This window comes from Bacillus sp. NPDC094064 (genome assembly GCF_050279585.1).
Taxonomy (GTDB): domain Bacteria; phylum Bacillota; class Bacilli; order Bacillales; family Bacillaceae_G; genus Bacillus_A.
In genome coordinates this window covers 115,344-173,014 of the sequence record NZ_JBNNUI010000004.1, presented here as the reverse complement: position 1 = coordinate 173,014, position 57,671 = coordinate 115,344, and the positions used below count along the sequence as shown (strand labels likewise).

Sequence of the window (57,671 nt, the reverse complement as noted above, 5' to 3'; positions counted from 1 at the left end):
GTATCGACAAAGTCTGCTTGTTCTTCAAAAGCAAATGAAGTGAGCAGAGTGTTAGTGTCAATGGGCGTACCGCATGCCGCAGCTGCAAGCGCTATTCGTATTAGTTTGGCACCAGAAAACACGATGGAAGAAGTAAAACAATTTGAAGGTATTGTAAAAGAGACAATGCCAAAATTATATGAAGTGATGAGGTAAAGAAATATGATGACATATGAATATATTTTAGTGCGTTACGGAGAAATGACGACAAAAGGTAAGAACCGTTCTAAGTTTGTAAGCACATTAAAAGATAACGTGAAGTTCAAACTGAAAAAGTTCCCAAATATTAAAATCGATGCAACACATGACCGCATGTACATCCAATTAAATGGTGAAGACCATGAAGCAATCTCTGAAAGATTGCAAGATGTATTTGGTATTCATAAGTTTAACCTAGCAATGAAAGTACCATCAGAATTAGAAGATATTAAAAAAGGTGCATTAGCAGCTTTCTTACAAGTAAAAGGCGATGTGAAAACATTTAAAATTACTGTACACCGTTCTTATAAGCATTTCCCAATGAGAACGATGGAATTACTACCTGAGATTGGTGGGTACATTCTAGAAAATACAGAAGATATTACAGTAGATGTTCATAATCCAGATGTAAATGTACGCGTAGAAATTCGCAGTGGCTATAGCTACATTATGTGCGACGAGCGCATGGGAGCTGGCGGTTTACCAGTTGGCGTTGGCGGTAAAGTAATGGTACTTCTTTCTGGTGGTATTGATAGCCCGGTAGCAGCGTACTTAACGATGAAGCGCGGCGTATCTGTGGAAGCAGTTCACTTCCATAGTCCACCTTTCACAAGCGAGCGTGCAAAACAAAAAGTAATCGATTTAGCACAAGAGTTAACGAAGTACTGTAAACGTGTAACGCTTCACCTTGTTCCATTTACAGAAGTACAAAAAACGATTAATAAAGAAATTCCATCTAGCTATTCAATGACGGTTATGCGCCGTATGATGATGCGTATTACAGAGCGTATCGCAGAAGAGCGCAACGCACTTGCAATTACGACTGGTGAAAGTCTTGGACAAGTAGCAAGCCAAACGTTAGATAGTATGCATACGATTAACGAAGTAACAAACTACCCAGTTATTCGTCCGCTTATTACGATGGATAAATTAGAAATTATTAAAATCGCTGAAGAAATTGGCACATATGATATTTCAATTCGTCCGTACGAAGATTGCTGTACAGTATTCACACCAGCAAGCCCAGCTACAAAACCGAAGCGTGAAAAAGCAAACCGTTTTGAAGCGAAATATGATTTCACACCGTTAATCGATGAAGCTGTAGCAAACAAAGAAACAATGATCTTACAAACAGTAGAAGTAGTTGCGGAAGAAGAAAAATTCGAAGAACTTTTCTAAAACCATAAATTACCATATCTAAACTATGTATGAAGTCATGTTGTTTATCACACTCTATACTCACAAGGAGGTGATACAACATGGCAAACAACAATAAATTAGCAGTATCTGGTGCTCAAGCAGCATTAGATCAAATGAAATACGAAATCGCTCAAGAGTTTGGTGTTCAACTTGGAGCTGATGCAACATCTCGCGCTAACGGTTCTGTTGGTGGCGAAATTACTAAACGTCTAGTTTCACTAGCTGAGCAACAATTAGGCGGTTTCCAAAAATAATCCCATATATGATGGCTTAGAAAGAGCGGGTTCTCCCGCTCTTTCTTTTTGTCGTTTGCATCGTTATACATTTAATTCGACATAGACGTAAAAAATTTGTCAAAAGAAGAGGGTTCAAAATTAACTGAAAATTCTTTATTATATAAGGGAGGCATAGAAATAAAGGAGGAAATTTTATGAAGAGAGAGGAATTATTGGCGCCACCGTCTTATAACTTAGTTTCTGAAATAGAGAAATATACAGGTGATAAAGAGAAGCTTGCTTTAATTTGGCAAGATGATAAAGGGAATAGACAAGAAGTTACATATTGTGAATTAATGCAAGGTGCGAATAAAATTGGAAACGCTTTTATAAAAAGTGGCTTGCAAAAAGGGGACAAGCTTCTCATTATGATGCCGCGCTTAGTTGAAGCGTACATGACGTATATTGCTGCGATTAAAGCGGGATTTGTCGTAATTCCGAGTTCAGAAATGTTACGCAAAAAAGATATCGAATATCGCATTGGACATGGGGAAGTAAAAGCGATTGTAAGTTATGAACCGTACATTGGACAATTTGATGACATAGAGGCGATGGAATCTCTTCAAAAATTCGTCCTGAGCGAGCGGTCAGTAGATGGCTGGATGAATTTAAAAACAGCATTAGAAACAGAAAGCGACAAGCTAGAAATGGCGAAGACAGATAAAGAAGACATGGTCTTTTTATCTTACACGTCAGGAACGACAGGAAACCCAAAAGGTGTCGTTCATACACATGCGTGGGCATACGCTCATTTACGTACGAGCGCCCCAAATTGGCTCGGAATTGAAGAGAATGATGTTGTATGGGCAACAGCTAGTCCAGGCTGGCAAAAGTGGATTTGGAGCCCGTTTCTAGCAACTCTTGGATCAGGGGCAACGGGATTTGTATATCATGGTAAATTTGAACCGAAAACGTATTTAAATTTATTAGATGATAATAAAGTGAATGTGCTTTGTTGTACGCCAACTGAGTATAGATTAATGGCCAAGGTAGAAAACTTAAATACGTACAACTTAGAAGCGTTACATAGCGCTGTATCAGCAGGTGAGCCGTTAAATAGAGAAGTCATTGAAACGTTCCAAAAGCATTTCGATATTACAGTCAGAGATGGCTATGGACAAACGGAAAACACATTACTAGTAGGGACAATGAAAGGGATGGACATTAGACCAGGATCAATGGGAAAACCTACGCCAGGCAATCATGTTGATATCGTAAATGAAGAAGGAGTTCCTGTACAACTTGGAGAAGTTGGTGACATCGCTGTTCACATTGAAACACCAGCCCTCTTTAAACAGTACTATAAAGACGATGAGCGCACAGCGATGCAATTCCGTGGTGATTATTATATTACCGGTGACAAAGCGAAGAAAGATGAAGATGGCTATTTCTGGTTTGAAGGACGCGGAGATGATATTATTATTAGCTCCGGTTATACAATTGGACCGTTCGAAGTCGAAGATGCACTTGTAAAACATCCATACGTAAGAGAATGTGCGGTTGTTGCAAGTCCAGATGAAATTCGCGGAAGTGTCGTGAAGGCATTTATCGTATTAAGAGAGAATATAGAAAAGAACGAAGAAACGTTGATTCCAGTACTGCAACAACACGTCAAAGAACTTACTGCACCATATAAATACCCTCGCAAAATTGAATTTGTAGATGAACTACCAAAAACAATTTCTGGAAAAATCCGCCGCATTGAGCTGAGAAACCAAGAGATGGAGATTCCTTCAAAATAATTTCGAAAATAGTGAAGGAAATAGTTGAATGAAATGTAAAACGTATGATATTATAAAAACGAACATTAGTTCGATTTTATAAATTTTAAAAAAGAGGTGTCCGTATGATTTTAGGTATTAATCCTTACTTAGTTTTAGATGGTAGTGGGCAAGAAGCTGTTCAGTTTTACAAAGAGGCGTTAGATGCAAAAGTAGAAGTCATGCAAACGTTTGGTGACATGCCTGAAAATCCAGAATACCCGATTCCAGCTGAAGCGAAAGAGCGCGTTTTACACGCTACTTTAAAAGTTGGCAATACGGAACTGATGATTTCTGATACATTCCCAGGTAAAGGGCATGCGATCGGATCTCAAGTGACAATCGCAATTCAAATTAGTAACGCGGAAAAAGCGAAAGAAGTATTTGATAAGTTACAAGAAGGTGGCGAGGTTATTATGCCACTTCAAGAAACATTCTGGAGCCCAGCATACGGACAAGTGAAAGATAAATTTAATATTGAATGGCAAGTTACAACGTCTACTACTGAGCAAAAGTAATTTTTAGAAAAGCACCATGTTTTGAAATGGTGCTTTTTTCTATACAATAAAAAATAAAGGAGATGGGATATATGGGAGAAATTTGGTACGGCGGCACCATTTACACAATGAGAGAAAAAAACGAAAAAGTAGATGCGATTTACGTTGAAAACGGTATGATTGTTGATGTCGGGAGTAAAGAAGAGTTAGAAAACCGATATTCAGAAGTGAAGTTATACGACTTAAGAGGAAAAACGATGATTCCAGGTCTCGTCGATAGTCATATGCATCTTATTGGTCATGGGGAGAGGCTACTTCGTCTAGACCTATCAAGTTGTACATCTTATAGCGAAGTGCTTACTCTTGTTCAAAAGCGAGTAGAAGAAGCGCCAAAAGGGTCTTGGGTTATTGGAGAAGGATGGAATGAAAATAATTTTACAGATACAAAGAACGTTCATGCACGTGATTTAGATGCAATTTCAAAAGAGCATCCCATTTTATTAAAGCGCGTTTGTCGCCATGTGACATGGGTGAATTCATACATATTGCAAGAAGCGAACATAACAGCAGAGACGCAAGAACCAAAAGGCGGAAAAATTGGCCGAGATTCATCAAATAAGTTAACAGGACTTTTATATGAACAAGGGCAAGAATTAATTAAACATGTGCAACCTGAAATTGATGAAGCTTATTTACGAAGAGCTCTGCAAACAGCGATTAAAGACTGTTGGCAATATGGACTTACCGGCGGGCATACGGAAGATTTAAATTATTATGGTGGTTTTAGAAAAACATATAATGCGTTTTCTCATGTCATAAAAGAAATGCCATTTAAAGCGCACTTACTCGTTCACCATGAAGTAGCGAATGAACGAAAAGAATATGAAAATGAGCACTATATTGAATTTGGTGCGATGAAAATTTTTTCGGATGGATCTTTTGGCGGAAGAACAGCTTTATTAAGTGAACCGTATGAAGATGAGAAGGGAACGAATGGCGTTGCAATTTTTTCACGTGAAGAGCTTGCGGAGCTAGTGAAAAAAGCACGAGATTTACATATGCCAGTTGCTATTCATACAATTGGTGATTTATCACTTGAATACGTCATTGATGCACTCGAATTACATCCGCCAGCAAAAGGATTACGTGACCGCATTATTCATTGTCAGCTTGCTCGTGAAGAGTTGATTGAACGAATGAAACATTTGCCGGCTATTATCGATATTCAGCCTGTCTTTGTGTCATCAGATTTCCCGTCAGTGATTGAAAAGTTAGGAAAGCATCGTCTTCGTTATGCGTACGCTTGGAAGACGCTACTAGAAGCGGGATTGCACTGTAACGGTGGCTCTGATGCACCAATTGAACAAGTAAACCCCTTCTTAGGTATATACAGCGCTGTTACACGTAGAAGTTTTATTGATGGTGTATGTTATATGCCAGAAGAAAGACTAACAGTGTATGAGGCTATTTCTTTATTTACAGCAGGAAGTGCCTATGCAATCGGAAAAGAAGCAAAGCGGGGGCAAATTATAACAGGATATGAAGCGGACTTTACAATATTAGACCGTGACATATTTGAAATCGAGGCAGAAGAAATAAAAGAGGTACAAGCAGAAATGACCGTCATTGATGGGGAGATTGTGTATAGAAAAGATGCGTGAAAATATATCGACTTATCGATGGAAAATGAAAAGAATAGCTATCGAATAATAGAGGCTGCGACCCGCGTCAATCCAGGTAAATAAAAAAACCGACAAATTATAATTTGTCGGTTTTTAATATTATAAAAACGTTCTCTGTACTTTTTCCCAGAAAGAATTATTTTTTAATTTAACTGTTTTAATTTGTTTATCACTTAAGCGTACAACAGCTTTTTCCACTTGTTTAATGCTAAGCGCTTCGTTATCCATGCCGATAACAGGATAATCATTACCGTCTGGTCTTAGTTTTAAAGTTAATGTACGTTCGTGATTTAAAATGAACGGTGAACCAAGTGTACGGTATGTGTTGTTATTTAAAGATGCTAGTTCACTTACTTGGAAACACGGGATAAGTGGGTCGACAACTGCGCCGCGTAATGATTTATTGTAAGCGGTACTGCCTGTTGGTGTGGAGATAACTAATCCATCACCTCTAAATGTTTCGAAATATAAATCGTCGACGTGCACATCTACAACAAATGTTTTAATGATGCTAGAGCGTAATGAGAACTCATTTAAACAATGGAAAGATGTACCGTGATCTACATCTACTTGAATTGTTGGATACTTTCGCACTTCAATTTCGTTCTTTGTAATTTCTTGAAGGGCTGTATCAACGTGATCAATGTGGAAATCGCAGTAGAACGAAATTTCATCATTCGTAGAAATCCCTGCGTATAAGCAATCTTCTCTAAAACCGGTTTTACGAACGGCTTGTAAGAAAGTTCCATCATCTCCAACGCTGACGATAGCGTTTGCATTTTTTGGATGATCTAATATGGTAAATCCATTCTCCTCTAAAATACTATAGATTGGTTTCATTTTTTCAACGAGCGTTATTTTGTCATCACCATAAAAGAAAAATAAATTGCGACGATCTGCCATTATGTATCCCTCCACTGCAGTTAAATTTTCTAGTTTTAGTGCTCCATATCATTAGAATGTATTCTCGATGATATGTTCAAATAATATATTTCGATACAAATTGTCAAAATCCCTTTTTATTTTTAGAAAAATTTTTATATTCAATTTTATCAAAGGTTGTTTAATGATGAATAAACTTGTCGATAATGGGTACGGAGTGAAAGGATGATACGTATGGAGTGGCTCGCAAGTGGAATGTTAATTCTTCTCCTATTTATTTTGCTTATACTATTGTCGAAAATATCACTTAAAGTGACATTTTTATATTCTGAAATGGAAAAGCAATGTTTGTTTCAAGTGAAAATATGGATGATTCGATATACATTTGATGTATTGGAAAGAATTGAAAAGCAACAGAAGAAGACCGGACAAAAAATAAAAAAAGCTGAAAAGGACGGTGGGCTAGAAAATAAAATTATGGCCCAACTTGATAGCATGGGGGAACTGATAAAAAGGCTTCAAGAAGTTCATACTATTGTTAAAGATTTTCTTAAACGAGTGAAAATCAATGGGTGGAAATGGCACACGCAAATTGGAACAGGCGACGCAGCTAGTACTGGAATTGTCACAGGATATGCATGGGGGACAAAAGGAATGGCTGCTGGAGTTGTAGGGCAATATATGCATATTGTCGACGTGCCAGAATTTGAAATTACTCCTGTTTTTCAAGGGAAGGGATTTGCATCAAGATGCGAGTTAACAGCATCTTTCCGTATATTCCGTACTGTAAAAATAGCAGTGAAATTACTCATATTTATGAGAAAACAAAAATCTGGTATGACAGAAGAATCTGTTCAAGCATAGGAGGGATATAGAGTGGACCATCCAATTCAAGGTTTAATGACAACTGCAATGCAGCATTTAAAACAAATGACTGATGTAAATACAATTGTAGGCGACCCAATTAAAGCGGCAGATGGAAGTGTAATTCTTACCGTTTCGAAAGTTAGTTTCGGATTTGCTGCTGGTGGAAGTGAATTTGGTAAAGACCATTCAGGGCGTCATCCGTTTGGCGGGGGAAGTGGTGGAGGAGTTTCTATTAATCCTGTCGCTTTTCTTGTAATAAATGGAGAAGGTGTGAAAGTATTACATTTAGATAAACAAACACACGTCATCGATAAAATAATTGAATTAGCGCCACAAGCTGTTGATAAAGTGAAAGAAATGATGGATAAACGCAAAGAAGATGATCCGGAATTTCAAATTTAACGAATAAAGAAGCTAATCAATAGGTTAGCTTCTTTTATTTTTTTGTAAATAAAGCGATTTTATTTGCATTATCGATAGGGACAAACTATCATTTACAGTGTACATATTTTGTTTAAATAAGGGAGGATTTTCAAGTGGCAAACGTAACTTTTAAAGGTAACCCAATGACTTTAGTTGGAACAGAAGTTAAAGTTGGCGATCAAGCGCCAAACTTCCAAGTGTTAGCAAACGACTTATCTCCAGTAAGTTTAGAAACATACAAAGGCGAAGTAAAATTAATTAGTGTTGTACCTTCAATCGACACAGGTGTTTGTGATGCACAAACACGTCGTTTTAACCAAGATGCAGCAGGTATTGAAAACGCGAAAGTATTAACAATTAGCGCTGATTTACCATTCGCTCAAAAACGCTGGTGTGCAGCAAACGGTTTAGAAAATGTTGTAACACTTTCTGACCACCGTGACCTTTCATTCGGTGAAGCTTACGGCTTAGTAATGAAGGAACTTCGTTTACTTGCTCGTGCAGTATTCGTAGTAGATAGCAATGACAAAGTAGTTTACGTAGAATACGTAAGCGAAGGTACAAGCCATCCAAACTATGAAGCAGCATTAGAAGCAGCAAAATCTGCAAAATAATGCAAAGGAAATGACCTCTTATAAAGAGGTCGTTTTTTCTCATATATTGCTCTGTAACGGTATCAATATATGAGAAAAAACGTTATATCATATATAACTTAAAGGGGAGCTCTTTACAGGAGGTCGCTTTTTCTTTTTGGAAAAAATCACTTTGTGGTATGATATAAGTTATGTGTAAAAAGAGAAGGAGGAATGTACGTGAGTCAGACAGTAGAAACATTATTTTCTATTTTTGATTCTTCTGCGGTAGTTTTACGTAAAGAATTAGATGTAACATATTTAGAGGCGCTTGTAGAAACAGGTGATAACTTGTTTGAAGGAGCAATTTTACAAGAGGAATTATCTGAATCAGCAATTGAAAGGCTGAATCGTGAATATAGTACGTTTAATGAAGAAACATATAAAGGAGAAGAAATTCGTAAAGCATTTCAGTTAGCCATCTTAAAAGGAATGAAAGAAGGCGTACAAGCGAATCACGAAATGACGCCTGATGCAGTTGGCATGTTCATGAGTTACTTATTCCATAAATTTATGCAAGGTCAAAACGAAATTACTGTGTTAGATCCTGCAATTGGAACAGGTAACTTAATGACTACAGTGTTTAATAGCGCTAAAGACGGATTAACAATGAGTGGATTCGGTGTAGAAGTGGATGAAGTACTAATTAAACTTGCTTTAGTAAATGCGAATTTACAAAAGCATGCAATCGAGTTCTTCCACCAAGATGGACTAGCACCACTTTATATCGATCCAGTTGATGCAGTTGTTTCGGATTTACCAATCGGTTACTATCCAAATGAAATCGGTGCAAGTGAATATAAATTAAAAGCAGATGAAGGAATGTCGTATGCACATCACTTATTTATTGAACAAAGTGTGAAACATACGAAAGAAGGAGGGTACTTATTCTTCTTAGTACCAAACTTTATTTTCGAAAGTGATCAAGCACCAAAATTACATGCATTTATTAAAGAAACATGTTTTATTCAAGGGTTATTACAGTTACCTGTTTCCATGTTTAAAAACGAGAAAAATGCAAAAAGTATATTTGTTCTCCAAAAGAAAGGGCCTAATGTAATAATGCCGAAACAGGCGCTATTAGTGGAGTTACCTAAATTCTCCAACATGAAGGCGATGGAGGATATTATGGATCAATTAAATACTTGGTTTGCAACTCACAAATAAGGCAAGGTATATGTAACAGGGGTAGCAATTCATGTAGTACAGTTTTATATAATATGTCATATTTTTAAACATATACTAGATTAAACTGAATTTTTTTGAAATCTGTAATATATATTTTTTCTTGGTGTTACAATTTTTTCACTTGAAATATATGTCGGACGATGTTTAAATTAAAATCGTGAGTATAAAACTTACTGATGATGAAACGTTTTCATAATGAGTAAGTTTAATCAGATAAAATCGAGCGGTTTGTGGAAACATCCACACAACTACCAAGAGAAAAAGGGGCGAAAGACTAGATGTCAAAAATCATCGCGATTAACGCAGGAAGCTCTTCCTTAAAATTTCAATTATTTGAAATGCCAAGTGAAACAGTATTAACAAAAGGTTTAGTAGAACGTATCGGTTTAGAAGATAGTATCTTCACTATTACTGTAGATGGCGAAAAACAAAAAGAAATTACAAGCATCCCAGATCACGCAGTAGCAGTTAACATGCTTCTAAAAAAATTAACTGAAAATGGAATCGTTAAGTCTCTAGATGAGATTGGCGGTATCGGTCACCGTGTTGTTCACGGCGGCGAAAAATTTGCTGACTCTGTTTTAATTACTGATGAAGTATTAGCTGATATCGAAGAATTAAGCGATTTAGCACCACTTCATAACCCAGCAAACATTGTTGGTATTAAAGCATTCCAAGAAGTATTACCAAACGTACCAGCAGTAGCAGTATTTGATACAGCATTCCACCAAACAATGCCGGAATCTGCATTCCTATACAGCTTACCATATGAGTACTATGAGAAATTTGGCATCCGTAAATACGGTTTCCACGGAACTTCTCACAAATATGTAACTGAGCGTGCGGCTGAATTATTAGGTCGTCCACTTGAAAGCTTAAGCTTACTTTCTTGTCACTTAGGTAACGGTGCAAGTATCGCAGCAGTAGAAGGCGGTAAATCTATCGATACTTCTATGGGCTTCACTCCACTTGCTGGTGTAACAATGGGTACACGTTCTGGTAACATTGACCCTGCGTTAATTCCATACATCATGGAAAAAACAGGCCAAACTGTAGAAGAAGTTCTTAGCGTATTAAACAAGAAAAGTGGTATGTTAGGTCTTTCTGGATTCTCTAGTGACTTACGTGATATCGAACAAGCAGAAGAAGAAGGAAACCACCGTGCAGAAGTAGCGTTAGAGGTATTCGTAGGACGTATTCATAAATATATCGGTTCTTATGCAGCTCGTATGAAAGGTGTAGACGCAATCATCTTTACAGCTGGTATTGGAGAGAATAGTGCTCTAATTCGTGAGCGTGTATTAGAAGGCCTTGAGTTTATGGGCGTATACTTCGATCCAAAACGTAACGACATTCGTGGCGAAGAAGCATTCATCAGCTTCCCACACTCTCCAGTAAAAATTATCGTAATTCCAACTGACGAAGAAGTTATGATTGCTCGTGACGTACTACGTCTTGGAGATATTGGTTAATATATGAATGAAAAAGACGAGATCCTAAAGGATTTCGTCTTTTTTTTGTATATACTTTAAAATTCGATCTGGATATAGTATTTTTTCCTTTTGAATGAATGCTGTGATGGGAATCCATTTTGCACATGACGCTGTTTGTTCATCTTTTATATGTAGTAGTTCCATTCCATATAGAGATGTGTCTAATAAACGCAAAGAATATAGTTGAATGATTTCATGACCAATTTCCTCACCCGAATAAAAAATATTCTCTAAGCACCCTAAATAATCGGTAACTTCTATTTCTGTATGAAGTTCTTCGGTAAATTCTCGAATAACGGTATCTGCTGATTTCTCACCAATTTCAATTGAACCGCCGAGAGGTCGATAAAAGATTTCGTTGTCCATATTATATTCTTGTACGAGAAGTCGATCATGATGTATAGCAATGCCAAAAGCTTTTGCGCGTGGGTACATATGTAATCGCTCCTTATTTGTTTTGTATAAGGATGATTATAGTGTAGCTAAGGAGAAATTAGTAACATGTATTCGGATATATTCTTGTGACCTATGCCTGAAATAAAGAACATGCAATGTACAAGCGTATTTGCAAATATGTTACAATAGAAAAAAATCGAACGAGGTGGTTGTTACGATGCGATCGAAGCGAGAACAAGCCATTTTAGACAATATAAAAGAATGGGAAGCGCAATTAGTTGAGCAAGAAGCGACCGATTTTCAAAAAATGTTTGATAAATGGGTACATACTACAATTGCGAAATTACCTGAGAAAAAACGAAAAGATTTCTTTACGAAAGCAGATGGATGGCTCTTTCATTTACATGCACTGATTCAAAGTTCACAATCACAGTTAGATGCGCGTAATCGTATTTTAGGAACATCGAGATTATTTGACGAGTCAATCGAACAACTCGAGGATTTGAAAGCATTATCGATTGATCAATTAACATACATAGCAGAGCAGCAAACAGCACGTCATCGTCTATATTCATTCGTACAAGGCGGAGCAACGGGTGCTGGAGGGTTATTATTATTAACGGCTGATTTTCCAGTTATGATTGCGTTAAATGTGAAGGCCGTACAGCTTATTGCGACATCATTTGGGCATGATGTGAACAAGCCTTATGAAATGATGCTTGCGTTAAAGGTGTTTCATGCGTCATTACTACCAGGAAGACTTCAGCAGTACGCATGGTACAATTTATTGCAAGAACTGGGGCAAGAAGATTCGTTCTTTTATGAAGGAGACGAGGCGGTGTTACAACCAGCTTCTACTGAAGTTGTGTTAAAACAAATTTTGAAAACATTTTCGATTTATGCGCTTCGTCGTAAATTATTCCAAGGTATTCCGGTAATTGGAATGGCAATCGGATCTACAGTGAATTATCGCTTAACGAGAAATGTTACTGAATTTGCGAATCGATTTTATCAAGTGCGCCACATAGTTGAAAAAGAAAAGAGTATATAAAAAAAGCGAGAGGCCGAAGCCTTTCGCTTTTTAGTTTGTTGCATGTTTTTTGGACATTGGAATTGATACTGGTTGTGGTTGCTTTTCTGCTGTTTTTTCTGTTTTTGGATAATAAATTAAATCCAATGTTTTTGCCTGTACGGCAATCGAAAGAATAGTAAAAGCAATTTCTGTCCAATTTAAATAATATAATGAAAGCGCAAGAACAATCGCGTCAAAGACGAAGAAAATTTGCCCAATTGTAAAACGAGTTCGTTTACTTAATACAATTGTTAAAATATCGTCTCCACCGGTTGCACCGCCAAATCGCAATATAAAACCGAGTCCAATACCAGCTAACGCACCGCCAACTACCGCAGCTACAAATAAATTATTTGATAAATCTACCGTAAATGGAGAATAATTTTCCATAAGAGAATAAAATACTCCGAATGAAATCGAACCTAGGAATGAATAACCAACCATTTTTCTGCCTAAAAATGAAGCGCACAGTAAAATAATAGGAATATCCATGATTACAGTTGAAATAGATGGTGAAATATCATAAAAATTTTGGATGAATAGTGCAATACCTACAAAGCCACCTTCTGTTAAGTGGTTTTGGAAGTGAATGTGATATAGCGCTGCTGCTAAAATAAATGAACCGATTAAAACCATAAAAATTTCTTTAATAATTTGTCGACTTTGGATGTTCCTCATCGTTATTCCTTCTTTCCGTAGTTAGTAGTCCTTTTTGTGTTGTAAACTAACTACGAGCTCACATGTAGCTATCAGTTAGTTTACGAAAAAACTAACTACGCTATATGTCGCTGAAGAAATAACGAATAATCCTCTCGTCCATCAAGTTTCCCTACCTTCGTTTTAGTTTAAGTCTTAAATCGACTAAACAAAACGTGGAGTAGGATTCTTCATTTAGCAATCCTGCTCTTCTTTGTTTTGTTTAGTTAGTAACAATTAAGTCCTAAACAAAACGCTACGTGTAAGAAGAGTCTTTTTTTTGCCAAATTATCCTTCGGGCAATCATAATTTCCCCACTCTCGTATTTTTTTCGCTAGACTAAAGTATCTGAGCTGAAAAATACGCTACGTGTATGATTCGTCAATACGATGCCACATGCTCCTTCGAGCGATCATGATATCAAAATCCCTTCCTTCAAGATTTATATTATTATATCATACTTTCAAAAAATGTATGCGGATGGAAACCGACAATAAACGGAGGAAATCTACAAAAATTGTTATGTTTAAATATTTTTGTAGAAAAGCCTAAGTTATTTTGTAAGATAGGAAAGGTTTTAAAGTTTGTCCAATAAGTAAGGAAAGAATCTGCTAGTAGGTCCATTTGATGTATGTTTGGCAAAAACGGCGCAAGAAATATATTGCAAAGTTTGTTACGAAAAAAAAGCATGACCCAAAGTAATTGAGGGCATGCTTTTTTCATTGGTGTGCTTTCCCCTCAGATACGTTTTGGGTAAGACGATACCAAAGCCAAAGGTCGTTAATAATTGAAGCGAGATCAGCAATTTCAGAATTAAGCCTACAGGAAATTTCAAAATTCTCTTCGTTATTTAAACGATGTTGTTTTTGATTAATGTAATGTTCAAGTTCTTTTATACGATCGGGTATTTTTCCGCGAATTTGCTCCCATTTTAATAAAATAGCGTGCTGTGTTTTTTCGGAGATGTCATCCCATTCTTCTTGTATATTCGGCACTGCAATTCCTAGATGCTCGTTGTATATAAAATATTTTTCCATAGATACACCTCCATTTTCCTGCCTCTATTTTACATAAAAAAAGAAAGAAGTTCGACGAAATTGTTTGAAAAAAATTGAAAATGACTCTTGATACATTTTGTAAAAGGTGTTAAAGTGTGAATTATTATAAAAGAAAATGAATATTTATTCTTTAGGGGGATGCAAAAATGGAGAAGAAAAAAGTTGTGTTAGCATATTCTGGAGGTCTTGATACTTCCGTTGCAATTAAATGGTTACAAGAGAAAAATTATGATATTATCGCGCTTTGCTTAGACTTAGGGGAAGGTAAAGACTTAGCATTTGTAAAAGAAAAAGCACTTTCAGTAGGTGCAATTAAATCGTATATGGTGGATGTTCAAGAAGAATTCGCGAATGAATATGCATTGATGGCGATGCAAGCACACACATTATACGAAGGGAAATATCCTCTTGTCTCTGCATTATCTCGTCCGCTTATCGCGAAGAAATTAGTAGAAATCGCAGAGCAAGAAGGCGCAACTGCAGTTGCACACGGATGTACAGGGAAAGGGAATGACCAAGTTCGTTTTGAAGTTTCTATTCAAGCATTAAATCCATATTTAGAAGTGATTGCACCTGTGCGTGAATGGAAATGGTCACGTGAAGAAGAAATTGCATATGCAAAAGAAAATAATGTACCAATTCCAATTAATTTAGATAGCCCATTTTCAATCGATCAAAACTTATGGGGACGCAGCAACGAATGTGGCATTTTAGAAGATCCATGGGCGGCGCCACCAGAAGATGCATATGAGATGACATTGGCATTAGAAGATACACCGAATAAACCAGAGTTTGTAGAAATCGGATTTGAAGCAGGAGTACCGACTACTTTAAACGGCACTGCATATCCACTTTCAGAATTAATTAAAACGTTAAATGCACTTGCTGGAAAACATGGTGTTGGACGTATCGATCACGTAGAAAATCGTCTTGTCGGTATTAAATCTCGTGAAGTGTATGAATGCCCAGCGGCAATGACGTTAATTACAGCGCATAAAGAACTTGAAGATTTAACACTTGTGAAAGAGGTTGCTCATTTTAAACCGATGATTGAGCAGAAAATAACAGAACTTATTTATAACGGTTTATGGTTCTCTCCTTTAAAACAAGCACTCAATGCGTTCTTACAAGAAACACAAAAGAATGTAACAGGCACAGTACGTGTGAAATTATTTAAAGGTCATGCAATTGTAGAAGGACGTAAATCTGAGTACTCTTTATACGATGAAAAATTAGCAACGTATACTGCTCAGGATGAATTTAATCATGATGCAGCAGTTGGATTCATTTCATTATTCGGTTTACCTACGAAAGTATACAGCCAAGTAAATCAAAAGAAGGTGGAAGCGTGAGCAAACTTTGGGGCGGACGTTTTACAGAAGAAGCGGAAGCATGGGTTGAGGAGTTTGGAGCGTCCATCTCCTTCGATCAACAATTAGTAAATCAAGATATAAATGGGAGTATTGCGCACGTAACGATGCTAGCGAAGAAAGGCATCGTTACGAAAGAAGAAGCAGAGAAAATAAAGATGGGGCTTCAATATTTATTAGAGGAAGCGAAACAAAATAAGCTTTCTTTCTCGGTTGAAGCTGAAGACATTCATTTAAATATTGAAAAGATGTTAATTGAAAAAATCGGTGAAGTAGGAGGAAAACTTCATACAGGCCGAAGCCGTAACGATCAAGTGGCAACAGATATGCATTTGTATTTAAAAGAAAAGGTAGAAGACATTGTAAAAGCGACAAAACAATTGCAAACTGTTCTTGTTCATCAAGCAGAAAATAATATTGAAACCATTATGCCTGGTTATACGCATTTGCAGCGTGCGCAGCCGATTTCATTTGCACATCATATTCTTGCTTACTTTTGGATGTTAGAGCGTGACGTAAATCGTTATGAAGACTCGTTAAAGCGCATTAACATCTCACCATTAGGAGCAGGGGCGTTAGCTGGGACAACATTCCCAATTGACCGCGAATATAGTGCAGAGCTTCTTGGATTTAATGGAATCTATGAAAATAGTTTAGATGCAGTAAGTGATCGTGATTTCATACTGGAGTTTTTAAGTAACTCATCCATACTTATGATGCACTTATCACGCTTTTGCGAAGAACTTATTTTATGGAGTAGTCAAGAGTTTCAATTTATTGAAATGAGTGATCAATACGCAACAGGAAGCAGTATTATGCCGCAAAAGAAAAATCCGGATATGGCGGAACTGATCCGTGGTAAAACGGGCAGAGTATACGGTAACTTATTCAGTTTACTTACAGTAATGAAAGGATTACCACTCGCTTACAATAAAGACTTGCAAGAAGATAAAGAAGGAATGTTTGATACAGTAAAAACAGTAGAAGGGTGCCTTCATATTATGGCCGGCATGCTAGAAACGCTGACTGTAAACAAAGAAAAAATGGGGCAAGCTGTAACGCAAGATTTCTCTAACGCAACAGAAATTGCTGACTATTTAGCAAACAAGGGACTACCATTCCGTCAAGCTCATGAAATTGTTGGAAAGTTAGTTCTACATTGCACACAAAAAGGAATTTATTTATTAGATGTACCACTTGAAACGTATAAAGAAATGAGTTCGTTATTTGAAGAAGATTTATATGAAGTTCTTTCACCATATGCGGCTGTAAAGCGCCGTAATAGTGCTGGCGGAACAGGGTTTGAACAAATCCAAAACGCTTTGGAAAAAGCGAAGGGGTTAGTTGGAGAGTTTGTTGGAAGTTAAATGATGTATGATATAGAAGGTAAGGTGCTTTTTTTAAGTACCTTACCTTTTTGTATTTAGACTTTTAGGTGCGCATCTATCATTTCATAATTTTTTTGCATAATCATAAAGTGATGCTTCTCATGAATTGCTAATAGTTGAATAGATTGAATAAGGTTAGGGTAGTGAGCAATGGGATCTAAAAATACGATATGCCCTGCGATATTTTCCTCTATATTTTGAACTAGTTTTTTTATTTCATCAGTTTCACGTGCAAGTAATTCTTCTAATTCAGTTACATTCATAGAATGATAGACATTTTTTGAAGGGATTAAAATCCAAGGTGCTTTCATTCCTCTACCATGTTTCTCTTTGTATTCGGCATAAATGTCGTATATGTCAGTTTCGAATGGGGTGTTTCTTCGTAGTTTGGCATAAGGGATAAGGGTAAAAGAAAATTTAATCGCTACTTTGAGCATCCTTGCAATTAAATATAAATGATAATAATGCTCTCCAATAGACCATTTTCCATTCTTTGAGCGATACCATAGTTGTTCTTGGGATAGTGAATGGAGATGAGGAAGGAACTCGTTCCTTTGTACATGTAATGTTTGAAAATGCTTTGCGATATTTTCAGATTTCATATTTTGACATCCTCCACATTTTTTCCTAATTATAACATTTTCGTGTGGATGTAAGTAAGCCTAGCGCAATTTGCTCTAGGCTTACAATGTATTGATTATTCATACTTATGTCGATCTTCCGTAATTCGAATATACTCAATATCCATCAAATCTCGTAGTAATGCACCGTTACTCAGTTCAATTCCATGCTTGTCTTTAAAATGTGAGCGGATCGTATCTAACATTTCGATTTCTTTTCCGTGCACATCTAAAATAATACGTTCAGAATCATCCATGTAGCATCCTCCTTTTTTTAACATATATATTTTGTCCGTCTATTATTAAAAAATGTATGTTAACGTAATGTTAGAACATAAGAAAAGGGTAGATATGAGTAGAAAAATATTGGGGATGTAGATTTTTAAAAAAATAGTAAAAAGACTTTGCAACTAATAAAGTAATAAGGTTTACTTCAGCAAAATAAGGTATATTATATTTGTTGAATAGATTTTTTGAAAGACAAGAAAAGTAGGTGAACAAAGTGGGGAAATATCAATTGGATTACAAAGGTCAGGTAGCTGTGGCAAAGTTTCATGAAAAACAGAAGCCTGCCAAATTTGATAAAAAGCAGCAACTTGAAAAATTGCGTGCGGAGTATTTGAAAAAGAAGCAAAAACAAACAGGTCAATAATATGTTGTGTTTTTCCTAATTTGCTGTATATGATGCAAACAAACACATGTGTTAGTTCATTAAGAATAACTAAAAAAGCCGATTCCTTGAGATGGAAATCGGCTTTTTTAATAAGTGACATTTCCTTAGCGTTGTAAATCAGCATGTTCCTGACGCTACCCCGTAATGTAAGTTTTAAGGTGTACCAGCACTTTGCTTGATACGCCTATTTCTCATGGTTTTAATCACTAATTGTTGTAATGAAAAAGGAGTGAATTCCCCACTCCTTTTTCATTATTATTGTCCTTCGGTAAAGCATAGGGACTATTTATAAATTAAAGATCACCTTGCTCCTCATCACCACGAACAACAAGGACATCGCATTTCGCATAGCGAATAATATGTTCAGAGACGCTACCAATTAGGAAACGCTCAACGGCATTTAAACCAGTTGCACCACACATAATTAAATCTACTTTATGGTTTGGAGCGATTTCTTTTGAAATTTTAGATTTAGGATTACCAAATTCTAATACAGTTTCAATTTTTTCAAGGCCAGCTTCAAGCGCAGTTTTTTTGTAGTCTTCTAATAAGTCTTCTGCAAATAGATTTGCACGTTCAGCAATTGCGCGGCTATAAGCTTCTACTGCTGAGTACGCTTTTACATCAACGATATGAGCAATTGTTAATGTTGCATTGTTTCGTTTTGCGACTTGGATTGCTTTTTTAAACGCCTTTTCTGCTTCTTTAGAACCATCCACTGCAATCAAAATATTTGTATATGTATTATTCATAGTAAATTCCTCCCAATCATTTTTATTACCGTTTACAACTTTATTATAAAACAAATTTTGGTAATGTGCTTGCCGAAAACGTTACAGAATTTTGAAAACTTTATTTCAATTCATTTTAGTTGTAATTGGAGCTAGAACTTGTTACATATGAAATATAGCAATTTAAAAGGAGGGCATGTTTGTGAGACACGCGCTCATTACAGCCGGTACGAAAGGTTTAGGAAAGCAAGTAACAGAAAAGTTATTGGCTAAAGGCTATTCAGTAACAGTAACGTATCATAGCGATATAGCGGCTATGGAAACAATGAAAGAAACATATAAAAATGTGGAAGAACGTCTACAGTTCGTGCAAGCTGATGTCACGAAAAAGGAAGATTTACATAAAATGGTAGAAGAAGCGATAAGCCGTTTTGGCAAAGTTGACTTTTTAATTAATAATGCTGGTCCATATGTATTTGAACGAAAAAAGTTAGTCGATTATGAAGAAGATGAATGGAATGAAATGATTCAGGGCAATTTAACAGCGGTATTTCATTTATTAAAACTTGTCATTCCGGTTATGAGAAAACAGAACTTTGGCCGTATTATTAATTACGGATTCCAAGGGGCAGATAGTGCGCCGGGATGGATTTATCGCTCAGCTTTTGCGGCAGCGAAAGTAGGACTTGTTTCATTAACGAAAACAGTTGCTTACGAAGAAGCGGAATATGGTATTACTGCGAACATGGTATGTCCTGGTGATATTATTGGTGAAATGAAAGAGGCGACAATTCAAGAAGCGCGTCAGCAGAAAGAACATAAAACACCAATTGGTAGATCTGGAACAGGTGAAGATATCGCAAGAACTATTTCGTTTTTATGTGAGGACGATTCCGATATGATCACCGGTACAATTATTGAAGTAACCGGTGCAGTGGATGTTATTCATAGACATCGATAGAATTAAATAAAGTGAAGTTTCGAATAATTGGACAGTTTATCCTTTATACTGAAAGGTGCGGATAATACTGTCCTTTAATGTAAGATTAAATCTATCGGAAAACTTGTCTTATTTTTTGTCAAATATTGAGATATTATGTTAAAATATAAGAGCGTAGAAAGCGCTTTAAAAAATGATTCAGGGGTCATTTCATAACTCAAGGGGGAACTAATAATGCGTATCGGTATTCCAACAGAAATTAAAAACAATGAAAACCGCGTGGCAATGACGCCAGCGGGAGCTGTACATTTAGTGCAAAATGGTCATGAAGTTTTTGTTCAAAAAGGAGCAGGTATAGGATCAGGCTTTACGGATGAAGAATACGTACAAGCTGGTGCGAAACTTGTTGAAACTGCTGAAGAAGCATGGAATCAAGATATGGTTATGAAGGTAAAAGAGCCAGTTGCAAGTGAATATGGTTACTTCCGCGAAGGTTTAATTTTATTCACATACTTACACTTAGCTCCAGAGCCAGAATTAACGAAAGCATTAATCGATAACAAAGTCGCATCAATTGCATACGAAACAGTACAATTAGATAATCGTTCATTACCATTACTTGCGCCTATGAGTGAAGTTGCAGGTCGTATGGCTGCGCAAATCGGTGCACAATTCCTTGAGAAAAACAAAGGTGGTAAAGGTATTTTACTTGCAGGCGTTCCAGGGGTAAAACGCGGCAAAGTAACAATTATCGGCGGTGGTCAAGCTGGTACAAACGCAGCGAAGATTGCAGTAGGTTTAGGTGCAGATGTAACAATCATCGACTTAAGTGCAGAACGTCTTCGTCAATTAGATGACATTTTCGGTAACCAAGTAAAAACGTTAATGTCTAATCCATACAACATTGCAGAAGCTGTAAAAGAATCTGACCTTGTAATTGGAGCAGTATTAATTCCAGGTGCAAAAGCACCAAAACTTGTAACTGAAGAAATGATTCAATCAATGGAACCAGGTTCTGTCGTTGTAGATATCGCGATTGACCAAGGTGGTATTTTCGAAACAACTGACCGTATTACAACTCATGACAACCCAACTTACGAAAAACATGGCGTTGTTCATTATGCAGTTGCTAATATGCCAGGTGCGGTTCCACGTACATCAACTCTTGCATTAACAAACGTAACAGTACCATATGCAGTACAAATTGCGAACAAAGGCTATAAAGATGCTTGCTTAGGCAACGCTGCATTATTAAAAGGTATTAACACATTAGATGGATATGTAACATTCGAAGCGGTTGCAGAAGCTCACGGCTTACAATACGCTGATGCGAAAGAGCTTCTTGAAAAAGCTCCTGCTTTATCATAATAGAGATATATGCGAGACCTTCCTTTTTATGGGGAGGGTCTTTTTTTATGGGCAATAACATGTAAAAATTGGTATTTATTGATGTTAATCGACCCTTATTATGATAATTTAGAATTATATAATAAAAAAGAGGGGATTCGATGGGGAGAAAAAGCAGAAAAAAAAAGCAAGCTAGAAAAAAGAAATACATAAAGAAAAAACAGGAACAGAACATACCTGTTTCAAAAAAAGTAGTCATTATGATAGAAAAAACTTTTCGGTATATTTGTATGGCTCTGTATGTAATTTTATGTATGTGTTCATTTGGCGTGTTTTACAGTTTTGGGATAACTCCCAATATTATTGAGAGTATTTTAGTATTTATACTTGCTGTAATAGAATTAGTTTTATTTGTTATATTCTTTAGTAAAGTATGGCCTAGTCATGAAAGTAAGAGAGATAGGAAAAGAAAAAAGAGAAAAAAATCTTCATACGATTCAAGCTCATCAAGTGGATTTGGCGACTACAGTAGCAATGATTGTAGCAGCTCAAGTGATGGTGGAGGCGATTGCGGAGGTGGTGGAGACTAAATTAGTTTTTGACTCATGAAAGGATGGGACGAAAGATGGAAACTGTGAACTTAATAGAATTAACGAAGGACATTCAAGATCAACATAAAAACTTTGTCGTTTCAAATGTGAACAGTCATTGCTTACGAATCGCTGTATTTATTGGTGAATATGATTGGCACTATCATTCTAATTCGGATGAATTATTTATTGTGTTAGAGGGAGAATTACTTATTGATTTTGAAGATGGAGAAACAGCGGTATTAAAGCCAAATGATTCTATTTTAATTCCAGCATGTACGATTCATAGAACGAGAGCATTAAAGAGAACGGTAAATCTTTGTTTCGAAAATATAGAGGCTGATACAATTAAAGTGGAGCGATTATGAAAAAATTATCTGTAGCCGAGTATAGAAAAATCCTTCCGGTTTTAGAAAGTCTTACAAGAACGACGACGTTTGCTTATGCGGTATGTGACCAAATGATAGATGGTGAGGTTTTTACAAATGAGAAGTTAACAGCGGGACTAATTTGTACAGCTAATGGCATTTATTATGTATTTGGTAATACGCAAGATGAAAGTTATAACGAAGAGCTATTTTCGTATATAAAAACAGCTATTGAAAAAAAGAGAAGTGATTTACAGTGTTCACTTCGAGTGAAGAGTGGGAAATGATGATAGAAGAGCGTTTTAGTAATGCACTTCGGAACATCCCGCGAATGAAATTTCAAAGCGTAACCTTTGAAGAGAGAAAACGAGATTGTAACAAAAATACATATGAAGTGAAGCGTATTGATAGAAAAGATATAGCACAAAGCAATGAATTTACAGAGGAATATTATAAAGAATATTTGGGATCAACCGAAGCGTTTTTGGATAATGGTTTTGGATTTTGTATAGAACAAAATGGGATGATCGTAGCGGAATGTGTTTCGATATTTAGCGGGAATGGATTTGCTGAAATTGATATTGTGACGCATGAAGCGTATCAAGGGAAAGGGTTAGCTCAAGCTGTTGCAAAACGGTTCATTGAACATTGCATGCAAAATGATATTACACCGTGCTGGGATTGTAATGTAGCTAATATTCCTTCGCAAAAATTAGCTAGTAAATTAAGTTTTTATAATCCAATAGAATATAGATTGTTTGTGCGTAAGAAAACGGGGGAATAAAAATGAATGTAGAATTAACAAGATTTAAAGTGAAGCCTGGAAAAAGTCATCGTGTAGATGAATGGATGCAGCTTCTTAATGACAATATGAAAGAAGTACTTTTGACATTAAACGACGAAAAGATGTATGTAGAGACAATTTTCCGGGAAATAAGAGATGGAGAAGAGTACTTATATTGGTATTCTGCGCAAGGAGAAGGCGGGGCTCTTGTCGAAAATTCTCATCATGAAATTGATAAAAAGCACTTGGAATTTTGGTGTGAATGTATTGATGAAGAAGCACCATCTGTTGATATGAAAACAGAAGTTGTTATGATTCAAGATGTTGTGAAAGAAGCGATGAAATAATAAAAGCACATTAAAATAGATGTGCTTTTTATTATGAACATTTTTTAGAAAAACAATATACATTTTATGCTCTCAAACAGTATATAGAGAGGAGAGCATAAGGAGTCGTGGTATGTTTGGATATCTTTAAGTGAAAATAAAGTGGGATTTCAAAAATATTTTAGGGCAAACTATAATGAGATGAAAAGCTTCAAACTAAAAAATTTACAAAGTTTACAAGGGTCACCGTATATTAAGGCTGCTGTAAGAGGTGTAACAGTTGAGAAATATTGATTACAAGTAATTAATGTGAATAATCAGAAAATTTATGTTATAATATGGGAAAAGGAGGTTTATATGAGGCAAATACATGGAGCAATTTATATTTACATAACAATGTTTTTCGTGGCGATATCTTATGGATTAGCGCACGTGTATTCGCATCCTATACTAACTTTTTTAAGCGGAGCATGCATGGCGTTTGCGCTTCTCGTCCATCTTTTCTCAGTTTGGATCGTGAAATTTCAATTGAATATTAGTGAAATTGAAGAAGGCACTTTTTGAGTGGCCTTCTTTTTTAATAATATTGGGGCAGCTCTTGTAATAATTTTTCAATTTCGCATTTAGTTTCTTTGCATATAGGCATTGAGAAGAATTAGACAAGAAATAAGTGCTTTTGAATGGAGGGTCATTATGAAGAGAAACTCTTTAATGGCTTATTTATATGTTTTTTTAATAATTTTATCAGCGTGTACTAGCCCTCAAATAAGCACAACTGTGGAGCAAACAGTGACTAAAGAAGGATACGTAATATTGAAAAATGATAGGGTATATTTTATAGGTGATAAAACTTTTGAGATGAAGGTTGAGTTGCAAAATTATATAGAACAACAAATGAATAAAGAGCATCCATCAGATATAGTGTTGAGCTTTAAGGATAAACACGCATATAATCAACTAAAAACAGGAAATAAGATAAAAGTATGGTCTTCTCAAATAATTGAAAGCTATCCAGCAAAAATGATTGTAGAGAAATTTGAAATAGTAGACAAATAAAAAAAGGCAGCAATCACGCTGCCTTTTTTATTATTTCACAAATTGTAATTCTTTAGGGAACTTCGTTAAAATTTCTGATCCGTCTTTTGTGATGTAAATATCATCTTCAATACGAACGCCGCCTACGTTTGGTACGTAAATACCTGGCTCGATTGTGAAGACCATACCTTCTTTTAATGGAGATTCGTTTCCAGCTTTTACATCTGGATATTCGTGTACGCTAATTCCAAGTCCGTGACCAAGGCGGTGCGGGAAGAAGTCGCCGTAACCTGCATCTGCGATAACAGAACGAGCAGCGTTGTCGATTGCGCCAAGTGTAACACCTGGTTTACATGCTTCAACTGCTTGTAGTTGTCCAGCAAGTACAGTGTTGTAAATGCGAGTTTGTTCTTCAGAAAGTTCGCCGAATGCTACTGTACGTGTAATGTCAGAGCAATAGCCGTCAATGATTACGCCTAAATCAAATAGTACGAAATCACCGCGTTTCATTTTGTTAGCACCTGGAATACCGTGTGGAAGAGCAGAGTTTGCACCTGCTAATACCATCGTATCAAATGACATTTTATGTATGCCCTTTGTTTTTAATTCGTGCTCAATGATTGCTAATACTTCTAGCTCGCTGCGGTTTTCTTTAATTGCGTTTACACCAACTTCAACAGCATAGTCTGCCATTTTAGCTGCTTCGCGTAAAATAGAAAGTTCTTTTTCATCTTTAATTAAACGAAGCTCGCGTACTTTCTCTTCAGCAGATTTGAAAGCTGCATTTGGGAATAATTTCGTTAATTCTTCGTAGCGTTCAACGTTTAAATGTTCTTTTTCAATTGCAACAGCATTTGCATTGATGCCGCGGTCCTTCATTGCTTTTGCAATCATATCCCACGGTCTGTCTGTATCAGTAAATCCGATAATTTCATGTGCCCAGCCAGCGTTGCGTGCTTGGCCTTCTTCCATTTTAGGACAAATTAAAATCGGTTCTTTTTCTTGGAATACAAACATACCAAGTAGTCGTTCGTGTGGCTCACAATGGAAGTTCGTCATGTAGAAAACGTTTGGTGTAGAAGTTAGGAACGCAGCTTCTATATTTTTTTCTTTTAGCCATTGCATTAAATTTTCTAATCTAGCATTCATCGATTGGCACCCCCGAGATATTTAATTACAAATATAACTTTACATCGGATGAAAGCGTTATGACAAGTAAATAGATGTTAGAAAAGACAGGGAATTGAGAAATCATGTAGAATAAAAAGTGAGAATGTGAATAGGGGAGGAATGTAATAATGAAAGTATCTTATCACGGGCATTCAGTTGTAAAGATTGAAACGAATGGAAAAGTGATTTTAATTGACCCATTTTTAACGGGAAATCCGGCAACAGATTTAAAAGCTGAAGATGTAAAAGTGGATGCGATTCTTTTATCGCACGGTCATGGTGATCATGTTGGGGATACAGTAGAGCTTGCGAAGAAAAATAATGCAGTTGTTGTAGCACCATTTGAACTGGCGACATTTTTAAGTTGGCAAGGTGTAAATACACATCCGATGCATATTGGTGGTGCACATGAATTTGACTTCGGAAAAGTGAAATTTACACAAGCATTCCACGGTTCTAGTCATATTGATGAAGAAAATAAGACAATTACATATACAGGTATGCCAGCGGGGATTTTATTTACAGCAGAAGAGAAAACGGTATATCATGCAGGAGATACTGCATTGTTCTCTGATATGAAATTAATTGGAGAACTGAATAATATTGATGTAGCATTTTTACCGATTGGTGATAATTTTACAATGGGACCAGAAGATGCTGTTTTAGCTGCAAAATGGATTAATGCGAAAATAGTTGTACCGATGCATTACAATACGTTCCCGGTTATTGAACAAGATCCATATCAATTTGTTGAAAAGCTACAAAATTGTACAGGGAAAGTATTAGACGCTGGTGAAAGTATTACATTATAGAAAAGGAACCCTTCATTTGGAAAGACAAGTGAAGGGTTTTTACGTGTGTAGGATAGCTTTTAAAGATTGAACTTGTTTTGATGATTCTTTTCTTTTTGTACGTGGCTGTTCAGGTGTTTCATTCAATTCCATTGCAACTTTTTTCCCGTCTACGAAAGCTAAAAATACAGCACCAATAACCTCTAAAAATTTTTTCATCATATATTCGCTCCTTTGTTTCATTTCTTGTCTTAATTGTATAGGGAATCGAGTGGACTAACTATCGAATGAGGTGACAATAGCATTACATTGTTGTAATAGAGTGACTAATGGAATGTAAGGGTCATTTTGTTATAAAAAAAATAGTACAGATATAGAAAGAGAGAGTGTAACAGTTTTGAAAATATAGTATACTGAAAATACAACACATGAAGAATTTAGGGAAAAGAAAGTATGGTGAAACCATTTGGCTACCAAACATAATCAAATTTTAGAACATATTAATAGTCTGCCAGTAGGGCATAAAATTTCTGTAAGGCAAATTGCGAAAGATTTGAGTGTAAGTGAAGGGACAGCTTATCGTGCAATTAAAGATGCAGAAAATAAAGGGTATGTTAGTACAATTGAACGTGTCGGAACAATTCGAATTGAACAAAAAAAGAAAGAGAATATCGAAAAACTGACATATGCAGAAGTCGTTAACATTGTCGATGGTCAAGTACTTGGGGGTAGAGAAGGGCTACATAAAACATTAAATAAATTTGTAATCGGGGCTATGAAATTAGAAGCGATGATGCGCTATACAGAAGCAGGAAATTTACTTATTATCGGTAACCGTACGAATGCACATCAATTAGCGCTAGAAGCTGGGGCAGCGGTGTTAATTACGGGCGGATTTGATACGGAAGATTATGTGAAGAAATTAGCAGATGAATTAAAGCTACCGATTATTTCAAGTAGCTATGATACATTTACGGTTGCAACGTTAATTAATCGTGCGATTTACGATCAGCTTATTAAGAAAGAGATTGTACTCGTCGAAGATATTTTAACGCCAATTGAAGAGACACTATATTTAAAGCCAGATGATAAAGTACAGCAATGGCATGCGTATAATGAAGAGACAATGCACGGAAGATATCCAATTGTCGATGAAAATAAAAAAGTGCTAGGTATCGTAACTTCAAAAGATATGATTGGTGTAGCGAAAGAAACACCGATTGATAAAGTCATGACAAAACATCCAATTACAGTGAATGGTAAAATGTCTGTCGCAGCCGCAGCGCGTATGATGGTATGGGAAGGCATTGAATTACTTCCTGTTGTGGATGAAGGGAATAAACTGCAAGGTATTATTAGCCGTCAAGATGTACTGCAGGCGTTGCAAATGATTCAACGTCAACCACAAGTCGGCGAAACAATTGATGACATTGTAACGAATCAATTTATGACGCCGAAAGAAGCAAAAAATGAGCATTTGTATCAATTTTCAGTGACACCGCAGATGACGAATTCGATCGGAACGTTATCGTACGGTGTATTTGCAACAATTGTGACGGAAGCGACGAACCGTGTTATTCGTGCGCAAAAGAAGAGCGATTTAATTGTTGAGAACTTAACGATTTATTTCGTAAAGCCAGTTCAAATTGATAATGTTGTATCCGTTCATCCGAAAGTATTAGAAATTGGACGTAAATTTGGTAAGGTTGATGTAGAAGTGCATCATGAAGGTAATGTTGTAGGAAAAGCATTACTTATGGTGCAGTTAATCGATAAATAAAAAGATAGAACAAATCGTTTTGATTTGTTCTATCTTTTTTTATTAGTTTGAGTTTGGAAATTATTATTAAAGATGTGAGGTTTAGCGGAATATGTGTAAGGTGGAGCGGGAAAAATTAGTGGGAAGGTAATGTGAAAAGACAGAATATTAATTCATATCAACTATATACCATGTTATACTTATATTGTAAGGAAATGGATTTTAGGAAGGTGGTATGCCATATGTCATCAGAAGTGCTCTTTTTTGGTGGTGTCGCACTCTTTTACTTTCTTGTGATGATACCGATTCAATATTTATACATACAAGGTTTGAATGAAAAAAAGAAACGGACAGGATTATCTCAGCGAGAATTATATGAAAAAATGTCTTTTGAAGAAGAACAATTACATTTTCATGTGCAAGGCAATCCATTCAATATACCTTCTGCGTTTGTTGCATATATGATTTTGAAAGTTAGAGGACGTAAAAAAGCATCACAATGTTGATGCTTTTTTACGTTGTTTCATAAGATTCGGCCTCTTGAACTGCTAACGGTAAGAAATGTTTGTATTGGCGAAATCCATTAAATGCACTTGCACTACCAAATAGAACGAATAAAACACCAACGATCATACGGGCAGTTGAAAGTTCTAAAAAGAATTGGTTGATCCCGAAAAACAAGACGAATGAACCGAGTGCCATTGCAGATTTTCCAGAGAGCCAACCTTTCTCCATCGGGCGGTTTGTACGAAAGTATTTTGTTTTGTAGAAGAGGTACAACATAAATGAGACGATAATACAGAAGACTAATACTGGCATAATGCACACTCCCATCGCTTTGTGAAAAATAATAGTGGAGAAGAAATATCTAAACTTTCTAACTTTTATTATAAAGCAATTGTTCGCATGTATGAAATACTTTCCGTTATAATGGAGGATAAAGTGAAGAAGTTGAATGAAAAGGAGATTATACATATGCATGAGCAAATTTTAGGAGCAATTAAAGAGTTTGATACAATTATTATTCATCGTCATGTGCGTCCGGATCCAGATGCGTTAGGTTCTCAGTGTGGTCTTGGTACAATTTTGCAAGAATCGTTTCCAGAGAAAAATATTTATATGGTTGGGTACAATGAGCCTTCTTTATCGTTTTTACGAGTAATGGATGATATTGAAGATAGTGTATATGAAGATGCACTTGTTATCGTTTGTGATACTGCGAACCAAGAACGTGTTTGTGATCAACGCTATACAAAAGGGAAGATGTTAATTAAAATTGATCATCATCCGAATGAAGATCCGTACGGAGATATTACGTGGGTAGATACGACAGCGAGTTCTACAAGTGAAATGATTTATGAGTTTTACAGTTACGGAAAAGATAAAGGATTAAAGATAACAACAGAAGCAGCCCGCCTTATTTTAGCAGGAATTGTTGGAGATACAGGTCGTTTCTTATTCCCAAATACAACAGCGAAAACACTTCGTTACGTAAGTGAGCTTGTTGATATGGGTGTGAAATTCACAGATTTATACAATGAAATGTACAAGACGAAAGAAAAGATTGCTCGTTTAAACGGCCATATTTTACAAAACTTTACGATGGTTGAAGAAGGAGCAGCTTACATTAAATTAACGAAAGAAGTATTAGAACAGTTTGATGTACTTCCTTCTGAAGCATCTGGTGTTGTCGGAGCGCTTGGCAATATTGATGGATTAAAGGCCTGGGTTCTGTTTTTAGAGGAAGATGATGTGATTCGTGTTCGTCTTCGTTCAAAAGGGCCAGTTATAAATAAATTAGCAATGCAATATAACGGTGGAGGGCATCCGATGGCTTCAGGTGCAAAAGCATCTTCTTGGGAAGAAGCGGATCGTCTTTTTGCTGATTTATGTGAGATTTGTAAATAAGAGGTTATATAGTAAAACAAAAAGAAGGAGCGTCGCTAAGACCCGCCTTCTTTTTTATTTTTCTTTCTCTATAGCAATGCTAATTTCAAGCACAGTATCAAAAGATATTGTATCGACTTTAAAACGATATATACGATCGTAATGTTTGTACGATTTATTTTCGATTGCTTTTTTGAGAAGGTCTTTATTTTTTGCGATACTTTGAATGTTTTTCGTTAAAAGATGTTGAAGGTCATTATGGATAGAAGTGGTCATATTTTCGAGTGTAAGGTTGTCTAAATCGTATTTTTCTCGATTTATAATTTTTATTTTAATCTCTTGAATGGTTAAGAGCCGTTTGTTTTCTGTGTTCAATTTTTCTTGATCTTCGAGAAGGACGTGGAGTTTTGCTTCTTGCTTTTCTATAATTTCTCGTTGCTGTGCTATTTTACTAGCTTGTTCTTGTTGAAAAACACCGTATATGTACAAAAAAATAAACCAACTCAACACGCCTCCAACAGCAGCACCAGCTAAAACTAAATACCATCTTTTAGCTGTATTGGCACTTGGTACTCTCATACATGTTCCTGCGTTAGCCATTTAATAATAGTAAGACCTGTTTGCATGCCACCAGTTGCGAAAAAAATAAGGAGAATTTGTTTTACGATATCTTTCATATCTCCGCCAAAAAAACTTCTTTCAAAGCTGTAAAAAGTATCGAATGTTCCGCCAATTGCTGCAACAAGTGCCCAAATTCTTAAATTTTGAGCAAACTGATTAATATAAGTTAGAGCTGGTTTTCCGATAAGAAATGCACCAAATCCGCCAATTAATGAACCGCCAAGTATAACCCCAAAGGCAATAAAATAACTAATAATAAGCAGAGAGAAAAAAGTATGTTCTCTTACATCCATCGTCATTCCCCTTTCTTCTTCATATATATGGACAAAGTATAAGAAGTATGTTTTGATTTCCGCTTTCCTCTTCACCTATAATAAAAGTAGTCAAATAGGTAAAGAGAGGGTACAACAGTGAAGTTTGTGCATTTACAATGTCAAACCGTTTTTAGTTTATTAAAAAGTGCTTGTAAAATTGACGAGCTTGTAGTCAGGGCGAAAGAACTTGGTTTTTCATCACTGGCTATTACGGATGAAAATGTTATGTATGGCGTTATACCATTTTATAAAGCATGTAAGAAAAATGGTATACAGCCTATTATCGGCTTAACAGCTTCTATTTTTAGTGAAGAAGAAGAAAGATCTTATCCGCTTCTCTTACTTGCTGAAAATGAAATAGGCTATCAAAATTTATTAAAGATTTCTAGTAGCATTATGACGAAATCAAAAGAAGGTATTCCGAAGAAATGGCTGGCGCATTATGCGAAAGGGCTAATTGCAATTTCACCAGGGAAAGATGGAGAAATTGAACAGTTATTATTAGAAGACAAAGAGAGTCAGGCTGAAGAAGTAGCTCGTACATATCAAAATATGTTCGGTGATTTTTATATAAGTTTACAGCATCATGCGATTCAAGATGAGCTGCTTTTACAAGAGAAGCTACCTGAATTTATTAATAAAGTAAATGTTCCGGTCGTTGCAACCAATGATGTGCGTTACATCAATCAAAGCGATGCGCTTGTTCATGAATGTTTACTATCTGTTGAAAGTGGAACGAAAATGACCGATCCAGATAGACCGAGGTTGAAAACGGATCAATATTATTTAAAGTCATCAGATGAAATGGGAGCACTATTTTCTCAAGCAGAAGAAGCGATTTATAATACAGCAAAAATCGCAGAACGTTGTAACGTAGAAATACCGTTTCATGTAAATCAATTACCGAAATTTCCTGTTCCATCTAGCGAAACGAATGATACGTATTTGCGCCGTGTTTGTGAAGAAGGTATGCGTAAACGATATGGTACGCCGAAAGAAGTACATATAGCGCGTTTGAATCATGAATTAAATGTCATTTCTAGCATGGGATTTAGTGATTATTTCCTTATCGTATGGGACTTTATGAAGTATGCGCATGAAAATCATATTTTAACAGGACCAGGCCGTGGATCAGCTGCTGGCTCACTCGTTTCTTACGTATTAGAAATTACAGATATCGATCCAATTGAATACGATTTATTATTTGAAAGATTTTTAAATCCCGAACGTGTGACACTTCCAGATATAGATATCGATTTTCCAGATATAAGACGTGATGAGATGATTCGATATGTGAAAGATAAGTATGGTCAGCTTCGTGTTGCACAAATTGTAACGTTTGGTACGCTTGCGGCGAAAGCAGCTATTAGAGACATCGCTCGTGTAATGGGGCTGCCGCCGAGGGATATTGATATATTTTCAAAACTTATCCCATCAAAGCTTGGTATAACGTTAAAAGATGCTTATGAAGAATCACAATCGCTTCGTGAGTTTATTCAAGGAAATCTTTTGCATGAACGTGTATTTGAAATTGCAAAGCGTGTAGAAGGCTTACCGCGTCATACGTCTATTCATGCAGCTGGTGTTATTATGAGTCAAGAACCATTAACGGGAAGTGTAGCAATTCAAGAAGGACATAACGATGTTTATGTTACACAATATCCAGCTGATGCATTAGAAGAACTCGGATTGCTCAAGATGGACTTTTTAGGATTACGTAATTTAACGTTACTTGAAAATATTATAAAGTTTGTCGAGAAAAAAACGGGGGAACAAATTGATATAAGAAAGTTACCTCTTCAAGATGAAAAGACGTTTCAACTGTTAGGAAGAGGGGATACAACAGGTGTATTTCAGCTAGAATCAGGTGGTATGCGAAATGTGCTTCGCGGGTTAAAGCCGAATGAATTTGAAGACATCGTCGCTGTTAACTCGTTATACAGACCAGGACCGATGGAACAAATCCCCACCTTTATTGAATCGAAGCACGGAAAAAGAAAAATTGAATATTTACATCCGGATTTAAAACCGATTTTAGAAAGAACATACGGTGTAATTGTATACCAAGAACAAATTATGCAAATTGCCTCGAAGTTAGCTGGATTTTCGCTCGGAGAAGCAGATTTATTGCGCCGTGCAGTGAGTAAAAAGAATCGTGATATTTTAGATCAGGAACGTAAGCATTTTGTGCAAGGTTGTTTGAAAAACGGTTATGAAGAGACGTCTGCAAATAAAATTTATGACTTAATTGTAAGATTTGCAAATTATGGTTTTAACCGAAGTCATGCTGTAGCTTACAGTATGATTGGATATCAACTTGCCTACTTAAAGGCGAATTATACGCTGGAATTTATGACGGCATTATTATCAAGTGCAATTGGAAATGAAGATAAGATTGTACAGTATATACGAGAAACGAAGCGGAAAGGTTTTCACGTTTTGCCACCGTCTCTTCAAAGAAGCGGTTATAACTTCCAAATAGAAGGGAATGCAATACGTTACAGTTTACTTTCCATTCGAAACATCGGAATGGCTACAGTGACGGCATTATTAGAAGAACGTGAGAAAAAAATGTTCGAAGATTTATTTGAATTTTGCCTTCGTATGCCAGCAAAGTTTGTAACAGAGCGAAATTTAGAGGCGTTCGTCTGGTCAGGATGTTTCGATGATTTTGGTATTTCGAGAACAAATTTATGGAAAAGCCTTAAAGGGGCGTTAGAGTACGCCAATCTTGCACGTGATTTAGGAGATGCTGTTCCAAAATCAAAATACGTACAAGGAGAAGAGCTTTCTTTTATTGAACAATTAAATAAAGAGAAAGAGTCGCTTGGCTTTTATTTATCCAGTTATCCGACAGCACAGTATGTAAAGTTAGGAAAAGAATTAGAAATTCCATCTCTCGCTCAGGCGATGCGACATAAGAAAAAAGTACAAAGAGCGATCGTGTATATAACAAGTGTGAGAGTGATTCGTACGAAAAAGTTGCAAAAGATGGCATTTATTACATTCTGTGATCAAAATGATGAAATGGAGGCGGTTCTCTTCCCGGAAACGTATATACATTTCTCAGACAAGTTACAAGAAGGAGCAATTGTTTTAGTTGACGGTACGATTGAACTAAGAAATCATAAGCTGCAATGGATTGTAAATGGACTCTATCCGTTACAAGAAATGGACGCTTATGAAGAAAAGAAAGACGCATCCGTTTATGTGAAATTACCATCTCAGTATGAGAAAAAGCTTTTAAATCAAGTTACAAAATTATTGTTTGACTATTCGGGTTTTGCGAAAGTACTAATTTATTATGAAAAGGAACATAAAATGGTACAATTATCTCGGAGTTTATCGATTCATCCAAGTGAAGAATGTTTAAGAGCACTTCGTGAAATTGTCGGGGAAGAAAATGTGGTTGTGAAAATATAATGGACAATTTCCCTACACTTCGATTATTATATTAGTAGTGTTCGTGGTCAGACCACTTGGAGAAATTGATATCAGCTAGAATAATTTGAGGAGAGTGGATAGTTTGTCAACACTTCGTGAAGAAGCACTTCACATGCATAAAGTGCATCAAGGAAAATTAGAAACGGTATCAAAAGTAAAAGTAGAAAATGCAAAAGATTTAAGTCTTGCATATTCTCCAGGGGTTGCAGAGCCTTGTAAAGAAATTTATGACGATAAAAGTAAGGTATATGAATATACGATGAAGGGAAATATGGTAGCAGTTGTGACAGATGGAACAGCTGTACTTGGTCTTGGTAACATTGGACCTGAAGCATCTCTTCCAGTAATGGAAGGTAAAGCTGTATTATTCAAGAGCTTTGCTGGTGTAGATGCATTCCCAATTGCCTTAAATACAAACGATGTAGATAAAATTGTTGAAACTGTAAAATTAATGGAGCCAACTTTTGGCGGTGTTAACTTAGAAGATATCGCAGCACCAAACTGCTTCATTATTGAAGAACGTTTGAAAAAAGAAACAAATATTCCTATCTTCCATGATGATCAACACGGAACAGCTATCGTAACAGTAGCAGGTCTTGTGAACGCGCTGAAATTAGTTGGAAAGAAAATGTCTGACATTAAAGTTGTTGCAAATGGCGCAGGTGCAGCAGGTATTGCAATTATTAAACTTTTATATCGTTATGGTGTACGCGACATCATTATGTGTGACCGTAAAGGCGCGATTTATGATGGCCGTCCTACAGGTATGAATCCGGTGAAAGATGAAGTTGCAAAATATACAAATAAGAATCGTATTGAAGGTTCTTTAGCTGATGTAGTACAAGGTGCGGACGTATTTATTGGTGTATCTGCAGAAGGTGCATTAACAGAAGAAATGGTTCGTACAATGAATGACGACGCGATTATTTTTGCAATGGCGAATCCGGTTCCAGAAATTATGCCAGAATTGGCAAAAGCAGCGGGCGCAGCTGTTGTTGGAACAGGTCGTTCTGACTTCCCGAACCAAGTAAACAATGTATTAGCGTTCCCTGGTATTTTCCGCGGAGCACTTGATGTACATGCGACACAAATTAACGAAGAAATGAAGATGGCAGCTGTACAGGCTATTGCTGAACTTGTAGCAGAAGACGAGTTAAATGCAGACTATATCATTCCAGCACCGTTTGACGCGCGTGTAGCGCCTCAAGTAGCGGCTTATGTTGCGAAAGCAGCAATGGAGACAGGAGTAGCTCGCCGTCAAGTAGATCCGAATGAGATCGCTGAGAAAACAAAACAATTAGCGCTGATTGGTAAAGAATAAGCGAGGAATTTCCATTGACATCATCAAATACAAAAGTATATCTCGAAATTGTAAAAAAAATCCGTTCCATTATGGAAGAGGATGGATTGGTAGCGGGGGATCGTTTGCCGTCTGAGCGTGAGTTAAGTTCACGCTTAAACGTTGGACGTTCCTCTGTAAGAGAAGCGTTGCGTGCTCTAGAACTTGTAGGGTTAATTGAAACGAGACGTGGTGAAGGGACGTTTATTCGAAACTTTTACGATAACGGTCTTGTACAATTAATTGCTCCGTTTTTACTGCAAGATGAGAAGACAATTCGTGATTTATTACAAACGAAACGATTGCTTGAAAAAGATATGATTCGTATTGTATGTAATTTACCGAAAGAAACGTTTTCTAAAGTACTAAGGAAATTAGATCAAGTGCTTGAAGAGAATGAAAGCTCAATTCCAACGCTTCATCAAACGTTCTTTAAAACACTTATTGAACAAGTTGATAATTATTTACTATATCGCATCTGGATGATCGTAAATGATTACGTAGCAACTCTTTCTTGTGAAGTTTCAGGGGACTCTATCGATTTGTATAGAAAGCTTTATGCGACTTTGGAAGAAAAACAAGAAAATGATGCACTAAAAATTTACGATGAATTAGTAGAGAATATACAGTTTCACTCGTAATGTATAAAATTTGTCGAAATGACCATGACACGTTATGACAAACATTCTACCGCATAGCGGTTAAAGTTAAACGTAAAGAGAGAGGTTATTAGACAGATTGAGAAGACAAGGCTAACATCAAACTTTGGTGTTAGCCCAATTTTCTTCTTACGCTAACCTTAGCTCTCAACGAAGGGGGTCAAATTGTGCTAAGAGATTTATTCGTGAAAAAGAAAAAGTACGCTGCAATACCTTCAGAACAAGTACGGAAAGATGTACCGGATGGCGTTATGACAAAATGTCCGAAATGTAAAAAAATCATGTATACGAAAGAAGTTTTAAAAAATTTAAAAGTATGTGTGAACTGTGGATATCATCATCCTATGAATGCATGGGAACGTCTTGATAGTATATTGGACGAAGGGTCATTCCGTGAGTATGACAAAGAAATGGTTTCGTTAAATCCACTCGAGTTTCCTGAGTATGAAGAGAAACTAGAGAGCGATCGTAAGAAGACTGAATTAAACGAAGCGGTTGTAACTGGTGAAGGAACAATTGATGACATGCTTGTTGTTGTTGCAGTAATGGATTCTCGTTTTCGAATGGGGAGCATGGGCTCTGTAGTAGGAGAAAAAATTGCCCGTGCGGTTGAAAAGGCATACGACTTACAAGTTCCATTTATTATCTTTACTGCTTCGGGTGGTGCCCGTATGCAAGAAGGGATATTAAGTTTAATGCAAATGGCAAAAACAAGCGTAGCTTTGAAAAAGCATAGTAATGCAGGAGGATTATTTATTTCTGTTATGACTCATCCAACGACGGGCGGGGTTTCAGCGAGTTTCGCTTCACTTGGTGATTATAATCTTGCAGAACCAGGCGCACTTATCGGATTTGCCGGTAGACGTGTAATTGAACAAACCGTGCGTGAGAAACTACCGGAAGATTTCCAAACGGCAGAATTCTTACTAGATCATGGTCAATTAGATGCGGTTGTGCATCGTGATGATATGAGAGAATCACTTCGCAAGATTTTAGAAGTTCATCAAGGAGGGGAAATGGCTGTATGGCAGAGCTAGAATTTGAGAAACCAGTTGTTGAGCTAAGAAATAAGATTCGTGAACTGAAAGACTATACGAAAAACAGCCAGATGGACTTCAGCGAGGAGATTCGTATTTTGGAAGACAAGTTAGAAAAGTTAGAGGAAGATATATACGGCAATATGAAAGTATGGGACCGTGTTCAAATTGCTCGTCATGCAGAACGACCGACAACGCTCGATTATATTGAGCACTTATTTACTGATTTTTTCGAATGTCATGGAGATCGCCTATTTGGTGATGATGCAGCGATTGTCGGCGGCATTGCGAAATATAAGGGGATGCCTGTAACTGTAATTGGGCATCAGCGCGGAAAAGATACGAAAGAAAATATTCGTCGTAACTTTGGGATGCCTCATCCAGAAGGATATCGAAAAGCACTGCGTCTCATGAAGCAAGCGGAGAAGTTTAATCGTCCAATTATTTGTTTCATTGATACAAAAGGAGCTTATCCTGGTAAAGCTGCTGAAGAACGTGGTCAAAGTGAAGCGATCGCCCGTAACCTATTTGAAATGGCAGGTTTAACAGTACCTGTTATTTGTATCGTTATCGGTGAAGGAGGTAGTGGTGGTGCGCTAGGTCTTGGAGTAGGGGATTACATTCATATGCTAGAAAATTCCACTTATTCTGTCATTACACCAGAGGGCGCAGCAGCAATTCTTTGGAAAGATGCAGGAAAAGCGAAAGAAGCTGCAGAAGCGATGAGAATTACAGCGGCAGATTTGAAAGAATTAGGTGTAATTGACGAAATTATTCCAGAAGCAAAAGGTGGAGCACACCGTAATATTTTGAAGCAGTCGGAAAATATAGATTTAATGATTAGAAAAACTTTTGAACAATTAAACGGAATTTCGAAAGATGAATTAATCGAAAAACGTTATGAAAAATATATGAAAATTGGGCAAGTTTCGTTTTCAAACGCTTCCATTTGGATAAAATAAGAAAAGCGTGCGTTCCACTTCGCGAATGCACGTTTTTTATTATGAAAAGACACATCTTCTCCATTGTAATTTTGTATTTTTTCGTGTTATTTTAATATAAGGCAAATAATCTTTATGAGGTGAGTACAAATGAAACGTATTGGTGTATTAACAAGTGGTGGAGATTCACCTGGTATGAATGCTGCCATTCGTGCAGTTGTTCGTAAAGCGATTTTCCATGATATTGAAGTATATGGTATTTACCATGGATACGCTGGTTTAATTTCTGGTCATATTGAAAAATTAGAACTTGGTTCTGTTGGCGATATTATCCACCGCGGTGGTACAAAATTATATACAGCAAGATGTCCGGAGTTTAAAGATCCAGAAGTAAGACTAAAGGGTATCGAGCAATTAAAGAAACACGGTATCGAAGGGCTTGTTGTTATTGGTGGAGATGGTTCTTACCAAGGTGCTAAAAAATTAACTGAGCAAGGATTCCCATGTGTTGGTGTACCAGGTACAATCGACAATGATATTCCTGGAACAGATTTCACAATTGGTTTCGATACAGCTTTAAATACTGTTATTGATGCAATTGATAAAATTCGTGACACAGCTACATCTCATGAACGTACATATGTTATTGAAGTAATGGGACGTCACGCTGGTGATATCGCATTATGGGCTGGTTTAGCTGATGGTGCAGAAACAATTTTAATTCCAGAAGAGAAGTATGACATGGATGATGTTATCGCTCGTCTGAAACGTGGTAGTGAACGTGGTAAAAAGCACAGTATTATCGTTGTAGCTGAAGGTGTTGGAAGTGCAATTGACATCGGTAAGCACATTGAAGAAGCAACAAGTTTCGATACTCGTGTAACGGTATTAGGTCACGTACAACGTGGTGGATCACCAAGTGCACAAGACCGTGTATTAGCAAGTCGTCTTGGTGCAAGAGCAGTTGAATTATTACTTGCTGGTAAAGGTGGACGTTGTGTAGGTATTCAAGATAACAAACTTGTTGACCATGATATCATTGAAGCGTTAGCTCAAAAGCATACAATCGATAAAGATATGTATCAATTATCTAAAGAATTATCCATCTAATCGGCTTAATGTCAGATATTTGGGAACGGTTTCATAATTTTCGGAGGTGCAATATGCGTAAAACTAAAATTGTATGTACTATAGGTCCTGCTAGTGAAAGTATTGAGAAATTAGAGCAATTAATCGAAGCGGGTATGAACGTTGCTCGTTTAAACTTCTCTCACGGTAGCCATGAAGAACACGGCGCTCGTATTCAAAACATCCGTGAAGCTTCAAAGAGAACTGGTAAAACAGTTGGTATTTTACTTGATACAAAAGGTCCAGAAATCCGTACTCACGACTTCGTAGATGGACAAGCTGAGCTTGTAACAGGTGCAGAAGTAGTTCTTTCTACTGAGCAAGTATTAGGTACTGCAGAGAAGTTCTCTGTATCTTATGCTGGTCTTTATGACGATGTAGACCCAGGCTCTCGCATTTTAATCGATGACGGTCTTATCGAGCTTGAAGTGATCGAAAAAGCTGACGGAAACATCCGTACAAAAGTTTTAAACAGTGGAACTGTAAAAAATAAAAAAGGTGTTAACGTACCAAACGTAAGCATTAAGCTTCCTGGTATCACTGAAAAAGACGTACAAGATATCATCTTCGGTATCGAGCAAAAAGTTGATTTCATTGCAGCATCTTTCGTACGTAAAGCATCTGACGTATTAGAAATTCGTGAATTATTAGAAGGGCATAACGCTCAATACATCCAAATTGTACCGAAAATTGAAAACCAAGAAGGTATCGATAATATCGATTCAATCTTAGAAGTTTCTGACGGTTTAATGGTAGCTCGTGGTGATATGGGTGTAGAAATTCCGCCAGAAGAAGTACCATTAGTACAAAAACGTCTAATCAAAAAATGTAACGTGTTAGGTAAACCGGTTATTACTGCAACGCAAATGTTAGACTCTATGCAACGTAACCCACGTCCGACTCGTGCAGAAGCAAGTGACGTAGCTAATGCAATCTTCGATGGTACAGATGCAATCATGCTTTCAGGTGAAACAGCTGCTGGTCAATACCCAGTAGAAGCAGTAACAATGATGGCTAACATTGCGGTACGTGTTGAAAAATCATTACAATATGAAGATATGTTCAAAAAACGTATTAAAGAGTTCACTCCAACAATTACAGATGCAATTAGCCAATCTGTTGCGCATACAGCACTTGCTCTTGGTGTAGCTGCAATCGTAGCTCCAACTGAAAGTGGATATACTGCGAAAATGATCTCTAAATACCGTCCAAAATCTCCAATCGTAGCTGTAACAACTGACGAGCAAGTAGGACGTCGTCTTGCGCTTGTTTGGGGTGTGCAAGCATTTATGGCTGGGAAGCGCGCAGCTTCTACTGACGAAATGTTAGATACAGCAATTCAAACAGGTATGGATGCAGGTCTTATCGGACTTGGAGACACTGTAGTAATCACTGCTGGTGTTCCAGTTGCTGAAACTGGTACAACAAACTTAATGAAAATTCACGTTGTTGGTGAAGAAGTTGCTAAAGGGCAAGGGATCGGTCGTAAAGCTGCAAAAGGTAAAGTAGTTGTAGCGAAAACAGCTGCTGAAGCTGTAGCGAACGTAAACAAAGGTGATATCCTTGTTACAACAAGCACTGATAAAGATATGATTTCTGCAATTGAAAAAGCTGCTGCTCTAGTTGTAGAGGAAGGCGGTCTAACAAGCCATGCGGCTGTTGTAGGTGTATCAATCGGTATTCCTGTTATCGTTGGTGTAAACGGCGTAACAACAACTTTAAAAAATGGCCAAGAAGTAACAGTTGATGCAGCACGCGGAATTGTTTATAATGGACATGCGGAAGTGCTATAAGTAATACGGAGAGAAGGATCGGAGTCCTTCTCTTTTTTTTACACAAAAATAGGATGTGAATAGTTTGAGGAGCTTGAAAACACTTGTAAAAACCGTTTGTTGTGAAGGGGTAACAGGAAAGTATTCTCGTTTCTAAAAGGCTTGTACGGGCGTTATAGAGGTGTTTAAAACGAAGTATGAAAGAGGTGTGGCACTATGAAATGGTTGCTATTCTTGTTGATTTTAATACCGGCGATTGAGATTACAGTCTTAATTGGATCGAGTCATCTAATAGGTCTATGGTCTACGTTCGCTATGATTATATTTACTGGTGTTGTAGGTGTATATTTGGCGAAAAGGCAAGGGTTTAAAGTGCTTAGAGAGATTCAATCTAAGTTGAATAGAGGGGAAATGCCAGGTGAGTCGGTACTAGATGGTATTTTTGTGTTTGTAGGAGGTATTCTTTTAGTGCTTCCTGGCTATGTGACGGATGTAATGGGTTTTATTTTTGTTATCCCTGTTACGAGGGCTTTGTTGAAACCGCTTGTTATGAAATGGATGGAATGGAAATTTAGGAAGAGATCTACTATTATTATTCAGAAGTAGTGCTTAGATTATATCAATCTAAGCACTATTTTTTTGTTCAGTGAAAGTGTGGGTAATAGGGGGACTGCTGATAGAAGTTCTACTTTAGTATGTTTGTTGTGTGTTTTCGCTTGAGCCTTTGTTCGGGTTCGATTAAATATGTGATGTTAGCTTTTATTCGTTTTTGGCGAATAGAAATTATGCTAAATAAAGGATCGATCGGGCGAAGGGGTTAGGTAAGAGTAGGAAAAACGTAGATTAAGCTTTCTATTATACCATTTTGTATATTTATTCATTTACATAAAAAGTAATAAATGTAAGTAATAATTATAAAACAGATAGAATAAATATGTAAAAATACCTCAGAATATGCGTTTTTATGCAAAAAAACAAGAGTATTATCCTTTTTATGGGAAATTCTCTTATTGCATGTGAGTAGTGTGAAAAATAAGTATAAGGAATAATCAGTGGGAATTTCCCACTGATTACAGTTAAGTTTTTTTGTTGTATATGAATTAGAAATTATTATTTTGAAGGTGATCCTTTAATATATTTCCACAAGTCATGGAATACGTTAGCTTTGTGTAATGTATTAAGTAGTACTAATGTGACTGGACCGATGATTAATCCTAAGAAACCAAAGAGCTTAAAGCCGACAAATAGAGCGATTAGTGTCGCTAATGGATCGAGGCCGATGTTAGAGGAAAGTACTTTAGGCTCCATAATTTGTCTTTGGACAATCACGACGATGTATAAAATGAGAAGACCGATGGCGAATGCGGTGTCGCCAGTGAAAAATACGTATATAACCCAAGGAACGAAGACAGCTCCTGTTCCTAAATACGGGAGTAAATCTACAACTCCTGTAATAATTGCGATAGTAATAGCGTATGGTACGCGTAATATTAAAAGCCCGATTAGTACAATAATGGTTGTCATAGATACGAGTGTAAGTTGTGCTTTAACAAAACCGAACAATGCTTTTCTTAAATCGACAAAAATCGTTTTTCCGTAGCCGTGTACCCGATTAGGGAGCAATTTTCTTACTTTCTGAGCAAGACGGTGCCAATCGTAACTAATGAAGAAAGTGGCTAATAAAACGAATACAAGGACAGTTAAAGTCGTTGGTAATGCGCTAATGAAATTTGTTAACCCGCTTATAATAGCTGTTAAAAGTTCTTTCATTTGCGTCGTTGCTTCAGTTCCTAAGTTTTGAATGTTTTGTGTAATCGTATAGCGCTGTGGTTCTCCGAGATGATTAAATTTTGAGATTAAATCATCGTAGAGAGGCATAATATGATTAAGTGCAAATTGCTGAGCGAATGTAACGATATCTGGAAACTTCACTGTAACAATTTGTAGTAAGTATGTTGTGGCGGATATTGCTTCCGTTACAAGGTATGTAACAAGTCCGACGATAGCTCCGAATACGAGAATTAAGCTAACGAGTACTGCCAGTGCGCGAGGAAATTGTAGTTTTTGATTAAGAAAATTGACGACAGGATTAATCAAATAAGCAAATGCAAAAGCGATAATAAAAGGATAGATAAGCCCTGACATATATAACAATGCATAGAACCCAACTACCGTTGCTACAATGACAAATATAAGTCGCAATATCATATATAGTAAGTTTCGGTTCAAAGATGTATACCTCCCATTCCGATTTGTATTATCCTAATCTGTTCAACTTATAACGAGTGTGTCCTCACTGATTAAAGTTTCACTTTATGTTATAGTGGAATGATGGATTTATCCTGCTTTTTTCGGTATATGAATGACTGTAAAAGCTTGTTGTTGATGCCTCTACTATATGGTAAAAACTTCATTTTCTCTTCTTTTTATTTTACCTGTTTCTTATTAGAAAAGAAAGGAGAGACAATCGTTTTCAAAATTGTATACATGCTTTAATTTTTTGTGTTAAAGTCTCGTTTTGTAATGTAAAAATACATATAAAAATGAAGTTGTTTCCTGTTTGTCATTGGCAAATATGGGTGGATATGGCATGTATAACGATGGGTTTAAAGGTATTTTCGTTTGGAAACGAGTTCATTATTTTCAGAAAGGAAGTGTAATCATGATTAGTCAGTCGACGTTATTTTTATTCATACTACTTATCATAGGACTTATTGCGAAAAACCAGTCGCTTACTGTAGCGATTGGTGTGTTGTTTTTATTGAAGTTTACGTTTTTAGGAGATAAAGTCTTTCCTTATTTACAAACGAAAGGGATTAACCTCGGTGTAACAGTCATTACAATAGCAGTACTCGTACCGATTGCGACGGGAGAAATCGGTTTTAAACAACTGGGAGAAGCGGCAAAATCGTATTATGCATGGATTGCTCTAGCTTCAGGGGTAGCGGTTGCTTTGTTAGCGAAAGGCGGCGTGCAATTATTGGCGACGGATCCTCATATTACAACTGCGCTTGTTTTTGGGACAATTATAGCGGTTGCCTTATTTAATGGGGTTGCTGTAGGTCCGTTAATTGGGGCTGGAATTGCCTATGCAGTTATGAGTATTATACAGATGTTTAAATAAGGAATTTTATAGTAATATAAAAATTTTGAATTCTTTCTGTTCACAAAAGTCAGATAATTGTTTATAATAGGATTAGAAACTTTGAAAAGTTACATAACAGCAGAGACTTTACACCAGATAAAATAAAAACAACATAAAACAATTTTATAATGATATTGTTTTATGTTGTTTTTATCATAAAACTCTTCGGAATTCATTTTCCTCACTAACTTGTTGTTTTGAGCGTGAGGATTCGGGGAGACATTCACGCTCATGCTTTCCATGTTGGTAATGGACATTAAGAGGGGAACATCGCAAAAAATTTGCATGATCGTGCATTTTGCTTGCCTAAAGAGTGAACGGGCGTTCATAATTTATAAGGGGAGCAAATAGATATAAGGAGCAAGGTTGGGAGAATTTTCAGGAAAAGGAGAGAATGTCATGACTGTTATTCGAGGTTTAGAAGGGGTAGTAGCAACAACATCATCTGTGAGCTCTATTATTGATGATACATTAACTTATGTTGGGTATAATATTGATGATTTAGCTGAGAATGCTACGTTTGAAGAAGTAGTGTACTTATTATGGCACCGCAAGCTTCCTAACGAAAAAGAACTAGCGGAATTTACAGATACTGTATCTGAATATTATAAAGTTCCAGGTGAGATTTTAACATATTTGAAACAAGTAGATTTAAAAATCGCACATCCGATGTCTGTTTTACGAACTGCAATTTCCATGCTATCATTATACGATGAGAGCGCTGAAATTATGGATGGGAAGTCCAATTATTTGAAAGCGGTTAAATTACAGGCTCAAGTGGGAACGTTAATTGCTGCTTATGCGAGAATTCGTAAAGGTTTAGACGTTGTTGAGCCGAAAAAAGAGTTATCATTAGCTGCAAACTTCTTGTACATGTTAAATGACCGCGAGCCAAATGAAGTTGAAATTGAAGCTTTTGATAAGGCGCTTGTCCTTCATGCGGATCATGAGTTAAACGCTTCTACATTTACTGCACGTGTTTGCGTAGCTACACTTTCAGATGTATATTCTGGTATTACAGCAGCAATCGGTGCATTAAAAGGTCCTCTTCACGGCGGGGCAAATGAAAATGTAATGAAGATGTTAACTGAAATTGGCGAAGAAGAAAATGTAGAATCATATATTCATAATGCTCTTCAAAATAAAGTGAAAATTATGGGATTTGGCCACCGTGTATATGAGCATGGTGATCCACGTGCAAAACATTTACGTGAAATGTCTAAGAGATTATGCGTGCTTTTAGGAGAAGACAAATGGTATAATATGTCTATCAAAATTGAAGACATTGTAACAAAAGAAAAAGGTCTTCCACCAAATGTTGATTTCTATTCAGCTTCTGTATACCATTGTTTAGGAATTGACCATGACTTATTTACACCTATTTTTGCAATTAGCCGTATGTCAGGCTGGTTAGCTCATATTCTAGAACAATATGAAAACAACCGTTTAATCCGTCCGCGTGCTGATTATAACGGACCAACACATCAAGTGTATGTTCCAATTGCACAACGATAAGCGAAAAACACTATTTTGATAGTGAAAATACGCTTTCAAAAGTCTGATTTTTTCGGAAAGATGTAATGATTAGAATATTTTAATTTGACTAACGGTTTGAACTGAGGGGTTATTCCCTCAGTTTCATACATATGAAATTTCAAACATGGGGGTTATCACATTGACGACAGGTGAAAAAATTACTGTAACTAATGGTGTTATGAATGTACCAAACAATCCGATTATTCCATTTATCGAAGGAGATGGAATTGGTCCTGATATTTGGGCAGCAGCATCTCGCGTACTAGAAGCGGCAGTGGAAAAAGCTTATGATGGTGAGAAGAAAATCGTTTGGAAAGAAGTGCTTGCAGGGGAAAAAGCATTCAACCAAACAGGCGAGTGGTTACCAGAAGAAACTTTAAATTTAATCCGTGAATATTTAATCGCGATTAAAGGCCCACTTACAACTCCAGTTGGCGGTGGTATTCGTTCTCTAAACGTAGCGCTTCGTCAAGAATTAGATTTATATGTATGTCTACGTCCAGTTCGTTACTTTGAAGGTGTTCCTTCACCTGTAAAACGTCCGGAAGATACTGATATGGTTATTTTCCGTGAAAATACAGAAGACATTTATGCTGGAATTGAATATGCACAAGGATCTCCAGAAGCAGAAAAAGTTCTTGCTTTCTTAAAAGAAGCAATGGGTGTTAATAAAATCCGCTTCCCAGAAACATCTGGTATTGGTATTAAGCCAATCTCAGAAGAAGGGACAAAGCGTCTTGTTCGTGCTGCAATTCAATATGCAATTAACGAAAAACGCTCTTCTGTTACACTAGTTCATAAAGGAAACATTATGAAATTTACAGAAGGTGCTTTCAAAAACTGGGGTTATGAAGTAGCGGAACAAGAATTCGGCGACAAAGTATTTACTTGGGCTGAATATGATCGTATCGTTGAAAAAGATGGAAAAGATGCAGCGAATAAAGCGATGGCAGACGCGGAAGTGGCTGGAAAAATCATCGTAAAAGATTCTATTGCAGACATCTTCTTACAACAAATTTTAACTCGTCCACGTGAGTTCGATGTTGTTGCAACAATGAACTTAAACGGAGATTACATCTCTGATGCACTTGCTGCACAAGTAGGTGGAATTGGTATTGCACCTGGTGCAAACATTAACTATGTGACTGGACATGCTATCTTTGAAGCTACACATGGTACAGCTCCAAAATATGCAGGTTTAGATAAAGTAAATCCATCTTCTGTACTTCTTTCTGGTGTATTATTATTAGAGCACTTAGGATGGAACGAAGCTGCGAAATTAGTAACAGCTTCAGTTGAGAAAACAATTGCATCAAAAGTAGTAACATACGACTTCGCTCGTCTAATGGAAGGCGCAACAGAAGTGAAATGTTCTGAGTTCGCTAATGAACTTATTAAAAACATGGATGTAGCGATAATCAAAAACGCATAATTAAAGTGAGGGGTAAATTATGACAATCAAACGCAAGAAAGTTTCAGTCATCGGTGCAGGATTTACAGGAGCAACAACAGCATTCTTATTAGCACAAAAAGAACTTGCAGATGTTGTATTAGTGGACATTCCACAACTGGAAAATCCAACAAAAGGGAAAGCGTTGGATATGTTAGAAGCGAGCCCAGTACAAGGTTTTGATGCTAACATTATTGGAACATCTGATTACGCAGATACTGCTGATTCTGACGTTGTCGTTATTACAGCAGGTATTGCACGTAAGCCTGGTATGAGCCGTGATGACTTAGTAGCAACAAACTCTAAAATTATGAAAAGTATTACGCGCGACATTGCAAAACATTCACCAAATGCGATTATTCTTGTATTAACAAATCCAGTTGATGCAATGACATATTCTGTATTTAAAGAAGCGGGATTCCCGAAAGAACGTGTAATCGGTCAATCGGGCGTATTAGATACAGCTCGTTTCCGTACATTCATTGCGCAAGAATTAAATCTTTCTGTGAAAGACATTACAGGATTTGTTCTTGGTGGACACGGTGACGATATGGTACCTCTTGTACGTTATTCCTATGCAGGTGGCATTCCGTTAGAAACGTTAATTCCGAAAGAGCGTTTAGAAGCAATTGTAGAACGTACACGTAAAGGTGGCGGCGAGATTGTAGGCTTATTAGGAAACGGTAGTGCATATTACGCACCAGCTGCTTCTTTAGTTGAAATGACAGAAGCAATCTTAAAAGATCAACGTCGTGTATTACCGGCTATTGCGTACCTTGAAGGTGAATATGGTTATAGTGACCTTTACTTAGGGGTACCAGTAATTCTAGGTGGTAACGGAATTGAAAAAATTATTGAGTTAGAACTTCTTGCAGAGGAAAAAGAAGCGTTAGATCGCTCTGTAGAATCTGTACGTAACGTTATGAAAGTTCTTGTTTAATAATTAAATATAAGCGGAAAAAGATTCGGGGCCCCGAATCTTTTTCTACTATTTATTAAAATGTTTTTTTGAAATAATATGAAAACGCTATCATTTGGTGTATCCTATAATGAAACAATAGACTTATACTATACATTGCCCTCATCATAGTAAGTTTCGGATAAGGTATCGCTTTTAGTAGGATAATAAGGTGAAAAAATCGGAGGGGGTTGTAACATGTTAAAGAAAAAAGTTCAAATTGGTCGTAAAATGGATGAAATTACAGTAGGAGAGAAATTATCTATCACTGAAAAAATTGAGGATAAAGATTTGTTATTGTACTTAGGATTAACGAATGATGCCAATCCATTATATATTCAGCATGATTACGCATCCCAAACTCCGTATGAAAAGCCGATTGTACCAAGCATTATGCTAACTGGGATGATTACAACGGCAGTTACGAAATATTTACCAGGTCCAGGTAGTCATATTACTAGGAAGGACCTTACGTTCGTGAAGCATGTTCACCATTATGAAACGTTACAAATCCACTTTGAAGTTGTGGGTGTTTCTGAGGAGGAACATACAATTGATATGCTTGTATCTGCTCATGATGAAAAAGGAGATACTGTTGTGAAAGGCTCATTAACAGTAACACCGCCTTATAAATCAGTTTCTATTATGGAAAAAGCATTAGATAATTTTTAAAAGATGAAAATACGAATAGCGCTAGCATACCTTTAATAAGGAAGCTAGCGCTATTTTTTTGAAAGGGGGATATAACTGTGAAATGGGAAAGAGAGGATATAATCTTTGAAACGATAAGGGAAGCTGAAGTGTGGGCCGACGGGGTCGCGAATGAAATGTATGGGAGAGTATTTGATGGATATGAAACACCGGATTATAAAATAGCATATGCTCTTTCGTTTTTCCTAGCGCAAAATCAAGATTTTATAGTTCATACGGAAGTGAGCTTTAAAAAAGAGAGAGCGATCTATAAAGTTTGGCAAAATCCTGTGTAGTTGAAGGTGAAGTGTAATTACTTCTATTTTCTTAGTTGTATACAAACGAACTCCATGAATAGACAATTATATTGAGGGGGAACCTGTTTTCTAGTATGATGAGAATAACGGGGAAAATACTAGGATGAAGAAGGTTTCAAGTCTATAACTTGGAGGAAAAGAATGAACAATCGTATTTTAGTAGTTGATGATGAGGAGTTTATCTTAACTTTAATTGAATTTAATTTACAACAAGCTGGTTTTGAAGTGATAACAGCGATGGATGGAGAAATGGCGCTTCAAAAAGCGACAACAGAACGTCCAGATTTAATTATATTAGATTTAATGCTTCCGAAAATGGATGGTATGGAAGTTTGTAAAGAATTACGATTGCAGCGTGTCATGACGCCGATTTTAATGTTAACAGCAAAAGATGATGAATTTGATAAGGTGCTAGGTCTTGAACTTGGGGCAGATGATTATATGACGAAGCCATTTAGTCCAAGGGAAGTTGTTGCCCGTGTGAAGGCGATTTTACGTCGTACGAAATTGCAACAAGAAGAACAAGTTGTAGAAGCACCAGCCGAAGATAGCATTATAATTGCAGAACTTAAAATTTTACCGGAGTTTTATGAGGCTTATTTCCAAGGCAGAAAGCTTGAATTAACACCAAAAGAATTTGAACTACTTGTATATCTTGCGAAAAATAAAAGTCGCGTGTTGACGCGTGATCAATTATTAAGTGCTGTATGGAATTATGATTTTGCTGGTGATACACGAATTGTTGATGTCCATATTAGCCACTTGCGCGATAAAATTGAACAAAATACGAAAAAACCGACGTACATTAAAACGATACGTGGTTTAGGATATAAATTAGAGGAGCCGAAGGGGGATGAATAAATTTCGTTCCAGGCTTCTTTTTACATTTGTTTCTCTTGTTGTGTTTATATTAGTCGGACTAGGTTTATTGCTAGAAACTGTTTTTGAAAACTACTATATAGATCATGCTAAAGAGAGAATGGTAAAAGAGACAGGGTATGTCGCAGTATTAGCAGAAGAACAAGGTTTTGATGATGTTTTAAAAAATCCGTATGTATTTGAAAAGTTAGAAGAGAAAATACCAGCTTCTATTATATTTGTGGATGAAAAAAAGAAAGTTCAATATAGCAAAGGCAAAGGTCAACAAGCTGCATTTAGTCCAGAGATAATTAAAGAACTTTCTTCCGAAACAGCGAAACAAAGAAATAAGGTTATTACGAAAGAAACGGATCAAAAGAATGAGTTTTATCATGCTATATTTGTTCAGGATGTAGAGGGAAAACAAGGATATATTTTGGTGAAAAGTACAATTGATACTTTGAGGGATGTTCACCAAAAAACGTGGGGATTATTAATTATCGGATTTGTTATCGCTTGTCTCGTAGTCGTATTTCTAGGCGTGAAAATTACAGGGCAGTACATTAGGCCGATTGAATCAGTTACGAAAGTTGCAATCGAATTAGCGAAGGGTAATTATAAAGCGCGTGCATACGAAAGTCATTCGGATGAAACTGGGATGTTGAGTAAAGCAATTAATATTTTAGCGCGTAACTTACAAGAGATGACACTTGAACAAGAAATGCAACAAGACCGTTTGCACACATTAATTGAAAATATGGGAAGTGGAATGATTTTAATTGATAGCCGCGGTTATATAAATCTTGTAAACCGTTCGTATAAGGAGACTTTCCACGTAACAGACGAAGAATATTTAGATCGTTTATACTACGAGTCGTTTCATCATACAGAAATTATAGAGCTTGTGGAAGAAATCTTTATGACAGAAGTGAAAGTGCGTAAACAAATGTTGTTGCTACTTGGTATTGAGCGAAAGCATTTTGAAGTATACGGAGCGCCAATTATTGGGACAAACCATGAGTGGAAAGGAATTGTTCTCGTATTCCATGACATTACTGAGCTGAAGAAGTTAGAACAAATGAGAAAAGACTTCTTAGCGAATGTTTCGCATGAACTAAAGACGCCAATTACTTCTATTAAAGGTTTTTCAGAAACGCTCTTGGATGGGGCGATGGATAATAAAAAATTCTGCGAACATTTCTTACACATTATTTTAAAAGAGAGTGAACGCATGCAAGGCTTAATTGAAGATTTATTAGATTTGTCAAAGATTGAGCAACAAGGGTTTAAATTAAATATGGGGACCGTTGATATGAAGGGGCTTCTTGAAGATATTCATATGGTGCTGGATAATAAGGCAGGCGAAAAAGAAATCTCTTTACAAGTGAATGTATTGAAACGTGTTTCTGTCATTGGAGATCCAAGCCGATTGAAACAAATCTTTATAAATTTAATTAATAACGCAGTCGTATATACACCAGCTGGAGGCGTTGTTTCTGTAGAGTTAGCAGAAGATAAATATAATGCTTATATAAAAGTATCTGATACTGGAATTGGTATTAGTAAAGATGAAATTCCACGTATTTTTGAACGCTTTTATCGAGTGGATAAAGCGAGAAGTAGAAATACTGGTGGTACAGGCCTTGGGTTATCGATTGTAAAGCATTTAGTTGAGGCGCATCACGGTACAATTACAGTGGATAGTGAAGTTGGAGAAGGGACAACATTTACGGTTGTTTTACCAAAATCGGCAACTGATAAATAGGATGATGGATGTTTACAATATATTAACAATGGCTTAATTAAATATTAATAAAGCTCTGTTAATATAATAGATGAAAACCCCTTCATCCAAGGAGTAATTTTGGACGAGAATAGTTGTGCTATTCTCGTCACTTCCCTTTATGCTAATATAAGCCTGTATTATATATGAAGGAAAATAACCGTTATTTCTCTTCTCTCTATTAGTCATGTTAATATAGAGAGAGGAAAGGAACGGTTTTTTTCTGTGAAAAAAATCATTTCAAATTTGTATGGGGAGGTTTCGATTTTGGAAAAAAAAGTCGTACTAGTAGATGGTAATAATATCGCGTATCGTGCTTTCTTTGCACTACCGCTTTTAAATAACGACAAAGGTATACATACGAACGCAATTTACGGTTTTACAATGATGTTAATGAGAATATTAGAGGAAGAAAAGCCGACGCATATGTTAGTAGCATTTGATGCAGGAAAAACAACATTCCGTCATAAAACGTATAGCGAGTATAAAGGAGGGCGTCAAAAAACGCCACCTGAATTATCAGAGCAATTCCCGTTTATTCGTGAGATGCTTGATGCATTCAACGTACCACGTTATGAGCTGGAAAATTACGAAGCGGATGACATTATGGGGACGTTAGCGAAAGAAGCTAGTGAGCAAGGGGCTTACGTTAAAGTTATTTCAGGAGATAAAGATTTACTTCAACTTGTTTCTGATAACACACTTGTATGTATTCCACGAAAAGGGATTACAGAAGTAGATGAATATACGACAGAAGCTTTATTTGAGAAATACAGCTTATCACCAAAGCAAATTATTGATATGAAAGGTTTAATGGGAGACCAATCAGATAATATCCCGGGTGTACCAGGAGTTGGTGAAAAAACTGCGATTAAATTGTTAACACAGTTTGGAACGGTTGAAGAGGTGTATGAAAATATAGATCAAGTAAGTGGGAAGAAATTAAAAGAAAAGCTGGAAGCAAATAAAGACCAAGCTCTTATGAGTAAAGATCTTGCAACTATTATTACAGATGCACCAATTACTGTGCATGTAGATGATATGGAATATAAAGGATATGAACCAAGTGATGTCATTCCAATGTTCGAGAGTTTAGGATTTACATCTCTTTTAAATAAGTTAGGTGTTACGCCGGAGGAAACAGCTCCAGCTGAATTAGATGATATTACATTTGATATCGTGGAAGAAGTTACAGAAGAGATGCTTCAGCAAGATAGTGCGCTTATTGTTGAAGTGCAAGAAGATAATTATCATAAAGCAGATATTCAGGGTTTTGGTATTCAAAATGAAAATGGTTGCTACTTTATTCAGACAGACATTGCCCTTAAGTCAGATGCTTTTAAAGAGTGGCTTGCAAATGGAGAAATGAGAAAGCATACATTTGATGCGAAGCGTGCGATCGTTGCGCTTAAATGGAATGGGATAGATATTCAAGGGATTGACTTTGATTTATTAATCGCTGCGTATTTACTTGATCCAGCTGATACGGACAAAGATTTCCGTACTGTAGCGAAAATGAAAGAAACGCATGCTGTGAAATCCGATGAAGAAGTTTACGGAAAAGGCGCGAAGCGTGCTGTTCCAGAGCTAGAAGTAGTAGCAGAGCATGTCGCTCGTAAAGTGCATGTATTATATGATGTAAAGCAAACATTCATTGAAGAGTTAGAAAAAAATGAGCAATATGAACTATTTACAGAGTTAGAATTGCCACTTGCACGTGTATTAGCTGATATGGAAGTAAAAGGTGTAAAAGTTGATACGGATCGTCTTCGTAATATGGGAGAAGAGCTTGCAGGTAGATTAAAGGAAATGGAACAGGAAATTTATAGGCTTGCGGGAACAGAATTTAATATTAATTCACCGAAGCAGCTTGGTGTTATTCTGTTTGAAAACTTAAACTTACCAGTTATTAAAAAGACGAAAACAGGCTATTCTACGTCAGCTGATGTACTAGACAAGCTTATGGATCACCATGAGATCATTCCAAATATTTTACATTATCGTCAATTAGGGAAACTAAATTCAACTTACATTGAAGGTTTATTGAAAGTTGTACATGAAGATTCATGTAAAATCCATACTCGTTTCAATCAAGTATTAACGCAAACAGGCCGATTAAGCTCAACTGATCCGAACTTGCAAAATATCCCGATTCGATTAGAAGAAGGAAGAAAGATTCGTCAGGCATTCGTTCCATCAGAAGAAGGATGGATTATGTACGCAGCAGATTATTCGCAAATTGAACTTCGTGTATTAGCTCATATTGCAAATGATAAAGGGTTAGTTGAAGCGTTCCAACATGACATGGATATTCATACGAAAACAGCTATGGATGTATTTGGCGTTGAAAAAGATGAAGTAACTTCAAATATGAGACGACAAGCGAAAGCTGTTAACTTCGGAATTGTATATGGTATTAGTGATTATGGTCTTTCGCAAAACTTAGGAATTACAAGAAAAGCAGCAGCAGAATTTATTGAAAAGTATTTAGAAAGTTTCCCTGGTGTACAAGAATACATGGAGGACATCGTAAAAGATGCGAAACAAAAAGGATATGTGGCTACATTATTAAATCGTCGCCGTTATATTCCAGAAATTACGAGTCGTAATTTCAATTTACGTAGCTTTGCTGAACGTACAGCTATGAATACACCAATTCAAGGTACTGCAGCTGATATTATTAAAAAAGCGATGATTATTATGGCGGATCGTCTAGAAGAAGAAGGATTACAAGCGCGCCTTCTTCTGCAAGTGCACGATGAATTAATCTTTGAAGCACCAAAAGAAGAAATTGAAAAATTAGAGAAGCTTGTACCAGAAGTAATGGAACATGCAATTGAACTTGCAGTGCCGCTGAAAGTTGATTATTCTTACGGTCCAACTTGGTACGACGCAAAATAAGGACGTGATGAAATGCCTGAATTACCAGAGGTTGAAAATGTTAGACGGACGCTTGAAAATCTTGTGACAGGAAAAACGATTGAAGATGTCATCGTTACTTATCCAAAAATAGTAAAGCGCCCAGATGATGTGGAAATTTTTAAAGAAATGCTAAGAGGCGAGACGATTGAAAATATAAAGCGAAGAGGAAAGTTTTTGCTTTTATATGTAACGAATTATGTCATTGTTTCCCATTTGCGTATGGAAGGTAAGTTTTTACTACATCAAGAGGGTGAGCCGATTGATAAACATACGCATGTCCGTTTCTTATTTACAGATGGAACGGAATTGCATTATAAAGATGTGAGAAAGTTTGGTACGATGCATCTCTTTAAAAAAGGTGAAGAATTAAATCAAATGCCTCTTGCTGATTTAGGACCGGAGCCATTTGATGCTGAATTGACACCGAAGTATTTACAAGAGAGATTGCAAAAGACAAATCGCAAAATAAAAGTCGTATTATTAGACCAGCGTCTTTTAGTAGGGCTTGGAAATATATATGTAGATGAAGTTTTATTCCGTTCTCACATCCATCCGGAACGGGAAGCGTCGTCTTTAACAGAAGAAGAAATCGAGAGAGTATACGAAGCGATTGTTACAACGCTAGGCGAAGCAGTGAAGCGAGGCGGAAGTACAATTAGAACGTATATCAATTCGCAAGGGCAAATTGGTTCATTCCAAGAACTTCTAAATGTATATGGAAAAAAGGGAGAACCATGTGTGACTTGCGGTACGATTTTAGAAAAAACAGTTGTTGGTGGAAGAGGAACACATTACTGCCCAATTTGTCAGCCTAGAATATAGAAAAGAGATAACATCGGATAGGCATTTGTCATATACATACAGCAGAGCTATGTATAAGGGAGGAGCTTACCGATGTACCTTTATTTATCTCTTATTTTATTAGCTTTTACATTAAGCTTAGATAGCTGTAGTGTAGGGCTAACATATGGTTTAAGAAGTGTAAGGATTCCACTAAGATCAATTATAATTATCGGAATCTGTTCAGCGGCTGTTATGCTTGTTTCAATGGGAATTGGACATATGATCGCGAAAATTTTTTCACCTGTTATCGCAACGCGTATCGGTGGGCTTGTTCTTATTGGAATCGGGATTTGGGTATTATACCAATTTTTTCGGAGTGATAAAAAAGAAGAACCGAAGCAAGAAGAGAAGGTTTGGAAATTAGAGATCGCTTCACTAGGACTAGTGATTCAAATTTTACGGAAACCGACAGTTGCAGATTTTGATAAATCGGGAACTATTTCTGCAGGAGAAGCATTACTTCTCGGTATAGCTCTTTCTGTAGATTCGTTTGGTGCTGGAATTGGTGCATCTTTATTAGGATATGCACCTGCGATGATGGCGGTATTAGTTGCAGTGATGAGTTCTTTGTTTTTATTTATTGGAATGAAACTGGGAACGGTTTTATCAAATATGAAATGGTTACAAAAATTTACATTCCTGCCTGGAGTATTACTCATTATTATTGGAATTTGGAAAATGTAAGTACGGGCGTGGAACATTAGTTTCGCGCCTTTTATATTGTGAGGGGGATTATTATGACAGTAGTAATTGGATTAACGGGAGGCATTGCAAGTGGAAAAAGTACAGTGTCTCAAATGTTTCGTGAGCTAAGTATACCAGTTATTGATGCAGATATTATCGCAAGAGAAGTTGTAGAACGAGGAAAACCAGCATATAACAAAATTGTAGAGGTATTTGGAACGGAAGTGTTACAAAAAGGTGGAGAATTGGATCGCCCGAAATTAGGAAGTGTCGTTTTCCATAATGAAGAAAAACGATTGCAGTTAAATAAAATTGTTCATCCTGCAGTGCGTGAGGAAATGAATACGCAAAAGGAAATGTACATAAAAGAAGGGGTGCAAGCGGTTGTGTTAGATATCCCTCTTTTGTTTGAAAGTAAATTAACAAGTCTCGTGGATCGTGTTTTAGTTGTAGCAGTTACACCGAATATACAATTAGAACGTTTAATGAAACGAAATAACTTTTCAGAAGAAGAAGCAACAGCTCGTATTCAATCTCAGATGACATTGGAAGAAAAAGTAAAATACGCAGATGAAGTGATAAATAATGATGGCACAATTATGGAAACGAAAACACAATTACAGGTTATTTTAAAGAAGTGGAACATTATTACTTAAAAAATTGTGAAATTAATGAAAATGCTTAGTGACATATCTTCTTTTTGTGCTATACTATTATTGGGATTAGAGATAAATAGTATAACGCATTCAAGGGGGATAACATATTATGACTCGTGTGGCAATTAATGGATTTGGACGTATTGGGAGAATGGTATTTCGTCAGGCAATAAAAGAAAGCGCATTCGAAATTGTAGCAATCAATGCAAGCTATCCATCTGAAACGTTAGCACATTTAATTAAATATGATACAGTTCACGGCAAGTTTGACGGAACAGTAGAAGCATTTGAAGATCACTTATTAGTTGATGGGAAAATGATTCGCCTTTTAAACAACCGCGATCCAAAGGAATTGCCTTGGGCAGATCTAGGTGTTGAAGTTGTAATTGAAGCAACTGGTAAATTTAATTCAAAAGAAAAAGCAATTCTTCATGTTG

At 36.6% G+C, this 57,671-nt stretch carries 60 protein-coding genes and 2 pseudogenes (2 of these 62 cut by a window edge); 49 read left to right on the top strand and 13 right to left on the bottom strand.

The annotated features are described in order from the left end of the window. The 6 genes from ACQKNI_RS11415 to ACQKNI_RS11390 form a co-directional block, all read left to right on the top strand. Nucleotides 1-195 carry the end of a cysteine desulfurase family protein gene (locus ACQKNI_RS11415; RefSeq protein ID WP_098841311.1) on the top strand. 948 nt of this gene lie to the left of the window's left edge, so only the last 195 of its 1,143 coding nucleotides appear in the window; its start codon lies beyond the left edge, outside the window; it ends in the stop codon at nt 193-195. 6 nt (nt 196-201) lie between these two features. Beyond that, on the top strand, nt 202-1,416 hold the full coding sequence (gene thiI / locus ACQKNI_RS11410) for a tRNA uracil 4-sulfurtransferase ThiI (RefSeq protein ID WP_088232210.1): 1,215 nt from the start codon (nt 202-204) through the stop codon (nt 1,414-1,416). A gap of 80 nt (nt 1,417-1,496) precedes the next feature. Next, entirely contained in the window at nt 1,497-1,691 is a 195-nt protein-coding gene (locus ACQKNI_RS11405; protein ID WP_088232209.1) for an alpha/beta-type small acid-soluble spore protein, read from the top strand. A 176-nt stretch (nt 1,692-1,867) separates the two neighbouring features. Beyond that, nucleotides 1,868-3,454, top strand: coding sequence for an acyl-CoA synthetase MbcS (gene mbcS / locus ACQKNI_RS11400; RefSeq protein ID WP_088232208.1), 1,587 nt, complete (start codon nt 1,868-1,870; stop codon nt 3,452-3,454). Nucleotides 3,455-3,558: 104 nt separating this feature from the next. Next, a complete protein-coding gene (locus ACQKNI_RS11395; protein WP_088232207.1) occupies nt 3,559-3,990 on the top strand; it encodes a VOC family protein in 432 nt (143 codons plus the stop codon). A gap of 71 nt (nt 3,991-4,061) precedes the next feature. Then, a complete protein-coding gene (locus ACQKNI_RS11390; RefSeq protein ID WP_088232206.1) occupies nt 4,062-5,630 on the top strand; it encodes an amidohydrolase in 1,569 nt (522 codons plus the stop codon). A 120-nt stretch (nt 5,631-5,750) separates the two neighbouring features. On the opposite strand, the gene ACQKNI_RS11385 is transcribed toward ACQKNI_RS11390, so the two are convergent. Beyond that, entirely contained in the window at nt 5,751-6,554 is an 804-nt protein-coding gene (locus ACQKNI_RS11385) for an NAD kinase (protein WP_088232205.1), read from the bottom strand. A gap of 204 nt (nt 6,555-6,758) precedes the next feature. On the opposite strand from ACQKNI_RS11385, the gene ACQKNI_RS11380 reads away from it, so the two are divergent. The 5 genes from ACQKNI_RS11380 to ackA all read left to right on the top strand — a co-directional run bounded on the left by ACQKNI_RS11380 (nt 6,759) and on the right by ackA (nt 11,115). After that, on the top strand, nt 6,759-7,397 hold the full coding sequence (locus tag ACQKNI_RS11380; protein ID WP_088232204.1) for a DUF2953 domain-containing protein: 639 nt from the start codon (nt 6,759-6,761) through the stop codon (nt 7,395-7,397). A gap of 12 nt (nt 7,398-7,409) precedes the next feature. Continuing rightward, entirely contained in the window at nt 7,410-7,802 is a 393-nt protein-coding gene (gene ytfJ, locus ACQKNI_RS11375) for a GerW family sporulation protein (protein WP_088232203.1), read from the top strand. A gap of 134 nt (nt 7,803-7,936) precedes the next feature. Then, nucleotides 7,937-8,437, top strand: coding sequence for a thiol peroxidase (tpx, locus tag ACQKNI_RS11370; RefSeq protein WP_000024529.1), 501 nt, complete (start codon nt 7,937-7,939; stop codon nt 8,435-8,437). A 198-nt stretch (nt 8,438-8,635) separates the two neighbouring features. Continuing rightward, entirely contained in the window at nt 8,636-9,622 is a 987-nt protein-coding gene (locus ACQKNI_RS11365) for a class I SAM-dependent methyltransferase (protein ID WP_141524792.1), read from the top strand. Nucleotides 9,623-9,921: 299 nt separating this feature from the next. Further along, nucleotides 9,922-11,115 carry an acetate kinase gene (gene ackA / locus ACQKNI_RS11360; protein ID WP_088232201.1) on the top strand — a complete coding sequence of 398 codons (1,194 nt, stop codon included), beginning with the start codon at nt 9,922-9,924 and terminating at the stop codon, nt 11,113-11,115. A gap of 24 nt (nt 11,116-11,139) precedes the next feature. Here ackA and ACQKNI_RS11355 read toward each other — a convergent pair whose 3' ends face one another. Beyond that, the gene (locus ACQKNI_RS11355) at nt 11,140-11,571 is read right to left on the bottom strand and encodes an NUDIX hydrolase (protein ID WP_098253186.1); all 432 of its coding nucleotides are present in this window, start codon (nt 11,569-11,571) and stop codon (nt 11,140-11,142) included. 178 nt (nt 11,572-11,749) lie between these two features. Between ACQKNI_RS11355 and ACQKNI_RS11350 the strand changes: the two genes are divergently transcribed. Beyond that, the gene (locus ACQKNI_RS11350; RefSeq protein ID WP_088232199.1) at nt 11,750-12,583 is read left to right on the top strand and encodes an EcsC family protein; all 834 of its coding nucleotides are present in this window, start codon (nt 11,750-11,752) and stop codon (nt 12,581-12,583) included. A 30-nt stretch (nt 12,584-12,613) separates the two neighbouring features. Here the strand turns inward: ACQKNI_RS11350 and ACQKNI_RS11345 are convergent, their stop codons facing one another. Further along, the gene (locus ACQKNI_RS11345) at nt 12,614-13,282 is read right to left on the bottom strand and encodes a YitT family protein (protein WP_088232198.1); all 669 of its coding nucleotides are present in this window, start codon (nt 13,280-13,282) and stop codon (nt 12,614-12,616) included. Nucleotides 13,283-14,019: 737 nt separating this feature from the next. Beyond that, entirely contained in the window at nt 14,020-14,337 is a 318-nt protein-coding gene (locus ACQKNI_RS11340; RefSeq protein WP_000417201.1) for a hypothetical protein, read from the bottom strand. Between the two features lie 167 nt (nt 14,338-14,504). On the opposite strand from ACQKNI_RS11340, the gene ACQKNI_RS11335 reads away from it, so the two are divergent. Beyond that, nucleotides 14,505-15,710: an argininosuccinate synthase gene (locus tag ACQKNI_RS11335; protein WP_088232197.1), complete on the top strand. Its 1,206-nt coding sequence runs from the start codon at nt 14,505-14,507 to the stop codon at nt 15,708-15,710. Next, entirely contained in the window at nt 15,707-17,095 is a 1,389-nt protein-coding gene (gene argH / locus ACQKNI_RS11330) for an argininosuccinate lyase (RefSeq protein WP_098882757.1), read from the top strand. The genes ACQKNI_RS11335 and argH overlap by 4 nt, the downstream gene beginning before the upstream one ends. Before the next feature lie 56 nt (nt 17,096-17,151). Here argH and ACQKNI_RS11325 read toward each other — a convergent pair whose 3' ends face one another. Both ACQKNI_RS11325 and ACQKNI_RS11320 read right to left on the bottom strand, forming a co-directional pair. Beyond that, nucleotides 17,152-17,718, bottom strand: coding sequence for a DinB family protein (locus ACQKNI_RS11325; protein WP_088232195.1), 567 nt, complete (start codon nt 17,716-17,718; stop codon nt 17,152-17,154). A 95-nt stretch (nt 17,719-17,813) separates the two neighbouring features. Next, on the bottom strand, nt 17,814-17,993 hold the full coding sequence (locus tag ACQKNI_RS11320) for a ProA domain protein (RefSeq protein WP_140417458.1): 180 nt from the start codon (nt 17,991-17,993) through the stop codon (nt 17,814-17,816). Nucleotides 17,994-18,238: 245 nt separating this feature from the next. Between ACQKNI_RS11320 and ACQKNI_RS11315 the strand changes: the two genes are divergently transcribed. Beyond that, nucleotides 18,239-18,388: a hypothetical protein gene (locus ACQKNI_RS11315; RefSeq protein ID WP_427282371.1), complete on the top strand. Its 150-nt coding sequence runs from the start codon at nt 18,239-18,241 to the stop codon at nt 18,386-18,388. Nucleotides 18,389-18,702: 314 nt separating this feature from the next. Here the strand turns inward: ACQKNI_RS11315 and ACQKNI_RS11310 are convergent, their stop codons facing one another. Continuing rightward, nucleotides 18,703-19,161: a universal stress protein gene (locus tag ACQKNI_RS11310; RefSeq protein WP_001066672.1), complete on the bottom strand. Its 459-nt coding sequence runs from the start codon at nt 19,159-19,161 to the stop codon at nt 18,703-18,705. 181 nt (nt 19,162-19,342) lie between these two features. On the opposite strand from ACQKNI_RS11310, the gene ACQKNI_RS11305 reads away from it, so the two are divergent. The 9 genes and pseudogenes from ACQKNI_RS11305 to ACQKNI_RS11265 all read left to right on the top strand — a co-directional run bounded on the left by ACQKNI_RS11305 (nt 19,343) and on the right by ACQKNI_RS11265 (nt 24,551). Continuing rightward, nucleotides 19,343-20,101 carry an SDR family oxidoreductase gene (locus ACQKNI_RS11305; protein WP_141524791.1) on the top strand — a complete coding sequence of 253 codons (759 nt, stop codon included), beginning with the start codon at nt 19,343-19,345 and terminating at the stop codon, nt 20,099-20,101. 213 nt (nt 20,102-20,314) lie between these two features. Beyond that, nucleotides 20,315-21,448, top strand: a complete 1,134-nt coding sequence (ald, locus tag ACQKNI_RS11300) for an alanine dehydrogenase (protein WP_098253185.1) — start codon at nt 20,315-20,317, stop codon at nt 21,446-21,448. Between the two features lie 140 nt (nt 21,449-21,588). Beyond that, nucleotides 21,589-22,017 carry a hypothetical protein gene (locus ACQKNI_RS11295; protein ID WP_098356946.1) on the top strand — a complete coding sequence of 143 codons (429 nt, stop codon included), beginning with the start codon at nt 21,589-21,591 and terminating at the stop codon, nt 22,015-22,017. A gap of 35 nt (nt 22,018-22,052) precedes the next feature. Next, nucleotides 22,053-22,385, top strand: coding sequence for a cupin domain-containing protein (locus ACQKNI_RS11290; RefSeq protein ID WP_088230841.1), 333 nt, complete (start codon nt 22,053-22,055; stop codon nt 22,383-22,385). Continuing rightward, nucleotides 22,382-23,169 (top strand): annotated as a pseudogene (locus ACQKNI_RS11285) (GNAT family N-acetyltransferase). Before ACQKNI_RS11290 ends, ACQKNI_RS11285 begins: the two are co-directional and overlap by 4 nt. 2 nt (nt 23,170-23,171) lie before the next feature. Continuing rightward, on the top strand, nt 23,172-23,516 hold the full coding sequence (locus ACQKNI_RS11280) for a DUF6176 family protein (protein ID WP_088230839.1): 345 nt from the start codon (nt 23,172-23,174) through the stop codon (nt 23,514-23,516). A 198-nt stretch (nt 23,517-23,714) separates the two neighbouring features. Beyond that, nucleotides 23,715-23,789, top strand: a pseudogene (locus ACQKNI_RS11275) (anti sigma factor C-terminal domain-containing protein); the annotation flags it as partial. Nucleotides 23,790-23,852: 63 nt separating this feature from the next. Next, entirely contained in the window at nt 23,853-24,059 is a 207-nt protein-coding gene (locus ACQKNI_RS11270; RefSeq protein ID WP_140417366.1) for a hypothetical protein, read from the top strand. Nucleotides 24,060-24,188: 129 nt separating this feature from the next. After that, complete coding sequence (locus tag ACQKNI_RS11265; protein ID WP_088230837.1) at nt 24,189-24,551, top strand: DUF3221 domain-containing protein; 363 nt, start codon at nt 24,189-24,191, stop codon at nt 24,549-24,551. 30 nt (nt 24,552-24,581) lie between these two features. Here the strand turns inward: ACQKNI_RS11265 and pepQ are convergent, their stop codons facing one another. Next, a complete protein-coding gene (gene pepQ / locus ACQKNI_RS11260; protein WP_088230836.1) occupies nt 24,582-25,679 on the bottom strand; it encodes a Xaa-Pro dipeptidase in 1,098 nt (365 codons plus the stop codon). A gap of 149 nt (nt 25,680-25,828) precedes the next feature. Between pepQ and ACQKNI_RS11255 the strand changes: the two genes are divergently transcribed. Beyond that, nucleotides 25,829-26,512, top strand: a complete 684-nt coding sequence (locus tag ACQKNI_RS11255) for a metal-dependent hydrolase (RefSeq protein WP_088230835.1) — start codon at nt 25,829-25,831, stop codon at nt 26,510-26,512. A 39-nt stretch (nt 26,513-26,551) separates the two neighbouring features. Here the strand turns inward: ACQKNI_RS11255 and ACQKNI_RS11250 are convergent, their stop codons facing one another. Further along, nucleotides 26,552-26,713: a hypothetical protein gene (locus ACQKNI_RS11250; RefSeq protein WP_088230834.1), complete on the bottom strand. Its 162-nt coding sequence runs from the start codon at nt 26,711-26,713 to the stop codon at nt 26,552-26,554. 244 nt (nt 26,714-26,957) lie between these two features. Between ACQKNI_RS11250 and ACQKNI_RS11245 the strand changes: the two genes are divergently transcribed. After that, nucleotides 26,958-28,271, top strand: a complete 1,314-nt coding sequence (locus ACQKNI_RS11245; protein ID WP_088230833.1) for a CBS domain-containing protein — start codon at nt 26,958-26,960, stop codon at nt 28,269-28,271. Nucleotides 28,272-28,492: 221 nt separating this feature from the next. Continuing rightward, nucleotides 28,493-28,756 (top strand): DUF3949 domain-containing protein, encoded by a 264-nt coding sequence (locus ACQKNI_RS11240; RefSeq protein ID WP_140417365.1) that lies wholly within the window; start codon nt 28,493-28,495, stop codon nt 28,754-28,756. Between the two features lie 7 nt (nt 28,757-28,763). On the opposite strand, the gene ACQKNI_RS11235 is transcribed toward ACQKNI_RS11240, so the two are convergent. Further along, nucleotides 28,764-29,069 carry a YtpI family protein gene (locus ACQKNI_RS11235; protein ID WP_088230832.1) on the bottom strand — a complete coding sequence of 102 codons (306 nt, stop codon included), beginning with the start codon at nt 29,067-29,069 and terminating at the stop codon, nt 28,764-28,766. Between the two features lie 156 nt (nt 29,070-29,225). Here ACQKNI_RS11235 and ACQKNI_RS11230 point away from each other — a divergent pair, with 156 nt between their 5' ends. Further along, nucleotides 29,226-30,158 (top strand): DHH family phosphoesterase, encoded by a 933-nt coding sequence (locus tag ACQKNI_RS11230; protein ID WP_088230831.1) that lies wholly within the window; start codon nt 29,226-29,228, stop codon nt 30,156-30,158. A 54-nt stretch (nt 30,159-30,212) separates the two neighbouring features. Here ACQKNI_RS11230 and ytrI read toward each other — a convergent pair whose 3' ends face one another. After that, on the bottom strand, nt 30,213-30,716 hold the full coding sequence (gene ytrI / locus ACQKNI_RS11225; protein WP_088230830.1) for a sporulation membrane protein YtrI: 504 nt from the start codon (nt 30,714-30,716) through the stop codon (nt 30,213-30,215). Beyond that, complete coding sequence (locus ACQKNI_RS11220; protein ID WP_140417364.1) at nt 30,713-31,126, bottom strand: YtrH family sporulation protein; 414 nt, start codon at nt 31,124-31,126, stop codon at nt 30,713-30,715. The genes ytrI and ACQKNI_RS11220 overlap by 4 nt, the downstream gene beginning before the upstream one ends. Before the next feature lie 42 nt (nt 31,127-31,168). Here ACQKNI_RS11220 and dnaE point away from each other — a divergent pair, with 42 nt between their 5' ends. From dnaE to ACQKNI_RS11180, 8 genes are all read left to right on the top strand, one after another. Further along, entirely contained in the window at nt 31,169-34,495 is a 3,327-nt protein-coding gene (gene dnaE, locus ACQKNI_RS11215; protein WP_088230828.1) for a DNA polymerase III subunit alpha, read from the top strand. Nucleotides 34,496-34,628: 133 nt separating this feature from the next. Then, on the top strand, nt 34,629-35,837 hold the full coding sequence (locus tag ACQKNI_RS11210) for an NAD(P)-dependent malic enzyme (protein ID WP_161508111.1): 1,209 nt from the start codon (nt 34,629-34,631) through the stop codon (nt 35,835-35,837). 14 nt (nt 35,838-35,851) lie between these two features. Then, on the top strand, nt 35,852-36,496 hold the full coding sequence (locus ACQKNI_RS11205) for a FadR/GntR family transcriptional regulator (RefSeq protein WP_149178053.1): 645 nt from the start codon (nt 35,852-35,854) through the stop codon (nt 36,494-36,496). 185 nt (nt 36,497-36,681) lie between these two features. Beyond that, nucleotides 36,682-37,551: an acetyl-CoA carboxylase, carboxyltransferase subunit beta gene (gene accD / locus ACQKNI_RS11200; protein WP_427282370.1), complete on the top strand. Its 870-nt coding sequence runs from the start codon at nt 36,682-36,684 to the stop codon at nt 37,549-37,551. Next, nucleotides 37,539-38,513, top strand: coding sequence for an acetyl-CoA carboxylase carboxyl transferase subunit alpha (gene accA, locus ACQKNI_RS11195; protein ID WP_088230825.1), 975 nt, complete (start codon nt 37,539-37,541; stop codon nt 38,511-38,513). Before accD ends, accA begins: the two co-directional genes overlap by 13 nt. Before the next feature lie 129 nt (nt 38,514-38,642). Then, nucleotides 38,643-39,602 (top strand): 6-phosphofructokinase, encoded by a 960-nt coding sequence (gene pfkA / locus ACQKNI_RS11190; protein WP_088230824.1) that lies wholly within the window; start codon nt 38,643-38,645, stop codon nt 39,600-39,602. 53 nt (nt 39,603-39,655) lie between these two features. After that, on the top strand, nt 39,656-41,413 hold the full coding sequence (gene pyk, locus ACQKNI_RS11185) for a pyruvate kinase (protein WP_088230823.1): 1,758 nt from the start codon (nt 39,656-39,658) through the stop codon (nt 41,411-41,413). Nucleotides 41,414-41,608: 195 nt separating this feature from the next. Then, on the top strand, nt 41,609-41,998 hold the full coding sequence (locus tag ACQKNI_RS11180; protein WP_088230822.1) for an FxsA family protein: 390 nt from the start codon (nt 41,609-41,611) through the stop codon (nt 41,996-41,998). A 504-nt stretch (nt 41,999-42,502) separates the two neighbouring features. On the opposite strand, the gene ytvI is transcribed toward ACQKNI_RS11180, so the two are convergent. Then, a complete protein-coding gene (gene ytvI, locus ACQKNI_RS11175) occupies nt 42,503-43,621 on the bottom strand; it encodes a sporulation integral membrane protein YtvI (protein ID WP_088230821.1) in 1,119 nt (372 codons plus the stop codon). A 433-nt stretch (nt 43,622-44,054) separates the two neighbouring features. Here ytvI and ACQKNI_RS11170 point away from each other — a divergent pair, with 433 nt between their 5' ends. From ACQKNI_RS11170 to ACQKNI_RS11110, 13 genes are all read left to right on the top strand, one after another. Beyond that, entirely contained in the window at nt 44,055-44,516 is a 462-nt protein-coding gene (locus tag ACQKNI_RS11170; protein WP_000625505.1) for a DUF441 domain-containing protein, read from the top strand. A 387-nt stretch (nt 44,517-44,903) separates the two neighbouring features. Further along, a complete protein-coding gene (citZ, locus tag ACQKNI_RS11165) occupies nt 44,904-46,052 on the top strand; it encodes a citrate synthase (RefSeq protein WP_140417363.1) in 1,149 nt (382 codons plus the stop codon). A gap of 160 nt (nt 46,053-46,212) precedes the next feature. Continuing rightward, nucleotides 46,213-47,505 carry an NADP-dependent isocitrate dehydrogenase gene (gene icd, locus ACQKNI_RS11160; protein ID WP_000206898.1) on the top strand — a complete coding sequence of 431 codons (1,293 nt, stop codon included), beginning with the start codon at nt 46,213-46,215 and terminating at the stop codon, nt 47,503-47,505. 19 nt (nt 47,506-47,524) lie between these two features. After that, nucleotides 47,525-48,463, top strand: a complete 939-nt coding sequence (mdh, locus tag ACQKNI_RS11155) for a malate dehydrogenase (RefSeq protein WP_088230818.1) — start codon at nt 47,525-47,527, stop codon at nt 48,461-48,463. A 216-nt stretch (nt 48,464-48,679) separates the two neighbouring features. Then, a complete protein-coding gene (locus ACQKNI_RS11150) occupies nt 48,680-49,153 on the top strand; it encodes a MaoC family dehydratase (protein WP_088230817.1) in 474 nt (157 codons plus the stop codon). Nucleotides 49,154-49,230: 77 nt separating this feature from the next. Further along, nucleotides 49,231-49,467 (top strand): hypothetical protein, encoded by a 237-nt coding sequence (locus tag ACQKNI_RS11145; protein WP_088230816.1) that lies wholly within the window; start codon nt 49,231-49,233, stop codon nt 49,465-49,467. A gap of 162 nt (nt 49,468-49,629) precedes the next feature. Beyond that, the gene (gene phoP / locus ACQKNI_RS11140; RefSeq protein WP_088230815.1) at nt 49,630-50,349 is read left to right on the top strand and encodes a two-component system response regulator PhoP; all 720 of its coding nucleotides are present in this window, start codon (nt 49,630-49,632) and stop codon (nt 50,347-50,349) included. Next, nucleotides 50,342-52,111: a sensory box histidine kinase PhoR gene (gene phoR / locus ACQKNI_RS11135; RefSeq protein WP_098841308.1), complete on the top strand. Its 1,770-nt coding sequence runs from the start codon at nt 50,342-50,344 to the stop codon at nt 52,109-52,111. The genes phoP and phoR overlap by 8 nt, the downstream gene beginning before the upstream one ends. 285 nt (nt 52,112-52,396) lie before the next feature. Beyond that, nucleotides 52,397-55,030 carry a DNA polymerase I gene (gene polA, locus ACQKNI_RS11130; RefSeq protein ID WP_141556604.1) on the top strand — a complete coding sequence of 878 codons (2,634 nt, stop codon included), beginning with the start codon at nt 52,397-52,399 and terminating at the stop codon, nt 55,028-55,030. Between the two features lie 12 nt (nt 55,031-55,042). After that, complete coding sequence (mutM, locus tag ACQKNI_RS11125; protein ID WP_098253180.1) at nt 55,043-55,873, top strand: DNA-formamidopyrimidine glycosylase; 831 nt, start codon at nt 55,043-55,045, stop codon at nt 55,871-55,873. A 72-nt stretch (nt 55,874-55,945) separates the two neighbouring features. Beyond that, the gene (ytaF, locus tag ACQKNI_RS11120; protein WP_000281732.1) at nt 55,946-56,578 is read left to right on the top strand and encodes a sporulation membrane protein YtaF; all 633 of its coding nucleotides are present in this window, start codon (nt 55,946-55,948) and stop codon (nt 56,576-56,578) included. Between the two features lie 53 nt (nt 56,579-56,631). Continuing rightward, on the top strand, nt 56,632-57,234 hold the full coding sequence (coaE, locus tag ACQKNI_RS11115) for a dephospho-CoA kinase (protein WP_088230811.1): 603 nt from the start codon (nt 56,632-56,634) through the stop codon (nt 57,232-57,234). A gap of 109 nt (nt 57,235-57,343) precedes the next feature. Further along, nucleotides 57,344-57,671 carry the 5' end (the start) of a glyceraldehyde-3-phosphate dehydrogenase gene (locus ACQKNI_RS11110; RefSeq protein WP_088230810.1) on the top strand. Its footprint extends 701 nt past the window's final position, so 328 of the gene's 1,029 nt are visible here — the first part of the coding sequence; the start codon lies at nt 57,344-57,346; its stop codon lies beyond the right edge, outside the window.

What these genes read in the sequence shown, in the direction of transcription:
- thiI (WP_088232210.1), top strand. Translation starts at nt 202, where the DNA reads ATGATGACATATGAATATATTTTAGTGCGTTACGGAGAAATGACGACA.
- ACQKNI_RS11405 (WP_088232209.1), top strand. Translation starts at nt 1,497, where the DNA reads ATGGCAAACAACAATAAATTAGCAGTATCTGGTGCTCAAGCAGCATTA.
- mbcS (WP_088232208.1), top strand. Translation starts at nt 1,868, where the DNA reads ATGAAGAGAGAGGAATTATTGGCGCCACCGTCTTATAACTTAGTTTCT.
- ACQKNI_RS11395 (WP_088232207.1), top strand. Translation starts at nt 3,559, where the DNA reads ATGATTTTAGGTATTAATCCTTACTTAGTTTTAGATGGTAGTGGGCAA.
- ACQKNI_RS11390 (WP_088232206.1), top strand. Translation starts at nt 4,062, where the DNA reads ATGGGAGAAATTTGGTACGGCGGCACCATTTACACAATGAGAGAAAAA.
- ACQKNI_RS11385 (WP_088232205.1), bottom strand. Translation starts at nt 6,554, where the DNA reads ATGGCAGATCGTCGCAATTTATTTTTCTTTTATGGTGATGACAAAATA.
- ACQKNI_RS11380 (WP_088232204.1), top strand. Translation starts at nt 6,759, where the DNA reads ATGATACGTATGGAGTGGCTCGCAAGTGGAATGTTAATTCTTCTCCTA.
- ackA (WP_088232201.1), top strand. Translation starts at nt 9,922, where the DNA reads ATGTCAAAAATCATCGCGATTAACGCAGGAAGCTCTTCCTTAAAATTT.
- ACQKNI_RS11355 (WP_098253186.1), bottom strand. Translation starts at nt 11,571, where the DNA reads ATGTACCCACGCGCAAAAGCTTTTGGCATTGCTATACATCATGATCGA.
- ACQKNI_RS11350 (WP_088232199.1), top strand. Translation starts at nt 11,750, where the DNA reads ATGCGATCGAAGCGAGAACAAGCCATTTTAGACAATATAAAAGAATGG.
- ACQKNI_RS11345 (WP_088232198.1), bottom strand. Translation starts at nt 13,282, where the DNA reads ATGAGGAACATCCAAAGTCGACAAATTATTAAAGAAATTTTTATGGTT.
- ACQKNI_RS11340 (WP_000417201.1), bottom strand. Translation starts at nt 14,337, where the DNA reads ATGGAAAAATATTTTATATACAACGAGCATCTAGGAATTGCAGTGCCG.
- ACQKNI_RS11335 (WP_088232197.1), top strand. Translation starts at nt 14,505, where the DNA reads ATGGAGAAGAAAAAAGTTGTGTTAGCATATTCTGGAGGTCTTGATACT.
- ACQKNI_RS11325 (WP_088232195.1), bottom strand. Translation starts at nt 17,718, where the DNA reads ATGAAATCTGAAAATATCGCAAAGCATTTTCAAACATTACATGTACAA.
- ACQKNI_RS11320 (WP_140417458.1), bottom strand. Translation starts at nt 17,993, where the DNA reads ATGGATGATTCTGAACGTATTATTTTAGATGTGCACGGAAAAGAAATC.
- ACQKNI_RS11310 (WP_001066672.1), bottom strand. Translation starts at nt 19,161, where the DNA reads ATGAATAATACATATACAAATATTTTGATTGCAGTGGATGGTTCTAAA.
- ald (WP_098253185.1), top strand. Translation starts at nt 20,315, where the DNA reads ATGCGTATCGGTATTCCAACAGAAATTAAAAACAATGAAAACCGCGTG.
- ACQKNI_RS11295 (WP_098356946.1), top strand. Translation starts at nt 21,589, where the DNA reads ATGGGGAGAAAAAGCAGAAAAAAAAAGCAAGCTAGAAAAAAGAAATAC.
- ACQKNI_RS11290 (WP_088230841.1), top strand. Translation starts at nt 22,053, where the DNA reads ATGGAAACTGTGAACTTAATAGAATTAACGAAGGACATTCAAGATCAA.
- ACQKNI_RS11280 (WP_088230839.1), top strand. Translation starts at nt 23,172, where the DNA reads ATGAATGTAGAATTAACAAGATTTAAAGTGAAGCCTGGAAAAAGTCAT.
- ACQKNI_RS11270 (WP_140417366.1), top strand. Translation starts at nt 23,853, where the DNA reads ATGAGGCAAATACATGGAGCAATTTATATTTACATAACAATGTTTTTC.
- ACQKNI_RS11265 (WP_088230837.1), top strand. Translation starts at nt 24,189, where the DNA reads ATGAAGAGAAACTCTTTAATGGCTTATTTATATGTTTTTTTAATAATT.
- pepQ (WP_088230836.1), bottom strand. Translation starts at nt 25,679, where the DNA reads ATGAATGCTAGATTAGAAAATTTAATGCAATGGCTAAAAGAAAAAAAT.
- ACQKNI_RS11255 (WP_088230835.1), top strand. Translation starts at nt 25,829, where the DNA reads ATGAAAGTATCTTATCACGGGCATTCAGTTGTAAAGATTGAAACGAAT.
- ACQKNI_RS11250 (WP_088230834.1), bottom strand. Translation starts at nt 26,713, where the DNA reads ATGATGAAAAAATTTTTAGAGGTTATTGGTGCTGTATTTTTAGCTTTC.
- ACQKNI_RS11240 (WP_140417365.1), top strand. Translation starts at nt 28,493, where the DNA reads ATGTCATCAGAAGTGCTCTTTTTTGGTGGTGTCGCACTCTTTTACTTT.
- ACQKNI_RS11235 (WP_088230832.1), bottom strand. Translation starts at nt 29,069, where the DNA reads ATGCCAGTATTAGTCTTCTGTATTATCGTCTCATTTATGTTGTACCTC.
- ACQKNI_RS11230 (WP_088230831.1), top strand. Translation starts at nt 29,226, where the DNA reads ATGCATGAGCAAATTTTAGGAGCAATTAAAGAGTTTGATACAATTATT.
- ytrI (WP_088230830.1), bottom strand. Translation starts at nt 30,716, where the DNA reads ATGAGAGTACCAAGTGCCAATACAGCTAAAAGATGGTATTTAGTTTTA.
- ACQKNI_RS11210 (WP_161508111.1), top strand. Translation starts at nt 34,629, where the DNA reads ATGCATAAAGTGCATCAAGGAAAATTAGAAACGGTATCAAAAGTAAAA.
- accA (WP_088230825.1), top strand. Translation starts at nt 37,539, where the DNA reads ATGGCAGAGCTAGAATTTGAGAAACCAGTTGTTGAGCTAAGAAATAAG.
- pfkA (WP_088230824.1), top strand. Translation starts at nt 38,643, where the DNA reads ATGAAACGTATTGGTGTATTAACAAGTGGTGGAGATTCACCTGGTATG.
- pyk (WP_088230823.1), top strand. Translation starts at nt 39,656, where the DNA reads ATGCGTAAAACTAAAATTGTATGTACTATAGGTCCTGCTAGTGAAAGT.
- ACQKNI_RS11180 (WP_088230822.1), top strand. Translation starts at nt 41,609, where the DNA reads ATGAAATGGTTGCTATTCTTGTTGATTTTAATACCGGCGATTGAGATT.
- ACQKNI_RS11170 (WP_000625505.1), top strand. Translation starts at nt 44,055, where the DNA reads ATGATTAGTCAGTCGACGTTATTTTTATTCATACTACTTATCATAGGA.
- mdh (WP_088230818.1), top strand. Translation starts at nt 47,525, where the DNA reads ATGACAATCAAACGCAAGAAAGTTTCAGTCATCGGTGCAGGATTTACA.
- ACQKNI_RS11150 (WP_088230817.1), top strand. Translation starts at nt 48,680, where the DNA reads ATGTTAAAGAAAAAAGTTCAAATTGGTCGTAAAATGGATGAAATTACA.
- phoP (WP_088230815.1), top strand. Translation starts at nt 49,630, where the DNA reads ATGAACAATCGTATTTTAGTAGTTGATGATGAGGAGTTTATCTTAACT.
- phoR (WP_098841308.1), top strand. Translation starts at nt 50,342, where the DNA reads ATGAATAAATTTCGTTCCAGGCTTCTTTTTACATTTGTTTCTCTTGTT.
- mutM (WP_098253180.1), top strand. Translation starts at nt 55,043, where the DNA reads ATGCCTGAATTACCAGAGGTTGAAAATGTTAGACGGACGCTTGAAAAT.
- ytaF (WP_000281732.1), top strand. Translation starts at nt 55,946, where the DNA reads ATGTACCTTTATTTATCTCTTATTTTATTAGCTTTTACATTAAGCTTA.
- coaE (WP_088230811.1), top strand. Translation starts at nt 56,632, where the DNA reads ATGACAGTAGTAATTGGATTAACGGGAGGCATTGCAAGTGGAAAAAGT.